This window comes from Methylobacterium sp. J-043, from assembly GCF_022829505.1.
GTDB lineage: Bacteria > Pseudomonadota > Alphaproteobacteria > Rhizobiales > Beijerinckiaceae > Methylobacterium > Methylobacterium extorquens_A.
This window is the reverse complement of sequence record NZ_JAKSYB010000074.1, coordinates 1-57,396: the sequence shown is the minus strand read 5'-3', so window position 1 is coordinate 57,396 and position 57,396 is coordinate 1. Positions and strand designations below refer to the sequence as shown.

The following is a 57,396-nucleotide window of genomic DNA, read 5'->3' as shown; positions in this document are numbered from 1 at the left end:
GGTCCGCCCGCGGTCTTCATCTAGCCGCGAGGCGTAGAGCGGGTGAAGTTCCGCTTGGCCGTCCGGTCCTTCGGCACGGCCTGGATCGCCGGCTTGTCCGCCAGCAACTGCTTCACGCGGTCGTTGAAGTCGGTCGCTGACACGGGGCGTGCGCCACCCTTATCCGAGGAATAAGCCATAGTCGGTCTCCGCCTGAACGCCCAAAGCACGGGATTGCGCGGAGGGTCTCCCTCATATGGGGCGCCGGCCGCCATTTGCGAGGCCGAGGGCCGAACGGGGCCGTTGGCGATGCCCCGGTGCGCCCCGACACATCATTTTTGCAGGTCATCGCCGCAAAGCGGGAACGGCAAAGGTTTCTGCCAAGTTAAGACGGCAAATGAACAGCCACGCTCCGGCCTTCGCGGCGAGCGGTTAACACTTTCGGACAGATCATGCGCACGGGTTTGACTGTTTTCGCCGCCCTCATCGCGGCCGCGCTCGCCACCACGTCACTCATGATGGGCGCCTCGAACGCTCTCGCCACGTCGGATGGTAGCGACATCGTCGAGAAGACGGTGGCGGTGACGCCCGTCGAGATCGCGCCGGTCGCGGCCATGCCCGCCGCTGAGTCCTGCGCCCGCAAGGTCCGGGTGGTTTACTCCGGCTACAGCGCCCCGGCCGGCTGCGCGCGCTGAGCCTAGAGCATCGTCCCGAACGGTGGTTGCCGGCTTTCGGAAAAAGATGATGCAAAAACAAGTGCCGAGAGCATCGTCCTGGATCCGGTATCCAGGACGATGCTCTCGCGGGAAGGCGCCGCGGCGTGAACCGTGGGGTGCAGGCCGGGCGGCAGTCCATCGGCAACGCCGGCCCCCGCCCCGCGTTGTCCGGCGCGAGGCTGAGTGTCTCTCACGAAACTCCCGCTGCGCCGTCGTGCCCAGAACGGAGACGATCGGTCATCGGGAGTGTCGTGAGGCACTCTGAAGCGGAGGAACCATGCGCGGCACGAGCCATCCCGGAACACGAAAGAGCGGCAAGGCCGGCAGCAAGGCCGGCGCCCTCGCCCTGCTGCCGCTGGCGGCGGCCGGCGCCTGGATCGCGTGGAGCCATCTCGGGCTGAACCGGGCCGGCCCCCTGCCCCCGGCCCTGCCGGGGCGGCGCAGCAATCTGCGCACGCGGGCGGGCCGGGTGAACCTCTACGTCTCGGATGCCCAGGGCGGGCGGCCGCTCCTCTTGATCCACTCCGTCAATGCGGCGGCCAACGCCTACGAGGTCAAGCCGCTCTACGAGCATTACCGGACCACCCGCCCGGTCTACGCGCTCGAACTGCCGGGCTTCGGCCATTCCGAGCGGGCGGACCGGATCTACACGCCCCGGCTGATGACCGATGCGATCCTCGACGCTGCGGCCGAGATCACCGGCCGCCATGGCGGCGGGGCGCTCGACGCGATGGCGCTGTCGCTGCCCTGCGCCTATCTCGCCCGCGCCGCGCTGGAGCGGCCGGACCTGTTTTCGACGCTCGGCCTCATCAGCCCGACCGGATTCGACGCCCGCCTCTCCGGGCGCGGCCCGGCGAACGCCAACCGCGGCAAGCCGCTGGCGCGAGGGCTCGCCGCCTTCCCGCTCTGGGGCCGCCCGCTCTTCGACGCGCTGGTGAGCCGGCCGAGCATGCGCTTCTTCCTGGAGAAGACCTGGGGCAGCCGCGACATCGACGAGGGCCTGCTCGCCTACGATCAGCTCTCGGCCCGCCAGCCGGGGGCCGAGCACGCGCCCTTCTCGTTCCTCTCCGGCTACCTGTTCCCCGCTGACACCACGCGAGTCTACGAGGCGCTGACGCTCCCGATTTTCATGGTGCACGGGGCGCGGGGCGACTTCGTCGATTACCGCCATGTCGGCGAGGTGGCGGGCCGCCCGAACTGGACGATCCTGCGGCTGCCGACTGGCGCCTTCCCGCATTTCGAGAACCGGCCGGCGGTGACGAACGCCTACGACGCCTTCCTCACCGCCCACCCGCAGCTGCATCATACCAAATCCTGTACCTGAGGGCTGGCCGTGCTTTGATACGGCCTGGGCGTCTGGCGATCTGACGGTTTCCGGGTCCGTCACGATGACACCGGCTTTGCCGTCGTGGCGCGACCGTCAAACGGCACGATCCCGGACGCCCTGTCTTGCGTATCCCGAACAGTCGGTTGGGTCCCGCTGCGGCGGGCACCCGCGTACAGGACAGGATCCGCCATGCTCAGCCTCGTACCGGTGGCCGGCATCGATGTCGGCAAGCACTTCCTCGACCTCGGGTTCCATCCCGCCGCCAAGCCGCTCCGGTGTGACAACACCCCGGCCGGCATCGAACGCCTGATCGCCGCCCTGCGCCCACGCGGCGTCCTGCGCGTCGCCCTGGAGGCGATCGGTCCCTATGCCCATCCCGTCACGGTCGCCCTGGCCGAGGCTGGCTTTGCGGTCGCCCTGGTCGATCCGCGCCGGGTCCGGGCCTTCCGCACGGCTGAAGGACAGATCGCCAAGACCGACCGGCTGGACGCAGCCCTCATCGCGCGCTTTGCTCAGCGCATGCCCGAGCACCTGCACCCCGCGCCCGCGCTCGATCAGGTCCGGCTCAAGGCGCTCTCGACCCGTCGGCGCCAGATCACCGAGCTGATCGCCATGGAGAAGACGCGTCTCGCCCAGGCCCTCGATCCCCTGGTGGCCGACAGTCACCGGACGGTGATCAAGACCCTGGAGGGCGCCTGCGCGGCCATTGAGGCGGAACTCGACCAGCGCATCGGCGCCGATCCGGCCCTCGCCCGCAGGCGCGTGATCCTCACCTCGATCCCGGGCATCGCCCGGCGCATCGCCACCGTGTTGATCACCGACATGCCCGAACTCGGAGCCCTCGACCGCAAGGCCGCGGCGAGTCTGGCCGGCATGGCGCCCCACCCGACCCAGAGCGGCGGACATCCCGGACGCCACGCCATCGCGGGCGGTCGACCGTGTCTGCGAACCGCGTTCTACATGGCCGGCATGGTCGCGGCCCGAACCTGCCCGACCTTCAAGCTCCCTTACCGGGCCATGCGAGACGCGGGCAAACCCGCCAAGGTCGCCATCGTCGCCACCGGCCGACGCCTCGTCGTCCTCGCCAACGCCCTCCTCAAGGACGACAAAACCTTCGCTGAAAGCAACCTCATGGCTTGACCCGCAATACAGTCGCCGCTCGATCCAAGCGAAGACCATATCAGCAAGCCCGCGCGGCGCCTGAGCGAGGCCTAAATCCGCCATCCCGAAGGGATCAACCGGATTCGGCATGAGTCGAGCGCGATGAGGGTTAAGCAACAACATGGATTGCTTCCCCCGCCGCATCACTGAAATGTGTTGTCTCACCCCGTGCTGTGACCGCTGAAACTCTTAGAATAACGACCGGGATACGCTCAGGCGCATCCCGGCTTTAAGCATCCGTTGAGAGGAAAGCAGCTCTATAGACGGGCCGGCCACATGGGGCGGCCTCCATGGGACGCTGTCCGGCCGCATGTCCGCCCTCGCCGCTCCGTCGCTGTCGATCGCCCTGCCGTTCGAGGCGGCGCTTGCCGAGATGGCCGTTCCCCTGCTCCTGCTCGATGCGGGCGGCAGCGTCGTCTTCGCCAATGCCCGCGCGGCGGCCTTGCTCGCCTGCGCCGAACCGGTCGGCCTTCCCCTCCCCGCCCTGCTGGCACCCTTCGGCGCCGCGGAGCCGGAGGCTGAGCCCATTCTGGCGGCCGTGCGCGCCGCCCGTCCCGTCCGGGCGCGCCTCACCCTCGGCGGCGACCGCCGCGTCGAGGCGGCGCTGGCGCCGCTCTCGGCCGGCGGCTTCGCTCTCACCTTCGAGGACGTGACCGAACAACTCCGCGGCGCGGCCCTTGCGCGGCAGGAGCCGCTCACCGGCCTGTGCAACCGCGTCGGCCTGCACGACCGCCTCGACGCGGCGCTGGCCGAGGCGGCTCGGACGGGTGCGCCGCTCGCGGTGCTGATGCTCGACCTCGACCGGTTCAAGACGGTCAACGACACCCTCGGGCATCCGGTCGGCGATGCGCTCCTGCGCAAGGTCGCCGAGCGCCTGCGCCGGGCCACCCGCAGCGGCGATGTGGTCGCGCGGCTCGGCGGCGACGAGTTCGCCATCCTCCAAGTCGATCCCCAAGTTGGTCCCCAAGTCGGTCCCTATGCCGGCGTCGAGCAGCCGCACGCGGCCGAGGCGCTGGCACGCCGCCTCGTCGATCTCGTCGGGCGCACCTACGTCGTCGATGGCCACATGCTCAATGTCGGCGTCAGCGTCGGCGTCGCCATCGCCCCCGCCGACGGCCAGAACGCCGACGACCTGCTGAAACACGCCGACCTCGCGCTCTACCGCGCGAAAGCCGCGGGCCGGGGCACCTACCGCTTCTTCGAGCCGGCGATGAACGCGCAGATGCAGGCGCGCCGCGGCCTGGAGATCGACCTGCGCCGGGCGATGGCCCTCAAGCAGTTCGACCTCGCCTTCCAGCCGCAAATCGGACTGGAGAGCGGGGAAGTGACGGGGTTCGAGGCGCTGCTGCGCTGGAACCACCCCGAACGCGGATCGGTCTCGCCGGCCCTGTTCATCCCGTTGGCCGAGGAGATCGGCATCATCGTCGGCATCGGCGAGTGGGTGCTGCGTACCGCCTGCCGCGAGGCGGCGCGCTGGCCGCAACCCGCCTCGATCGCCGTGAACCTCTCGCCCGTGCAGTTCCGCGGCGGCCGGCTGGTCGAGACGGTGGTGAACGTGCTGGCCCAGACCGGCCTCGACCCGGCCCGGCTGGAACTGGAGATCACCGAAGGCGCGCTCCTCGAAAACACCGACAGCGTGCTCGACGTGCTGAACGGCCTGCGCGCCCTCGGCGTGAAGATCTCGATGGACGATTTCGGCACCGGCTACTCGTCCCTGAGTTACCTGCAGAAATTCCCCTTCGACAAGATCAAGATCGACCAGTCCTTCGTCCGCGGCATGGAGGGCAATGCCGAGTGCGGGGCGATCGTACGGGCCATCGCCCGGCTCGGCGCCAGCCTCGGCATGCGCACCACCGCCGAAGGGGTCGAGACGGCGGCCCAGCTCGACGCCATCCGCGCCGAGGGCTGCACCGAGGTCCAGGGCTACCTGACCGGGCGCCCGATGCCGGCCGCCCAGGCCGCCGCCCTGCTGTCGGCCCCTTCCGCTGCCTTGCCCGCCGCCTTGACTGCCTGATCCAGGAGCCTCCCGAATGATCCCAAAAGACCTGCGCCGCCTCGTCTACTACAGCCGCAACCGGGTCGCCGGCGCTCCTGCCGCGATGGACGAGACGATCCGCAGCATCCTCGCCGCGAGCCGCACCAACAACGCCCGCATCGACGTCACCGGGGCGCTGATGTTCAACGCCGGCTGCTTCGCGCAGGTGCTGGAGGGCCCGGAAGACGCGGTCGAGACCACCTTCGAGCGCATCCAGCAGGACGAGCGCCACGGCGAGGTCTCGCTGCTCGCCTTCGAGGCGGTGGAGACGCGCCTCTTCACCGATTGGTCGATGGCCTATGTCGGCGCCTCGCCGGCCGACGCGGCCCGCTACGGCGACATGGCGGGCGCGAGCGGCTTCGACCTCTCGCGGATGACGGGCGACCGGCTCTGCGCCGTCCTGCACGGTCTCGCCCTGGAGGAGGAGGCGGCCGAAGCCTGACGGTTTGCGAGCCGCGCCGGTTCCGCTATCGGAGCCGCTCTTCACGCCACACCTCCTCAGGCAGTCCCCGTGCGCCTCACCGTCACGACCTGGAACATCAACTCGGTGCGGCTGCGCATCGAGTCCGTGCTGCGCTTCCTCCGCGAGGCGCAGCCGGACGTGCTGTGCCTGCAGGAGACCAAGTGCCCCGACGAGCTGTTCCCGCTCAAGGCGTTCAAGGGATCGGGCTACGAGAACATCGTTTTCGCCGGGCAGAAGGGCTATAACGGCGTCGCGATCATCTCGCGGTTTCCGCTGCTGACGCGCGACGCCATGAGCTTCTGCGAGCGGGCCGACGCGCGCCACATCTCGGCGGTGCTCGGGCCCGAGGCGGGACCGGCGGCGGGGATCGTGCTGCACGATTTCTACGTGCCCGCCGGCGGCGACACGCCCCACCGCGACCTCAACCCGAAATTCGCGCACAAGCTCGACTTCCTGTCCGAATTGCGGGCCTGGGGCGGGCGGCGCGTCCCCGGGCCGGCGATCCTCGTGGGCGACCTCAACGTCGCGCCGCTGGAGCACGACGTCTGGTCGCACAAGCAGCTCCTCGACGTGGTGAGCCACACCCCCGTCGAGACCGAGGCGCTGGAGACGCTGCGGGGCGAGGCCGGCTGGATCGACGCGGCGCGGCTCCTCACCCCGGAGCCGGAAAAGATCTACACGTGGTGGAGCTACCGCTCGCCGAATTGGGAACTCGCCAACAAGGGTCGGCGCCTCGACCACGCCTGGGTCTCGCCCGATCTCGCCGGCACCGTGCGCCGGGTCGCGGTGTTCCGCGAGGCCCGCGGCTGGGAGAAGCCGTCCGATCACGTCCCGGTGACGTTGACGTTGGAGCTCTGAGCCGGGAACGCGGACGCCCGTCCAGGCATTGGGTCTTCAATCTGAGCTTTCACAATGGAGTCCCACCGCATGCGCTCGATCCTGCGCCAGATCGTCGTCGTCTTCCTGCTGCCCAAGGCCATCGGCTACCTGCGTCGCCGCTTCGGCGGCGGTCGCGCCGCAGGCTCTCACCGCTCGTACTGAGTGGGGGTTTCCAAAGGGATCATCCCTTTGGCGGGGTGCTGGGGCAGAGCCCCGGCACCCCTTCAACCCGGGCTCTGCCCTGGACCCGCGAAAGGACCCGTCCTTTCGAAACCTGGATTCCGGCCGACGCGGCGGCGTCCGTAGCCGAACCAGATCGCCAATCCGAGACCGAGCCAGGCCAGCAGCCGCAGCCACGTGTCGCCGGGCAGGCTCGCCATCAAGGCGAGGCAGGCGAGGATGCCGAGCACCGGCACCAGGGCGCCGCCCGGCGCGCGGAAGGGGCGCGCCCGCGCCGGCTCCGTACGGCGCAGGATCAGCACGCTGGCACAGACGAGGATGAACGCGAACAGCGTTCCGATGCTGACGAGTTCGCCGAGGATGCCGATCGGCACCAAAGCCGCCACCGCCGCCGTGGCGAGGCCGATCACCCCTTGCGCGACGAACGGCGTCCGGGTCCGCGCCCCGATCCGTGAAAACACATCCGGCAGCATGCGGTCGCGGGCTATGGCGTAGCAGATCCGGGCCTGCCCGTAGAGCGCGGTCAGCGCCGCCGTGGTGAGCCCGATCAACGCGCCCGCCTTGATCGCCGCGGAGAAGCCGGTCAGCCCCGTCACCGCCATGGCCCGCGCGATCGGGTCGGCCACGTCGAGGTCGCGATAGGGCACAAGGCCGGTGAGCACGGCGGCCACCGCCACGTAGAGCGCCGCGGTGACGAGGAGCGAGCCGATCAGCCCCACCGGCGCGTCCCGCTGCGGGTTGCGGGTCTCGCCGGCGGCGGTCGAGATCGTCTCGAAGCCGACATAGGCGAAGAACACGACCCCAGCCCCGCGAAAGATGCCGCTCCAGCCGAAGGCGCCGAATGGGCCCTCGTTCGCCGGCACCAGCGGCTGCCACAGTTCGGGCCGCAGATGCATGGCCCCCAGGCCGAGGAAGGCGAGGATGATCGCCACCTTCAGCGCCACCAGCACGGCGTTGGTCCGGGCCGCCTCCCGGTTGTCGCGCATCAGCAGGGCGGTGAGCGCCAGCACGACGAGTGCTGCCGGCCCGTTCACGATCCCGCCCTCCCACGGCCCCGCAGCCAGCCAGGCCGGCAGCCGCAGTCCCGCATCGGCGAGCAGGCTCTGCGCGTAGCCCGACCAGCCGACGGCGATGGTCGCCGCCGCCATGGCAAATTCGAGTACCAGATCCCAGCCGATGATCCAGGCCGGCAGGGCGCCGAGCGTGACGTAGGTGTAGGAATAGGTGGATCCCGCGACGGGGATCATCGCGGCGAGTTCCGCGTAGCACAGGGCCACCAGCCCGCTCGCGACCGCGCCGAGCACGAAGGAGAGCATCAGCCCCGGCCCGGCGAAGTTGGCCGCCGCCGTGCCGGTGAGCACGAAGATCCCCGCCCCGACCGTCGCGCCGACGCCGATGCAGACGAGGCTGAAGGCGGAGAGATTTTTTGCCAGGGTCGGCCCACGCGGATCAGCCTCCTCGGCGATGAGGGCAGCGACGGGTTTGCGGGCGCCGAGGGCGGAATAGGGCATAGGGTCTCGTGTGCCTGACCAGACTGCATCCGGCAAAGCGAAAGCCGGGCCGGAGGGGAGTCGTATCGGAGGCAGTATCCGGCGGATTTCGCCGCGGTGGGCGGCGGTACTGGCACATCCCGCGATTTCGTGTATGGTCCGCGCCGCCTCGACCCGGTTACCGGGCGGGGCTTGTGCCGCTTGCGGCTGACCGTGCTGGACGACATCCCGGCACCGGCCCGACCGCGAGTTTTTCAAAGGTGCCCTTCCCTCCCATGGGCGGCGCCTCCGACCCAACCTCCATCCGAAAGGCCTGCGATGTCGATCACGGCAGAGCGCAAGACCGCGCTCATCAAGGACTACGCCAAGGGCAACAAGGACACCGGCTCGCCGGAGGTCCAGATCGCCATCCTCACCGAGCGGATCACCAACCTGACCGCCCACTTCAAGACCCACGGCAAGGACAACCACTCCCGCCGCGGCCTCCTGAAGCTGGTCTCGCAGCGCCGCTCGCTGCTCGACTACCTGAAGCGCAAGGAAGAGGCGCGCTACCGCACCCTCATCGAGCGCCTCGGCATCCGCCGCTAAGGCCTGCCGAACCTTCGCGCGGTCCCCCACGGGGCCGCGTTTTCACAAGCCGCGCTTCGCACGAAGTGGACGCCTGTTCGGCGTCAGAGAGCGCGGCAACCTAAGTAGGACCGCTCGGGCATGGGGCCCGGCCGGTCCGATCCGGGCGGCTTGAAGGCGCAGGGCGCCAGGGCAGGATCGCGAGACGCTTCCTTAAGACGAAGCGTCTCGCCGTCTTGCCTCTGGCGGCGCCGGGCTCAGCCCACCGCATGTTTGAAGGCGAGAGACATATGTTCGACGTACAACGTGAAGAGCTGATCTGGGGCGACCGCAAGCTCGTCCTCGAGACCGGCAAGACCGCCCGCCAGGCGGACGGCTCCGTGGTCGCCACCTACGGCGAGACCACCGTGCTCGCCACCGTGGTCGCGGGCAAGGAGCCCAAGGCCGGCATCGACTTCCTGCCGCTCACCGTGAACTACCAGGAGCGCGCCTACGCCGCCGGCCGCATCCCCGGCGGCTACTTCAAGCGCGAGGGCCGTCCCTCCGAGAAGGAGACGCTGGTCTCCCGCCTGATCGACCGCCCGATCCGCCCGCTCTTCGTCGAAGGCTGGCGCAACGACACCCAGGTCGTCGTCACCGTCCTCTCCCACGATCTCGAGAACGATCCCGACATCGTCGCGATGGTCGCAGCCTCGGCCGCCCTCACCCTCTCGGGCGTGCCGTTCATGGGCCCGATCGGCGCGGCCCGCGTCGGCTACCTCAACGGCGGCTACAAGCTGAACCCGCTGGTGACGGAAGTCGCCGAATCGACCCTCGACCTCGTCGTCGCCGGCACCCAGGATGCGGTGCTGATGGTCGAGTCCGAGGCCAAGGAACTCTCCGAGGACGTGATGCTCGGGGCCGTGATGTTCGGCCACAAGCACTTCCAGCCGGTGATCGAGGCGATCATCCGTCTGGCCGAGAAGGCCGCCAAGGAGCCGCGCGATTTCACCGCGCCGGAGAACGCCGACGTCGAGGCCGCCGTCCTCTCGGTCGCCGAGACCGAGCTGCGCGAGGCCTACAAGAAGACGGTCAAGCAGGAGCGCTACGCCGCCGTCGACGCCGTGAAGGCGAAGGTGGTCGCCGCGCTCTGCCCGGCCGAGGGCGAGCAGAAGTTCGCGCCCGAGAAAGTCAAGGCCGCCTTCAAGGAGGCCCAGTCGAAGGTGGTCCGCTGGAACATCCTCGACACCGGCTCGCGCATCGACGGCCGTGACGTCAAGACGGTCCGCTCGATCGTCTCCGAGGTCGGCGTGCTGCCCCGCGCCCACGGCTCGTCGCTGTTCACCCGCGGTGAGACCCAGGCGCTGGTCGTGGCGACCCTCGGCACCGGCGAGGACGAGCAGTTCATCGACGCGCTGGAGGGGACCTACAAGGAGCGCTTCCTGCTCCACTACAACTTCCCTCCCTACTCGGTCGGCGAGACCGGCCGCATGGGCTCCCCGGGCCGCCGCGAGATCGGCCACGGCAAGCTCGCGTGGCGCGCGATCCGGCCCGTCCTGCCGCCAGCCCACGAGTTCCCGTACACGATCCGCGTGGTCTCCGAGATCACCGAGTCGAACGGCTCCTCTTCGATGGCCTCCGTCTGCGGCGGCTCGCTGTCGCTGATGGATGCGGGCGTGCCCCTGCGCCGTCCGGTCGCCGGCATCGCCATGGGCCTCATTCTTGAGGGTGAGCGCTTCGCGGTGCTCTCCGACATCCTCGGCGACGAGGATCACCTCGGCGACATGGACTTCAAGGTGGCCGGCTCGGAGGAGGGCATCACCTCCCTCCAGATGGACATCAAGATCGCCGGCATCACCGAGGAGATCATGAAGATCGCCCTCGCCCAGGCCAAGGACGGCCGCGCCCACATCCTGGGCGAGATGTCCAAGGCCCTGACCGCGGCCCGTCCCGAGCTCGGCGAGTACGCGCCGCGCATCGAGACGATGCAGATCCCCACCGACAAGATCCGCGACGTGATCGGCACCGGCGGCAAGATCATCCGCGAGATCGTCGAGAAGACCGGCGCCAAGATCAACATCGAGGACACCGGCATCGTCAAGATCGCCTCCTCCGACGGCAAGGCGATCAAGGCGGCCTATAACTGGATCCGCTCCATCGTCGCCGAGCCCGAGGCCGGCACGATCTACGACGGCACGATCGTCAAGATCATGGAGTTCGGCGCCTTCGTGAACTTCTTCGGCGCCAAGGACGGCCTCGTCCACATCTCGGAACTCGCCGCCCAGCGCGTCGCCAAGGTCGGCGACGTCGTGAAGGAGGGCCAGAAGGTCAAGGTGAAGTTCCTCGGTGCCGACGAGCGCGGCAAGATCCGCCTCTCGATGAAGGTGGTCGATCAGGAGACCGGCGAGGATCTCACCGAGAAGCTCAAGGCCGAGCGTGCGGAGCGCGGCGAGCCGGAGCGCGAAGAGCGCAGCGACCGCGGTGATCGTGGCGACCGTGGCGATCGCGGCCCCCGCCGCGACCGCGGCGAGCGCCGCCGGGAATCGTCGGGCGAGTAAGCCTCGTCCCACACGCCATATCGGACGCTTGAAGAGCGCGGTCCCTCCAGGGGCCGCGCTCTTTGCTTATGGCGCGGGCCCCTCGAACGAGATCCGGCCGCGCAAAAAAACGTCTCTGGCACGGCTTGGCCGCCTTGCGCAAAAGGACAGTGCCGATTGCTTATTTTCCATATGAAATCGGTAAATATGGAATAATTCGAACTTTGCCAAGCTGAGCCGGATTATGGCCAAGACTTCCCCGTCTATTCTAATAAAATAAGGGGGAAGTTTATGAGAAACGCTCGCAAGGGCCGTGCTGTGCTGCGGCCGATGCTGCTTGGCTCCGTCGCCTGTACAAGCATCGCTGCGGCTTTAATCCATCCAGCGCGGGCGCAAGTCACGGATATCAACACTAGCCTGCCGACCGCTCAGGCGGTCCATCCGCTTGCCGCATCCCCCTCGATCGGCGGCGTCACCCTCGATACGATCAGCGTCGCCGGTTCCGGGGCCGGGCGCGGCCTCGTCGTCGACAGCTCGGGCTCGCAGGTCGGCTATCTCGCCAAGCGCCTACGCTCCTCGACCAAGACCGACACGCCGCTGATCGACACACCACAGGCGATCTCGGTGGTGACGGAAGCGCAGATCCGCGACCAGAACGTGCAGTCGATCGGCGAGGCGCTGCGCTACGTCCCCGGCGTCGCCATCGCCCAGGGCGAGGGCCACCGCGACGAGATCCTGATCCGCGGCCAGCGCACGACGGCCGACTTCTTCGTCAACGGCATCCGCGACGACGCCCGCTACTTTCGCGACCTCTACAACACCCAGCGCATCGAGGTCTTGAAGGGCCCCAACGCGATGATCTTCGGCCGCGGCGGCGGCGGCGGCGTGGTCAACCGCGTGCTCAAGGAAGCCGACGGTGTGCCGATCCGCGAGGTGCTGGTGCAGGGCGGCCAGTTCTGGAACAAACGCATGGCGCTCGATGTCGGCGACCGCGTCTCCGACACCGCCTTCTTCCGCCTCAACGGCGTGTTCGAGGACACCGGCACCTACCGCGACTTCATCGACGTGCGCCGCTACGGCGTGAACCCGACGATGACCTTCCTGCTCGGGCCGCAGACGACCCTGCGCCTTTCCTACGAGTACTTCTCCGACAACCGCATCGCCGACCGTGGCATCCCCTCGCAGTTCGGGCGCCCCTGGCGCTATCGCGAGAACACCAGCACGCTGTTCGGCGCGCCCTTCATCTCGAACGGTTTCGTCGATGCCCATATCGGCAACGCACAGCTCGACCACGTCTTCGAGAGCGGCGTCGTGATGCGCAGCCAGACGCGCATCGCCGACTACGCGAAGTACCATCAGAACGCCTACCCCAACAGTCCGGTCAGTGCCGACGAGACCTCGTTCGTGATGCGCGGCTACGGCAGCCAGACCGACCGCACGAATTACTTCAACCAGACCGACTTCACCTACAAGTTCAACACTGGCCCCCTCGCCCACACCGTGGTGGCCGGCCTGGAACTCGGCTTTCAGGAGGGGATCGACTTCCGGCGCGACTTCATCTGGAACTCGACCGGCACCCGCAACCTCGTCGTCAATCCCTTCGCGCCGACCACGACCGAGGGTGCAACCCTCCGGAATCTCGCCTCGGGCCGAAACAACACCTATCGGCTGGGCGTGTTCTCCGCGTTCGCCCAGGACCAGATCGAGATCGACGAGCATCTGCAATTCATCGTCGGCGCACGCTTCGACCGCTTCGATTTTCAATCGCGCGACCGGCGTCCCGACGCCGCGACCGGGCTGCCTGCCCAACCGAACAGCCGCATCGACAATCTCGTCTCGCCACGGGTCGGCGTCGTGGTGAAGCCGTTGCCGAATCTCGCCTTCTACAGCAGCTATTCGGTGTCCTTCCTGCCGAGCGCGGGCGATCAGTTCCGCGTGCTGGACCCGACCACCGCTTTGTCCGCACCCGAGCGGTTCGAGAACGCGGAAATCGGCATGAAATACGAGATCACGCCGGCCTTGATCCTCACCGCCGCTCTGTTCAACCTCGATCGTGACAACCAGCCGATCCCCTCATCCACCGAAGCGGGCTTCTCCGCCGGCCCGGGCAAGACGAACACGAGGGGCGCCGAGATCGGCATCGCCGGCTACGCGACCGATTGGTGGCAAATCTCCGGCGGCTACGCCTATACCGAGCCGCGCATCGTCGCCGACCTCGATGACGACGGCGACGTGATCCGGGCCGGCAACCTCGTCGGCGGCGTTCCGCTCAACACCTTCAGCCTGTGGAACAAATTCGATATCGGCGACCGATTCTCCGTCGGCGTGGGCTACCTCTATCAGGACGCCAGCTTCGCATCGTCGGACAACTCGGTGCGCCTGCCGAGCTTCTCGCGCTTCGATGCCGGCGTGTTCTACGAGTTCAGCGAGAGCATGCGCGCTCAGGTCAACATCGAGAACCTGTTCGACCGGCGCTACGTCATCTCCGCGCACAACAACAACAACATCCTGCCCGGCGCGCCCCGGACCGTGCGCTTCCAGCTCATCGCGCGGTTCTGAGCAGCGGAGGGCGCCCGAGGCTTCCTCGCCCGCGCGCCCTCCCCTAACACCGGGGCGAGGCCCGCCGCGCGGGCACCTCGCCCCGGAGCCAAGCCATGTCCGACGATCTCGTCTTCTACACGAACCCGATGTCCCGCGGCCGGATCGTCCGCTGGATGCTGGAAGAGGTCGGCGCCCCCTACCGCACCGAGATCCTCGGCTACGGCACCTCGATGAAGGCGCCGACCTACCGGGCGATCAATCCGATGGGAAAGGTCCCCGCCCTCCGTCATGGCGAAACGGTGGTGACCGAGTGCCCTGCGATCCTCGCCTATCTCGCCGACGCCTTCCCGCAGGCCGGGCTCGCCCCCGAGCCGAGCCACCGCGACCGCGGCTCCTATTACCGCTGGCTGTTCTTCTGCGCCGGGCCACTCGAGGCAGCGGTGACGAACGGGGTGCTCAAGGTGAGCGTCCCCGACGACCCGCGCATGCAGGGCATGGTCGGCTACGGCAGCCTGGAGACGGCCCTCGACACGCTCGAAGGCGCCGTCTCCGGGGTGGAGTTTGTCGCGGGCGACCGGTTCAGCGCCGCCGACCTCTACGTCGCCTCGCATCTCGGCTGGGGCATGCAGTTCGGCACGATCCCGAAGCGCCCCGCCTTCGAGGCCTATGCCGGGCGCCACCTCGCGCGCGAGGCGGCAGTCCGCGCGCGCGACATCGACGACGGGCTTCTCGCCGATGCGCAGAAAGCGCCGTGAGTCCTGGCTGGGCGGAACGGCCCCGCCCGCCCCGCGTTCGCCCCGCGAAGCCGCAAGGGGCGGCGAGAAGGAGCCATTTCCGTGAACGAGATGATCGAGGACATTTTCTCCGGCGAGCCGAACCTGAGCATGACCGAGCGCGCGGTCTCCGTTGCGCTGGGGCTCGGTATCGCCGCCGCGGCGGCCCAGCCCCGGCCGAACAAGTTCCTGAGCCTCGCCGCGCTGGTGGTGGGCGTCGGCCTCGCCGTGCGCGGCGCCACCGGTCATTGCGCCGTCAAGGCGGTGGCGGGCGGCGGCCGCAACCTCACCGCCTGATCGTTCTCGAAAAGGAACCTGCCCCTCGGTGATCCCGAAAGATCGCCGGGGTGCCAAGTCCGGACAGCGAGTTCAAAGAGAAAAGGGGCGCCCCTCGCAGGGCGCCCCTTTTCCGGTCGTGGTGTGCGTGTCGGCTCGTCAGAGCGAGCGGCTGCTGGTCCGGCCGGCGATGAAGCCGTAGATCCCCAGGACGACGCAGGCGCCGACGATCGAGCCGATGAACCGCGCGCCCTCGTTGGGGCCGTACCAACCGACCGCCTGACCGATGAAGGTCGCGACGAAGGCGCCGACGATGCCGAGGATCGTCGTCAGGATGAAGCCGGACGGCTCCTTGTCACCGGGCATGATGAACTTGGCGATGACGCCGGCCACGAAGCCGATAATGATGGTCCAGAGAATTTCCATGTGGTCCCAACCCCGAAAGTCGTCGTCGATCTGAAGTTCCGGCCGGAAGACTTGGCCGTATTCGGATGACAAACGCGCGAGCGCCGACGCCGGTTGCCTTGGGAAATGCAGGACCGCCCAAAAAATCCGGGCCTGCGCGATCGGCCATTCCTCCGGCATTCCGGGGTGCCGCTCGAACCCCTTTACGGGGAGCCGCTCCGAGCGGCAGAAGGGGTCGTTTCCTTCACGAATCGAGACCGGCGACCCGACGATGACCATCGAACGCTACGAGACCGGCCCGCGCATGTCCCAGGCGGTCGCCCACGGCGACCTCGTATTCCTGGCGGGTCAGGTCGCCGCCGACGTGGTCGGCACCGGCGTCACCGCGCAGACGCAGCAGATCCTCGAACAGATCGACCGGCTGCTGATGGCTGCGGGCAGCGACAAGGCCCGCATCCTCACGGCGACCGTCTATCTCGCCGATATGGGGGGCTTTGCCGAGATGAACGCCGCCTGGGACGCCTGGGTCGACAAGGGGAATCCGCCCGCCCGCGCCACCGTCGAGGCGCGGCTCGCCGGACCGGAATACCTCGTCGAGATCGTCGTCACCGCCGTCCGGGGCAAATCGTGATCCGGCGGCTCCTGCTGGGAGGGCTCGCCGCCCTCCCCCTCCTCCTCCTCCTCTGCGCGACCGGCGGGGTGCGGGCCGAGGAGCGGGTCGTCAACATCTATAACTGGTCGGACTACATCGACCCGAAGGTGCTCGACGACTTCACCAAGGAGACGGGGATCAAGGTCGTCTACGACACCTACGACAACAACGAGATCCTCGAGACGAAGCTCCTGGCCGGCAAGTCCGGCTACGACATCGTCGTCCCCTCCGGCCCCTTCCTGCAGCGCCTGATCAAGGCGGGCGTGTTCCTGCCGCTCGACAAGGCGAAGATCCCGAACCTCAAACACGCTTGGCCCGAGATCAGCACCCGGCTTCAGGCCTATGATCCGAGCAACGCGTTCGCCGTCGATTACATGTGGGGCACCACCGGAATCGGCGTGAACGTGTCGGCCGTGCGCGAGCGGCTCGGCACCAACGCCCCGCTCAACAGCTGGAGCCTTGTGCTCAACCCCGGCTCGATGGCGAAGCTGAAGGATTGCGGCGTCATGCTCCTCGATTCCCCCGAGGACCTGATTCCCTCGATCCTGCCCTTCTACGGCTTCAAGTCGGATTCGAAGCGCTGGGACGACATCACCACCGTGACCGACGCGCTCTACAAGGTCCGCGGCGCTGTGCGGAAGTTCCACTCCTCGGAATACGTCAACGGACTCGCCAACGGCGACGTCTGCCTCGCGGTCGGCTATTCCGGTGACGTGATGCAGGCCAAGAAGCGCGCCGAGGAATCGAAGAACGGCATCGAGATCGCCTACTTCATCCCGAAGGAAGGCGCGCTGATGTGGTTCGACGCCTTCGCGATCCCGAAGGATGCCGCCCACCCGGCCGAGGCGCACGCCTTCATTGACTACATGATGCGCCCCGAAGTGGCGGCGGCCAACACCAACTTCGTCTCCTTCGCCAACGGCAACCTCGCCGCGCGCAAGCTCGTGAAGCCGGAGCTTCTCAACAATCCCGGCATCTACCCGGACGAGACGACGATGCAGCGGCTCTCGGTCAACACCGCCTGGAACGACTCGACCCAGCGCTTCGTCACACGGAGTTGGACGCGGGTGCGCACCGGCCGCTGAGTTTCTCACCGAACGCCTCCCAAAACGCAAAAAGCCCCGGCTCGCGAGAGCCGGGGCTTTTTCATGATCCATCCGCCCCGTCCGTGACACCGGACGGGGCGGTTTCGAGAGGGCCTTACTCGGCCGCGGCCGGGGGCAGCTCGCTGAGTTCGGCGGCGTTGGCCGCGTTCTCGGCGGAGCGCTGCTGAAGGATCAGGTTGTCGCGGCGGCGCGCAATGGAGCGGATATCCGCCGCGAGCGAGCCGGTGCCGGCCGGGATGAGCGAGCCGACGATGACGTTCTCCTTCAGGCCGTCCAGGGTATCGACCTTGCCGTTGACGGCCGCCTCCGTGAGGACGCGGGTGGTCTCCTGGAACGAGGCCGCCGAGATGAACGACTTCGTCTGCAGCGACGCCTTGGTGATGCCGAGCAGGACGGGCACGCCCTGGATCGGCTTCTTGCCCTCGGCGAGGAGCTTCTCGTTGAAGTCGGCCAATTCGGTGCGGTCGATCTGATCGCCCGTGAGGATGTCGGAGTCGCCGCCGTCGGTGATTTCCACCTTCTGCAGCATCTGCCGGACGATGACCTCGATGTGCTTGTCGTTGATCGACACGCCCTGGAGCCGGTAGACCTCCTGGATCTCGTTGACGAGGTAGGCAGCAAGCTCCTCCACGCCCTTGATCGCCAGGATGTCGTGCGGCGCCGGGTTGCCGTCGACGATGTAGTCGCCGAGTTCGACCACGTCCCCGTCCTGCAAGTGGATGTGCTTGCCCTTCGGGATCAGGTACTCGACGGCATCGGAGCCGTCGTGCGGCGTCAGCGTCAGGCGACGCTTGTTCTTGTAGTCGCGGCCGAAGGCGATCGAGCCGGACTTCTCGGCGATGATCGCCGCATCCTTCGGACGACGCGCCTCGAACAGCTCCGCCACCCGCGGCAGACCGCCGGTGATGTCGCGGGTCTTGGCCGAGTCCGTGGAGACACGGGCGAGCACGTCGCCGGCGCGCACCTTCGCACCCGGATCGAGACCGATGATGGCATCGACCGGCAGGTAGTAGCGGGCGTCCGAACCACGAGCCAGCTTCACCGGCTTGCCGTCATGATCCAGCACGAGCATGGCCGGCTTCAGGTCGGAGGTGCGGGACGATCCGCGCCAATCGATGACGACGCGCTTGGCGATGCCGGTCGACTCGTCGGTGGTCTCGGTGATGGACTGGCCATCATAGAGATCCTCGTAGCCGACGATGCCGTCCACCTCGGCGACGATCGGACGGGTGTAGGGATCCCACTCGGCGATCCGCTGGCCGCGCTTGATCGTGTCGCCTTCGTCCACGCGCACACGGGCACCGTATTGCAGGCGGTGCACCGCCCGCTCGGCGCCGTCCGGCCCGACGATCACCACCGCGACCGAACGGCCGGTGGCGATGAGGTCGCCGTCCGAGTTCTTGGCCAGCGACCGGTTGCGGATCCTGATCGTGCCCTCGAAGCTCGACTCGACGAAGGACGAATCCGCGATCTGCGCCGCGCCGCCGATGTGGAAGGTACGCATGGTGAGCTGGGTGCCCGGCTCGCCGATCGACTGCGCCGCGATGACGCCGACGGCCTCGCCCATGTTGACGGGCGTGCCGCGGGCCAGGTCGCGCCCGTAGCAGGTGGCGCAGACGCCGCTCTTGGTCTGACAGACCAGAACCGAGCGGATCTTCACCTCCTGGATGCCGGCGGCGTTGATCGCCGGCAGGTGACGCTCTTCGATCGTCTCGTTCGTCTTGACGATGACGGTGCCGTCCTGCGCCACCAGATCCTCGGCCGTGGCGCGGCCCAGGATACGGATGGAGAGCGGGGCGACGACCTGGCCAGCATCGATGATGGCGCGCATCTTGATGCCGTTGGTAGTGCCGCAATCGACCTCGCGGATGACCGCGTCCTGCGCCACGTCGACGAGACGACGCGTCAGGTAGCCCGAGTTCGCGGTCTTCAACGCCGTGTCCGCGAGACCCTTACGGGCGCCGTGGGTAGAGTTGAAGTACTCGAGAACGTCGAGGCCTTCCTTGAAGTTCGAGATGATCGGCGTCTCGATGATCTCGCCCGACGGCTTGGCCATGAGGCCACGCATCGCCGCGAGCTGCTTCATCTGCGCGGGCGAACCACGGGCGCCCGAGTGGCTCATCATGTAGATCGAGTTGACCTGCTTGTCGGCCCCGTTCTCGTCCTTCTGGACGGCGGAGATCCGGCCCATCATCTCGGCGGCGAGCTTGTCCGAGCACTTGGCCCAGGCATCGACGACCTTGTTGTACTTCTCGCCCTGGGTGATCAGGCCGTCGTTGTACTGCTGCTCGTAATCCTTCACGAGCGTGCGGGTGTCGTCGACGATCGACCACTTGTTCTCCGGCACGACCATGTCGTCCTTGCCGAACGAGATGCCGGCCTTGAACGCGTGGCTGAAGCCGAGCGCCATGATGCGGTCGCAGAAGATCACCGACTCCTTCTGACCGCAGTGGCGGTAGACGGTGTCGATCATCGCCGAGATCTCCTTCTTCGTCATCAGCTTGTTGACGACGTCGAAAGGCACCTTCGGGTGCATCGGCAGCACGCCGGACAGGATCACGCGGCCCGGGGTGGTGTCGTAGATCCGGGACACGGGCTCGCCATCGGGGCCGAGGCCGCGCCAGCGCCACTTGATCTTCGAGTGCAGCGACACGGACTTGGCCGCGAGCGCATGCTCGAGCTGACCGATATCGCCGAACACGCCCTGCATCGGGTTGTTCTTGTCGTCGGCCTTGTGCTCGCCGACCGAGCCGTCGGCGACGATCGAGAGGTAGTAGAGGCCGAGGACGATGTCCTGGCTCGGCACGATGATCGGCTGACCGTTGGCCGGGTGCAGGATGTTGTTGGTCGACATCATCAGGACGCGCGCTTCCAACTGAGCCTCGAGGCTCAGGGGGACGTGCACGGCCATCTGGTCGCCGTCGAAGTCGGCGTTGAACGCGGCGCAGACCAGCGGGTGAAGCTGGATCGCCTTACCCTCGATCAGCTTCGGCTCGAACGCCTGGATGCCGAGGCGGTGCAGCGTCGGCGCGCGGTTGAGCATGACGGGATGCTCGCGGATGACCTCATCGAGGATATCCCAGACCTCGGGCTTCTCCTTCTCGACGAGTTTTTTCGCTTGTTTGACGGTCGCGGAAAAGCCCTTCGCGTCCAAGCGCGCGTAGATGAAGGGCTTGAATAGTTCCAGCGCCATCTTCTTCGGCAGGCCGCACTGGTGCAGCTTCAGCTCGGGGCCGACCACGATGACCGAACGGCCCGAGTAATCGACGCGCTTGCCGAGCAGGTTCTGGCGGAAGCGGCCCTGCTTGCCCTTCAGCATGTCGGCAAGCGACTTCAGCGGACGCTTGTTGGCACCCGTGATGACGCGGCCGCGGCGGCCGTTGTCGAACAGCGCATCGACCGCCTCCTGAAGCATGCGCTTCTCGTTGCGGATGATGATGTCCGGCGCGCGCAGCTCGATCAGCCGCTTGAGGCGGTTGTTGCGGTTGATGACGCGGCGATAGAGGTCGTTGAGGTCGGACGTGGCGAAGCGACCGCCGTCCAGCGGGACCAGCGGGCGCAGGTCCGGCGGGATGACGGGCACGACCGTCAGGATCATCCACTCGGGCTTGTTGCCGGAGAGCTGGAACGCCTCGATGATCTTGAGGCGCTTCATCAGCTTCTTGGGCTTCAGCTCGGAGGTCGTCGTCGCGATCTCCTCCTTGAGCGAGGTCGCGATCCCTTCGAGGTCGAGCTCCATCAGAATGCGCCGGATCGCCTCGGCGCCAATCATCGCCGTGAACGAATCCTCGCCGTACTCCTCCTGCGCGCGCAGGTACTCTTCCTCCGAGAGGAGCTGACGCTCCTTCAGGGGGGTGAGGCCCGGCTCGATGACGACGTAGGACTCGAAGTACAGGATCCGCTCAAGATCCTTGAGCGCCATGTCGAGCAGCAGGCCGATGCGGCTCGGAAGCGACTTCAGGAACCAGATGTGGGCGACGGGGGCGGCCAGCTCGATATGGCCCATGCGGTCGCGGCGGACGCGCGCGAGGGTGACCTCGACGCCGCACTTCTCGCAGATGACACCCTTGTACTTCATGCGCTTGTACTTGCCGCACAAGCACTCGTAATCCTTGATCGGCCCGAAGATGCGCGCGCAGAACAGGCCGTCACGCTCGGGCTTGAAGGTACGGTAGTTGATCGTCTCGGGCTTCTTGATCTCGCCGTAGGACCAAGACAGAATTTTCTCGGGCGACGAGATCGAGATCTTGATCTGGTCGAAGCTCTGCGGCTGGGCCTGCTGATTGAAAAGGTTCATGACCTCTTGGTTCATGATCCGCTCCTTGCTCGCCGGCTGCCCCGCGCCTGGGCAGTCACGGCTTGATCCTCATGGCGCCGCGCTCGTCCGGAGCGCCGCTGGCCGTCGTCATGCGTCGGAAGGCCCTGCCCCTTCCTGCTCGACCGCGGCGGTGCCTCGGGAAAGGCACCGCCGCGGGAGGTGATGGCGGTCGTTACTCGGCGGCGTCGGCCGGCGGCTCGATCTGGTCGTTGGCCGCCTGCTGCTGCTTGGAGGAGGTGAGCTCGACGTTGAGGCCGAGCGAGCGCATCTCCTTGACGAGCACGTTGAAGGATTCGGGGATGCCGGCCTCGAACGTGTCGTCGCCGCGGACGATCGCCTCGTAGACCTTGGTGCGGCCGGCCACGTCGTCCGACTTCACCGTGAGCATCTCCTGCAGCGTGTAGGCCGCGCCGTAGGCCTCCAGCGCCCAGACCTCCATCTCACCGAAGCGCTGGCCGCCGAACTGCGCCTTACCGCCCAGCGGCTGCTGGGTGACGAGCGAGTACGGGCCGATCGAGCGCGCGTGGATCTTGTCGTCCACGAGGTGGTGCAGCTTCAGCATGTAGATGTAGCCCATGGTGACCTTACGGTCGAAGGGCTCGCCGGTGCGACCGTCGTAGAGGGTCGACTGCGCCGAGCGGTCGAGCCCGGCCATCTCCAGCATCGTCTCGATGTCGGCTTCCTTGGCGCCGTTGAACACCGGTGTCGCCATCGGCACGCCGCGGCGGACATTGTTGCCGGCCTCCGCCAGAGCCTCGTCGGACAGCCCTTCGAGTTCGGACGGGGAGTAGATCGCTTCCATCTCGGTCCGCAGCGGCGCGATGTCCTGCGTCTTCAGATAGGCATCGACCGCCTTGGAGACCTTGCGACCCAAGCCCGCAGCCGCCCAGCCCAGATGGGTTTCCAGGATCTGGCCGACGTTCATGCGCGAGGGCACGCCGAGCGGGTTGAGCACGATATCGGCATGCGTGCCGTCTTCGAGGAACGGCATGTCCTCGATCGGCACGATGCGCGACACGACACCCTTGTTGCCGTGGCGGCCGGCCATCTTGTCGCCGGGCTGGATCTTGCGCTTCACCGCCACGAAGACCTTGACCATCTTCATGACGCCGGGCGGAAGCTCGTCGCCGCGCTGCAGCTTCTCGACCTTGTCGAGGAAGCGCTGCTCGAGGCGCTTCTTCGACTCGTCGTACTGCTTCTGCATCGCCTCGACTTCCGTCATCAGACGGTCGTCGACGACGGCGAACTGCCACCATTGCGAGCGGGGATACTCGCTGATGCTCTCGCGGGTCAGCGTGGTGTCCTTGCGGAAGCCCTTCGGGCCGGCGATCGGCGACTGACCGATCAGCACCTCGGCGAGACGCGCATAGGTGTTGCGGTCGAGGATGGTCTGCTCGTCGTCGCGGTCCTTGGCGAGACGCTCGATCTCCTCGCGCTCGATGGCTTGCGCGCGCTCGTCCTTGTCGACGCCGTGGCGGTTGAACACCCGCACCTCGACGATCGTGCCGGTCACGCCCGGGGGAACCCGGAGCGAGGTGTCGCGCACGTCGGACGCCTTCTCGCCGAAGATGGCGCGCAGGAGCTTCTCCTCCGGCGTCATCGGGCTCTCGCCCTTCGGCGTGATCTTGCCGACGAGGATGTCGCCGGCATGCACCTCGGCGCCGATATAGACGATGCCGGCCTCGTCGAGGTTCTTGAGCGCCTCTTCCGAGACGTTCGGGATGTCGCGGGTGATTTCTTCCGGACCCAGCTTGGTGTCGCGGGCCATCACCTCGAATTCCTCGATGTGGATCGAGGTGAACACGTCATCCTTCACGATCCGCTCGGAGAGCAGGATCGAGTCCTCGAAGTTGTAGCCGTTCCACGGCATGAACGCGACGAGCACGTTGCGGCCGAGCGCGAGTTCGCCGAACTCGGTCGAGGGACCGTCGGCAATGATCTCGCCCTTCTTCACCGGCTCGCCGACGCGCACCAGCGGCTTCTGCGTGATGCAGGTCGACTGGTTGGAGCGCTGGAACTTCTGCAGGCGGTAGATGTCGACGCCGGGCTTGGTCGGGTCGGTCTCTTCCGAGGCGCGGATGACGATACGGGTGGCGTCCACCTGATCGACGATGCCGGAGCGGCGCGCGGCGATGGCGGCGCCGGAATCGCGGGCGACCACGGCCTCCATGCCGGTGCCGACGAAGGGCGCGTCGGCGCGAACCAGCGGCACCGCCTGGCGCTGCATGTTCGAGCCCATCAGGGCGCGGTTGGCGTCGTCGTTCTCGAGGAACGGGATCAGCGCCGCGGCGACCGAGACGAGCTGCTTCGGGGACACGTCCATGAGATCGACGCGGTCGGGGGCGACCACGATGACCTCACCCGCGCGGCGGCAGACCACGAGGTCGTCCGTCAGCTTGCGGCCCTCGTCCATGCCGGCATTGGCCTGGGCGACGTAGTACTTCGCCTCTTCCATGGCGGAGAGGTAGGCGACCTCGTCGGTCACCACACCGTCCTTCACCCGGCGGAACGGCGTCTCGATGAAGCCGTACTTGTTCACGCGGGCGAAGGTCGCGAGCGAGTTGATGAGGCCGATATTCGGGCCTTCCGGCGTCTCGATCGGGCAGATGCGGCCGTAATGGGTCGGGTGCACGTCGCGCACCTCGAAGCCGGCGCGCTCACGGGTCAGACCGCCCGGGCCAAGCGCCGAGAGGCGGCGCTTGTGCGTCACTTCCGAGAGCGGGTTGGTCTGGTCCATGAACTGCGAGAGCTGCGACGAGCCGAAGAACTCGCGCACCGCAGCCGCGGCGGGCTTCGCGTTGATGAGATCCTGCGGCATCACCGTGTCGATATCGACCGAGGACATGCGCTCCTTGATGGCGCGCTCCATCCGCAGGAGGCCCAGACGGTACTGGTTCTCCATCAACTCGCCGACCGAGCGGACCCGGCGGTTGCCGAGGTGGTCGATGTCGTCGATCTCGCCCTTGCCGTCGCGGAGATCCACCAGCGCCTTGACGACCGCGAGCATGTCCTCACGGCGCAGCGTCCGCACGGTGTCGGCGGCGTCGAGGTCGAGGCGCATGTTCATCTTCACGCGGCCGACCGCCGAGAGGTCGTAGCGCTCGGAATCGAAGAACAGCGAGTGGAACATCGCCTCGGCGGTGTCGAGCGTCGGCGGCTCGCCGGGACGCATGACCCGGTAGATGTCGAACAGTGCACCCTCACGGGCCGAGTTCTTGTCCACGGCCAGCGTGTTGCGGATGTAGGGACCGACATTGACGTGGTCGATGTCGAGCACGGGGATCTCGGTGACGCCGACGTCGTCGAGCGCCTTGAGCATCTTCTCCGAGATCTCGTCGCCGGCCTCGGCCCAGATCTCGCCGGTCTTCATGTTGACGAGGTCTTCGGCGATATACTGACCGATCAGATCCTCGTCCGCGGCGCGCAGGAACTTGGTGCCCTTCTCGCCGATCAGACGCGCGTTGCGGGCGTTGAGCTTCTTGCCCGCCTCCAGCACGACCTCGCCGGAATCGGCGTCGACGAGATCGACCGAGGCCTTGAAGCCCTTGAGACGCTCGGCGTCGAACGGCACGCGCCAATCCGCCCCGTCACGCTGGTAGGCGACGCGGTTGTAGAAGGTGGAGAGGATCTCTTCGCCGTCGAGGCCGAGCGCGAACAGCAGCGAGGTGACCGGCAGCTTGCGCTTGCGGTCGATCCGCACGTGCACGATGTCTTTGGCGTCGAACTCGACGTCGAGCCAGGAGCCGCGATACGGAATGATGCGGGCGGCGAACAGCAGTTTGCCGGACGAGTGCGTCTTGCCCTTGTCGTGGTCGAAGAACACGCCCGGCGAGCGGTGCATCTGCGAGACGATGACGCGCTCGGTCCCGTTGACGATGAAGGTGCCGTTATCCGTCATGAGCGGCATGTCGCCCATGTAGACATCCTGCTCCTTGATGTCCTTGACGGATTTGGCGCCGGTATCGGGGTCCACATCGAACACGATGAGGCGCAGCGTCACCTTGAGCGGGGCCGCGAAGGTGATGCCGCGCTGGCGGCACTCATCGACGTCGTATTTCGGCTGCTCGAAGGTGTAACGCACGAACTCGAGCAGCGCCGTCGAGGCGAAGTCGGAGATCGGGAAGACCGACTTGAAGACGCTCTGCAGGCCCTCGTCGGCCCGCCCGCCCTCGGGCTCGTCCACCATCAGGAACTGGTCGTAGGACGCCTTTTGAACCTCAATGAGGTTCGGCATCTCGGCGACTTCCCGGATCTTACCGAAGAACTTGCGAATGCGCTTGCGACCGACCAGCGTATTGGCCATGAGACCTCGCTCCACCACCTCAGCGTAGGGTGCCCGGGGAAGGCGGACCGCCTCCCATCACCGGGCCCGAAGGGCCGTCCCGCCGGACGATCAGCCCACCCGAACCGAATTCGTCTCCGTTCGCCGCCCATTCCTGCCCTCAGGAACGACGGCCGCCCGAAGCAGCGTTAGCCCGCGAGCCGGAGCCCACGGGCGTCTGGCCGGCGCAGCTCCAAGGGAGCGTGCGCCGGATGCGATGGGCCGGTACCGGCCCATCGACGGATTACTTGAGCTCGACCTTGGCGCCGGCCTTCTCGAGCTGGGCCTTGAGCTTCTCGGCCTCGTCCTTGGTCGCGCCTTCCTTGACGGGCTTGGGCGCGCCCTCGACGAGGTCCTTGGCTTCCTTGAGGCCGAGGCCGGTGATCGCGCGGACCTCCTTGATGACCTCGATCTTCTTGTCGCCGGCGGAGGCGAGCACGACCGTGAACTCGGTCTGCTCTTCGACGGCGGCAGCGCCAGCACCGGCGGCCGGGCCAGCGGCGACGGCGACGGCGGCAGCAGCCGAGACGCCCCACTTCTCTTCGAGGAGCTTGGCGAGCTCGGCGGCCTCGAGAACGGTCAGCGAGGAGAGGTCCTCGACGATCTTGGCGAGATCAGCCATGTGCGTGTTCCTTTGGTGTATCGGTTTGAACGGGTCGGTTTATGGGGGAGAAACGGCTCAGGCCGCCTCGTCCTTCTTGGCATAGGCCCCGAACACGCGGGCGAGCTTGGCCGCCGGCGCGTTGACGACCTGAGCGATCTTGGTCGCGGGAGCCTGGATGAGGCCCACGAGCTTGGCGCGCAGTTCGTCGAGGGACGGGAGCGAGGCGAGCGCCTTCACGCCGTCCGGGTTCAGGGCAGTCGTTCCCATGGCACCGCCGAGAATCACGAGCTTGTCGTTCGTCTTGGCGAAGTCCACCGCAACCTTGGCGGCCGCAACCGGATCGCTCGAATAAGCGAGCAGGGTCGGGCCCTTCAGGAGGGGCTTGATGGAGGCGACGTCCGTGCCATCGAGAGCGATGCTGGCGAGCCGGTTCTTGGCGACCTTCACGGTGGCGCCGGCCTGCTTCATCTGCGAGCGCAGCTTCTGCATGTCGGCGACCGTGAGGCCTTTGTAGTGGGCCACGACGACGACGGCGTTCGCGTTGAACACGCCGTTGAGCGTCGAGACGAGATCAGCTTTAGCTGTCCGGTCCACTGTGCTCTCTCCGGTTGGCGGAACCTGAGACAGGCCCGCCGGTTGCACTTGCCGCCCGGAACGGATCTCGGCGTAGAAGCCGGACCCGTCGCGGACGACGTCTCACGGCCCTGTCCCTTTGAAGCGCCTCAAGCGGCCCCTCGCGGGTGAGATTGGTTCAAACCGAGGTCTTCCGCCGGTGCCTGTCGGCCCCGATGGGAGACGTAGAGAAATTCGGTCTTCCCCGTCTGTGCAGGCTGTCGCCGATTAAGCCGGTCGCCCGGCGCCTGCAGTCTCGGACAGGACATAGCCGGAAACGGCGCTCGGAGCGGAAGCTCCAAGACCATTCCGGCCATCACCGTCCGGTTGCCCGAACGGCATCTCGAATGGAAACCGACCGATAGGCCGATCCCTTTCAATGGTTGAAATCGTGGAGCGCGGTCTATAGCGGCGTGCAAGCCGCCTGCCAAGTCCCGCAATGCGACTTTTCCGTCGCAGGCAAGGATGCAGACGAAGGCCCGAGCGAGCGGGGGCGGGCCTTGTCCCCGACCGGGGGCACGCCCTCGCCTTAACCGATCCTTGACTCTGTCCCCGCCGCGTCCGCCGCGGCGCGTGGCCCGTGTGCGCCAGCGCATCCCCGGCCACGGCGCGGCGGCCTTACACCGCAGCGCACAAAAGCAGGGGATCTGTCGGGCGATGGCCTCGAAGGTGTTGTTGGCTCTGGTGGTGTTCGTGTTCCTCGTGGACGGCCACCTGCCCGGGATGCGCGAGTTGCGCAACCCGGACACCGAGGGCGGGAAGGGCGCAAGCCGCGCCTCGGTGCTGTCGAAGCGGTCCGAGGCCTGAGCCCCGAACCGCTTGGGACGGCTCGCTCGAGCACCCGCTCCGGGATCAGTAGTTGATCTGGAGCTGTCCGCGGAACAGGTCGCCCTCGGCCCGGCCGACGCGGCTGCTGCTGGCCTCGCGGCGCTTCATGTTGGCGTAGGCCAGGGTGAGCTCCACCGACTTGATCGGCTGGAACTCGACGCCGAGTTCCAGTTCGTCGGTGTCGAGGCGCGGCGCGTTCGTCCCGACCTTCCAGCCGCCGTCGTAGGTCTGCCAGCGGATGTAGGGCATGAACGGGCCGACCGGCGAATGGTCCACCTTGTACATCGCCTGGACATAGCCGCCCTGGAGCGCTTTGGTCTGCACGGCCCGGGCGATGGGGTCCCATTCGGGGCCACGGCCCCAGTTCCACTCGCCCTGGAGGCCGAAGGGCTGCGGGTACAGGATCGCGTGCAGGCCGACGCGCTCGTCGTCGAAGGAGTTGCCCAGGGTGGTGGTGGTGCCGAAGGTCGTCTCGGGCCGGAAGCGGTTGCGGTAGGCCGAGCCGCCGACCTCCAGCACCTGCCCCTTGAACGCCTCGCCGAGCCCGTCGAGCTCGAACGGCCAGGTCGCCATCACCACCGTCATCAGGTCGTTGTTGGCCTCGACCCGGTTGATGGTCTGGCCGTTGTAGATGCCGACGCCGAAAGCGCCGTAATTGCCGAACAGCTTCTGGCCGCCCTTGGCCAGACGGTCCCAGATGCGCTGCACGTGCCAGGGCGTGTAGTAGTAGGTGATGCCGATGTCGCGCTCGCCGGGGATGGCACTGTTGATGCCGTCGGAACGGTCCAGCGTGAGACGGTTCTGCGAGGATTGCAGGTTTTCCCAGCCGAAGGGCACCTTCTGCTGGCCGAAGCGCAGGCGGGTGCGGCGCTCGTCATCGAGGAACACGTCGGCATAGGCGTCGCGGAGTTGCGTGAAGTGCTGGCGCGACTCGGTGCCGGCCTGGTTCCCGACGTTCACCGCGAAGTCCGGCTGGATGTAGAGGAACACCCGCTCGTGGATGTCGCCCTGCAGGATCAGGCGCACCCGGCGGAAGGTGAAGTTGTTGCGGTCGGTGATGCCGCTGTCGTGGACCGAGCGCAGGCGCGAGATGCCGGCCGGGGCGGTGTCGTCGCCCGAGAGGAACTCGTTGCCGCGCAACTGCGTGTAGCCTCGCAGCGACAGGCGCTCGAACCAAGTCTTGGGCCGGCCCGCATAGCGGGGATCATCCGCGAGCAGTTCGGGCGAGGGCGGCACCAGCGCGTCGTACCATGTCTCCGGCTCGTCGAGGGCGAAGCGGTGCGGGACCGGGCCGGGCACGGCCGGCTGCGCCACCGCGGACTCGATCGGGCGGCCGGCCGCCGGGAAGGTGCCGGCATCGGTGGTGCGGGCATTCGCCGGCCGCGTGGCGACGACGGCACCGACGCGCCGCCCCCCCCTGCCCTGCGCCTCGGCCTGCGCCTTGATCATCGCCTTGAGCTCGTTGATCTGGCGCTGCAGCTCCGCGACGGTCTGGGCCTGAGCCTGCGCGACTGGCAGCACCAGGGCGCTCGATAAGAGCAGTGCGGTCAGAAGACGTCGTTTCATCTCTCGAACCCCTTTGCCGCATTCCGGGCCGGCGTGATGACGGTCGCCGTGTTGTGCCGGAATGCGCCCAGCCTTCGGTTGCAAATCGTCAAGCGCGGCACGCATCCCGGTCAGCCGAACCGACCGTCCTCGCCGTGCACACCCGGGAGGGCGTGGAGACCGGCGAAGTCGTTAGTCGGCTCAATCGCTTAGCGATCCCGGCGGCGCGTCCCACAGCCATGCTTGGCCGATAGCACCGGACTGGAAGGATTAAAAGTAATTCTCGGCAAAACTTGAGGATATACGACGCTCATTATTTATATTACGTCCGACCCCGCCGCTTAATCCTGTTATTTTCAAGCTTATTCCGTCATAAAAGTGACGTCATATTGTGGTTTATTGTATCATTGCGCTATCTGGATTGGCCAGCGTTTTCAGGCGCCGTTTGCTCGAACAGGTTGCGCGAGCCCCCCATGATCACGGCTGCAGAAGACGGAATCGTCACGGGCCTGCTTCGGCGGGCGCGGATGTCACCGGATTGGGCGGCCCTCCGCATGCACCCGCCGCATGCCGCCTCCTCCGATGCCGCTTCGATGCCCGGATGTGTCCTCGAAGCCGCATCGGCGGGATCTCGTCGCCGGGTGGCCGGGCTCGTCCGGCGGAGGCGCGCCCGTCATGCGGGGGGACTTTATTTTGGAAGGCGAAGAGACGTGCCGACAAGCATCGTGTCGCGCCAAAGAGGGGACGCCAACGCGGCGGGCTGTGCTAGATAGGGACCATGCGTTGTTCTCTTCCCATCTCCTCCCGTCGGCGCATCCTGTGCGTCTTCCCCGCCTACACGCCGTCCTTCGGGACATTCTCCCACGCCTATCCGCTGATGGGCGGGGTGAAGGCGTTCATGCCGCCCCAGGGCCTCCTGGTGATCGCGGCCTACATGCCCGAATCCTGGGAATGCCGTTTCATCGATGAGAACATCCGGCCGGCCTCGGCTCAGGATTTCGCCTGGGCCGACGCGGTGTTCGTGTCGGGCATGCACATCCAGGAAGGCCAGATCCACGACATCCGTCGGCGGGCGCACGCGGCCGGCAAGGTCGCGGTGCTCGGCGGTCCCTCGGTGTCGGGGGCGCCGGAGAAGTACCCGGACTTCGACTATCTCCATGTCGGCGAGATCGGCGACGCCACCGACCGACTGATCGAGATCCTCGACCGTGACCTGTCGCGTCCGGCGGCCCAGGTCGTGCTCGACACCAAGGACCGGCTGGCGCTGTCCGACTTCCCGGCCCCGGCCTACGAGTCCGCGCCGCTCAAGCGCTACCTGATCGGCTCGCTCCAGTTCTCGTCGGGCTGCCCGTATCGCTGCGAGTTCTGCGACATCCCGCAGCTCTACGGCCGCCAGCCGCGGCTGAAGAGCCCGGAGCAGATGTGCGCCGAACTCGACGCGATCATCAGCCAGCCCGGCCACCCGGCGGTGGTCTATTTCGTCGACGACAACTTCATCGCCAACCGCAAGGCGACCCGCGAGATGCTGCCGCATCTCGTGGCGTGGCAGAAGAAGAACAACTACCCGCTCCAGTTCGCCTGCGAGGCGACGCTGAACATGGCCAAGCAGCCCGAGATCCTCGAGCTGATGCGGCAGGCCAACTTCATGACGGTGTTCGTCGGCATCGAGACGCCGGAGGCCGACGCGCTCAAGGGCATCGACAAGACCCACAACGCCGCCGTGCCGATGTACGAGGCGATCGAGACGCTGAACTCGTACGGGCTGGAGGTGACCTCCGGCATCATCCTCGGCCTCGACTCGGACTCCGACAAGTCCGAGCAGAACCTGATCGACTTCATCGACAAGTCCGCGATCCCGGTGCTGACGATCAACCTGCTCCAGGCCCTGCCCAAGACGCCGCTCTGGGACCGGCTGGAGCGCGAGGGCCGGCTCCTGCATGACGCCAGCCTCGAATCGAACGTGCTGTTCAAGCGCCCGCACGACACGGTGGTGAATTCCTGGCGCCGGGCCATCGCCCACGCCTACACCCCCGAGCACCTGTTCGAGCGGTTCAAGCACCAGTGCGACGTGACCTACGGCAACCGCATCGTCACGCCGACCAAGGGCAAGCTCACCAAGACCAACCTGCGCCGTGGCCTGATCCTGGGCTTCAACATCATCACCCGGGTGGGGCTGTTCTCCGATTACCGCCGGCCGTTCTGGCGGGCGGCGGGCCACGCGTTGAAGCGCGGGCAGATCGAGGCGGTGTTCAACATGGGCTTCGTCGCCCACCACCTGATCCGCTTCACGCGCGAGGCGCTGCGCGGCGAGCACAACGCCTCGTTCTATGCCGCCAAGGCGGCGGAAGCCGAGGCGCAGCGCGAGCGGAGCTGGTGGGAGAACGCCCGCCGCCGCCTGGCGCCGGAGCGGGAAGCGGCCTGAGCGCTTCTGCGGCCTTCCCGACAGGGGGCCTCGTCATCGCCTCCTGAGGCCAAGCCAATCGAGGATGGGCGGACCGTCGCGTCCGCCCATCCTCACGCGCAGGCCCGGGCGGCCTCGTCCGAGAACAAGACCTGCAGCCGCGCCCGATCCGAGGGACCGGTCTCCGACAGGTTGGTCATCGGAGCGGGCCGGGCGAACAGGTCACCCTGCATCTGGTCGCAACCGAGTTCGCGCAGAACCGCGAGCTGCTCTTGCGTCTCCACGCCCTCGACCGTGACCTTGAGGCCGAGATTGTGCCCGAGATGGGTGATCGCGCGCACGATCGTCAGGGCGTCCGCGTGCTGCCCGAGGCGGCGCACGAAGGACCGATCGACCTTGATCGTGTCGAACCGGAACCGCTGCAGGTCGCTCAAGGACGAATAGCCCGTGCCGAAATCGTCCAGCGCGAGGCGCACGCCGAGGGTGCGCAGGGCGGTGAGCACCTCCACCGCCATCGCCGGATCGTGGATGAACACGCTCTCGGTGATCTCCAGGACCAGCCGCCCCGGCGGAAGCCCGTGGCGGCCGAGCACCGCCGCCACGCCCGCCGCGAAGCCCGGCTGGCGGAACTGCTTCGGCGAGACGTTGAGTGAGACCCGCCAGGGCTGCGGCCACCCGGCGGCCGCGGCGCAGGCGGTGTCGAGCACCCAGGTGCCGATCCGCGCGATCTGATCGGTCTGCTCGGCGAGCGGGATGAAGTCGGCGGGGAGCACGCATCCGCGCTCGGGATGGTGCCAGCGGATCAGCGCCTCGAAGGTCTCGATCTCGCCGGTGCGGCCGTTGACGATCGGCTGGTAGTCGAGCCGCAGCTCGCCCCGCGGGATCGCGCCGCTCAGCTCGTGCTCGATCCGGCGGCGCGCCTGAAGCTGCTCGTCCATCGCGGCCTCGAAGAACCGCACAGCGCCGCGGCCCTCGTCCTTGACCCGGTACAAGGCGGTGTCGGCGGCGCGCCTCAGGCTCTCGGCAGTGCTGCCGTCGCTGGGATAGAGAGCGATGCCGACCGAGGCGCCGATCTCGACGCGCAGGCCCTCGATCCGGCCCTCGATCTGGAACGGGCGGCCGAGGGCTGCGACCAGTCGCTCCGCGGTCTCGGCGATCTGTGCGAGGGTGCGGGTATGGGCCAGCACGATGACGAACTCGTCGCCGCCGATCCGGGCGAGGGTGTCGGTCGGGCGCAGCTCGGCCAGCATGCGCTTGGCGGCCTGGACCAGCAGGGCGTCGCCCGCGGCGTGGCCGTGCACGTCGTTGACGGGCTTGAAGCGGTCGAGGTCGAGATAGGCCAGGGCCACGCTCGTCCCGTTCTCGGCTGCATTCTCCAGGGCGAGCCCCAGGCGCTCCTCCAGCAGGGTGCGGTTGGGCAGGTCGGTCAGGGCGTCGTGCAGGGCGAGGTGGCGGATGCGTGCCTCGTCGCGGCGGCGTCGGCTGAGGTCGCGCAGGGCCACCGCCGTGGCGGGCCGGCCGAGATACTCGATGGCGCGGCAGGAGAGTTCCACCGGCACGGCGAGGCCGGCGGCGGCGCGGACTTCGAACTCCTCGGGGAGCAGCTCCTCCGGGCGGCAACGGCTGCGCCGCAGCAGAGCCGGAGCGCTGGCCTCCGCGAACAGGTCGAGCATCGGCCGGCCGATGATCTCGGAGGCCGTGGTTCCGAACAGGCGCAGGCCCGCCTGATTGATCTCGACCACCCGGCCCTCGCGGTGGATGAACAGCACCTCGTGGGCGAGGTTGGCGAGCAGGCGCATGCGGCTGAGCTCATCCGTGCGGCAGCGCATGAGATGCCGCTGCATCAGCAGCGCCGTGAGCCCAGCGGCGAGGACGGCGAGACTCACGAGCCCCACCGCGAGGCCGAGCTGCGTCGAGCCGAGGACGGCACCGCCCTCCGCCAACGGGGCGGCGGGGGCGACGGTCAGCGCCGTCATGCCGGTGAAGTGCAGGCCGCAGATCGCGAGCCCCAGCCACAGGGTGACCTCGATGCGGCGGCCGAGTCCGGTCAGATCCCCGGCCCGGGCGAGGGCGATCACCCCCAGGGTCGCGCAGAGCCCGAGCGAGGCATGGATATAGACCTCCTCGAAGGCGAGCAGGCTGCTGGCCGCCATCGCGCTCACACCGGCATAGTGCATGCCCGAGATCGCCGCCGCCAGCACGAGGCCGGCCGCCGCCACCTTGAGCGGGTCGTGGGCCGCCCGGCACCAGATCATGAGGGCGATCAGCGCTCCGGCCACCGCGATCCCGATCGAGGCCGCGGTGGGAAGGAGGCCGTAGGCCGCCTGCGCACCCGGCTGAAAGGCCAGCATCGCCACGAAGTGCAACGACCACACACTGCAGCCGAACACGGAAGCCGCCGCGATCAGCCAGGGGGCGACCGACCGGCGCTCGGCCCTTGCGGCCTCGGCCATCAGAGTCACGGTGGAGAAGCAGCCGAGCAGACAGATCCCAGCCGAAACGGCGACGAGGCCGAAATCGTGCTGGCCGACGACACAGGCGACGATTTTGAACATGAGGAACGGTGAGCCCAACGACCAAAGGCCGGCTTAGGCCTCGCTCCTTAAGGTGATGTTGCCAGCATTCCGCTCAATTTTATCGTATTTATATCGAGAATTCACATATTAACCTAGATTATATAATGAAATGACCTCCATGTTCGCATCAAAATATTTCCTTCATGGCATCATAACGCAACCGTTCAAATGCGCTGCTTGACAGCGGACCTGCGCCTGCCGTAGAGCCGCGCCATCATGACGGGCTTCTTCCTCTCCGAGTCGTATCGCGCGCCGCTCCCTTAAGCGGCACCGGACTCGTCATGTCTTCAGCCGCTGCGTCGTCGGCGGCTGAGGATCAGGAAACATCCCGCAACGGACCGCCGGCCTCGCCCACTTTCCGAGGTCACACCGTGTCTGCCCTGCATCCTCCCGCTCCCCGCCCGTCGGTCGGCCTCGTCGGCTTCGGTGCCTTCGGCCGCCTGATCGCCCGCCATCTCGCGCCGCATGCCAGCCTGACGATCCACGATCCCTACCTGCCGGCCGAGACGGTCGCGGCACAGGTGGGGTCGGAGGCGGTCGCCGCCGACCTGCGGCATGTGGCGTCCTGCCCCGTGGTGATCCTCGCCACGCCCGTGGCGCGCCTCGGCGAGGCGGTGCGGGCGCTGGCCCCGCATCTGCGGCCGGGTACGCTGGTGATCGATGTCGGCTCGGTGAAGACGGGGCCCGCCGCGATCCTGGCGGCGGGATTGCCGGCCGATGTCGAGATCCTCGCCACCCATCCGCTGTTCGGGCCGCAGAGCGCGGGCGACGGCATCCGGGGCCTGAAGATCGCGGTCTGCCCGATCCGCGGACGGGGCGCCTTCAGGGCGGCGGCCTTCCTGCGGCGCGGGCTCGGGCTCGACGTGATCCTGACGACGCCGGAGGCGCATGACCGGGCGATGGCCTCGGTTCAGGGGCTGACCCACCTGATCGCCAAGGTGCTGGTGGCGATGGAGCCGCTGCCGACGCGGATGACGACGCGCAGCTTCGATCTGCTGATGCAGGCGGTCGGCATGGTGCGGGACGATGCCCCGGACGTGTTCCATGCCATCGAGCGCGCGAACCCGCACGCGGCGCAGGTGCGGCAGCGCTTCTTCGCGCTGGCCGCCCAACTCGATGCCGAGTTGGCAGGTGATGCGATGACCGCCGAGCCGGTCCGGCTCGCCTCGTAGAATCGACATGCCCCGCGCCGGACTGGCGCGGGGCATGTCGCGTCCGATCAGCCGATCAGAACTTGCGCACCAGCGGGGCCGGGGCGACGGCGGCGGGGGTGTCCCAGTGGTAGCGGAACCCGACCGAGACGACGTCGGCGCTGACGTCGGTGGTGGCCGCGAGCGGGATGTTGCCGACGTTGTAGTCGCGGCCCGGCCCGGCCTGCAGAAGCCCACGGTCGAAGAAGGCGTGGGCGTAGCTGGCCGTCAGCAGCACCTTTTCGCTCCAGCGATAGCTGCCGCCGATCGAGACGACGTAGCGGTCGCTGTCGGGCAGGCGTGCCGAGCGGTTCGAGAAATCGATCGGCACGTTGTCGTAGCCGAAGCCGGCCCGAAGGGACAGGTTCGGCGACCAGTCGTACTCGGCACCGATCGAGTAGAAGAACGAGTCCTTGAAGTTGAGCGGCAGGTGGTTGACCGTCACCCCGAGGGCCCGCGAGACGATGCCGACGTCGCCGAGCCTCGACCAGTTGTCCCACTCGAAGCCGAGCTGGATCCGGGTGACCGGGTTGATCGCCTGGGTCAGGCCGACGCTGACCTTCTCGGGCGTGTTGAGGTTGGCCCTCACCTGCCCCAGGGCGATGGCCTGGCGCGGATCGGGGAAGCCGATCGAGCCCTCGATGTCGTGGTGGACCGAGGAGCGGTAGCCGACGCCGATCGCCGTGCCGGCGGCGGGGGTGACGAGCACACCGGCGGTGAAGCCCACGCCCCAGGACTCGCCCTTGAGGAAGCCCGACGGGTAGAGGCCCGGGAAGACGCCGGGCACCGGCACCGCCTGGCGCAGGGTCAGGCGGAAATACTCGATGCTCGGGCCGGCGGCGACGGACAGCCAGTCGTTGACCTTGAAGCCGACCACCGGGTTGAAGGCCAGGGAGAAGATCCGCGAGGAGCGGGCATAGGGGGAGCCGGCCCAATCCTGACGCGGCTTGGTGACGAGGCCGTAGGGCGCGCCGGTCTGGATGCCGACCCAGAGCCGGTCGGTGAGCTGGTAAGAGGTCGCGCCCGAAGGCAGCACCGCCCCCTGGCCGATCTCGCCGGAGGAGCCGAAGGGCAGCAGGCCCGGCGCGGTGCCCACCGTCGGCGTGATTTCACCCGAGAGGTTGACGAAGGTCAGGCTCTGCTCGCTGGCGAAACCCGGCCGCATCGTCACCGTCGCCGGGTTCCAGAAGATCGACGAGACGCCCGCCCCGCCCGAGGCCGCGCCCGCAAAGACGACGCCCAACCCCTGTGCACTCTGCTCGCGCAGCCCGAAGGCACCGGCCTGCGCCCCTGTCGCGCCCACCACCGAAGCGGCCGCGACTGCCCCCGCGAGCCCGAGCGCGCGGATCGTCCCCCCAGTCATTCGTTTTCTCCGAAGTGTCTTCTTATCGACCCAAGTTTAGCGACCCAAGTCCCATCCGTGATGGAAGAGGATCGTGCACGTTCGGTCCAGGGGGGAGAAAACCGAAAACTGAATTATATATCAATTGAGGAATTTATGTCACGGAACCGGGGTCATCCCTGTGCCCGTGCGTTGGATGCGGTCGCCCGGTGCCGCTTGCACCCTGGATCGGTCGCGGCCATGCTCTCGCCCCCTTGGGCGAGCCTCGAGCAGGACGGAGACGCCGACGATGAAGTTGATCCGGCACGGAGCGAGCGGTGACGAAAAGCCGGGCCTCGTGGACGCGAAGGGCGGCTTGCGCGACCTGTCGGGAACCCTGCGCGATCTCGCCGGACCGGGCCTCTCGCGGGAATCGCTCGACCGGCTCGCGCGGATCGACCCCGACAGCCTGCCGCTGCTGCCGCCCGATACCCGCCTCGGCCCTTGCGTCGGCGGCACGCGCAACTTCGTGGCGATCGGCCTGAACTACGCCGACCACGCCGCCGAGACCGGGGCCGCGATCCCGGCCGAGCCCATCGTGTTCAACAAGGCGCCCTCCTGCATCGTCGGCCCCAACGACACGGTGATCCTGCCGAAAGCCTCGGCCAAGACCGACTGGGAGGTGGAGCTGGCCGTAGTGATCGGCGCCCGCGCTTCTTATGTCCACGCCAACGAGGCGCTGCGCTACGTGGCGGGCGTGTGCATCTGCAACGACCTGTCCGAGCGCGAATTCCAGATGGAGCGCGGCGGCACCTGGACCAAGGGTAAAGGCTGCCCGACCTTCGGCCCGCTCGGCCCCTGGCTCGTCACCCTCGACGAGATCCCGGATCTGAAGAACCTCGCGATGAGCCTCGACCTCAACGGGCAGCGGATGCAGACGGGCTCGACCGCGACGATGATCTTCGACGTCGCTCAGATCGTGGCCTACGTCTCGCACTTCATGATGCTGGAGCCCGGCGACGTCATCACCACCGGTACCCCGCCGGGGGTCGGCCTCGGCATGAAGCCGCCGCGCTACCTCAGGAGCGACGACGAGATGGTGCTGCGCATCGACGGTCTCGGCGAGCAGCGCCAGCGCGTCGTGGCCTTCGACGACTGGACCGCCAAGGTCGCCGCCGGCGAACCGACGAACTGACGACGATGACCGCCGCCCTGCAGAACCGGCCCGGTCCGGTCGTCTTCCTCGGCGGCGGCCCCGGCCTGCCGGTCGCCTACGCCGCGGATCCGTTGCGCCGCACGGACTTTGCCGCGAATTGGTCCTTCTTCGAGCAGCCCGGATGCGGTGAATCCGGTGCTCCCGGCCCCGTCACCGCGGACAGCGTGCGCGACGCGGCCCTTGCCTTCGTCGCCGGGCGCGCGGGGGAGGGCGCGGTCAGCCTCGTCGCGCATTCCTGGGGGGCGTGGCTCGCCCTCGCCCTTCTCGATCGCCTGCCGGCCGGGCGCATCGCCCGCGTCGTGTTGCTCCACCCTGCCCCGCCGACCCGTGCCGGGCGCGAAGAAGCGATGGCCGCCCTGTTCGCCCGGCTCTCGCCCGAGGCGATGGGCCGGGCCGCACCGCTCATGGCGCGGACCGACGCCGAGGCCGGCCGCGCCGTCATGACGATCCTGCTGCCGGCCTATTGCGGGCGCGAGACCGACCTGCCGGATCTCGACCTCGCCCTGGTGCCGGCGGTCTATCACGGCGTCTCGGCGAGCCTCGGCGACGACGACCAGCGCGGGATCGTGGCGGCCCATACGAGCCGCCTCACCCTCGTCTTCGGCGAGGCCGACGTGTTCTCGCGCGACCTCTACGCCCGTCATGCCGGCGACCTGACCGGGCTCGACGTCGCCACCCTGCCCGGCGGCCATTTCGGCTTCCTGGAGGACGCGGCCGGCTTCGAGGCCATCCTGCGCCAGCGGGGCGTGATCTAAAAGCCCCGCGCCATGGCGACACCCTCGGTGACACGTTCCTTGCCGCTGCCGGACCGGCCCTCGGTCGCCGTGCTGCCCTTCGCCGATCCCGACGGCGATTTCGACACGCAGGCCCTGGCCGAGGGGCTGTCCGAGCACGTCACCGATGCGCTCGCCTGCACCCCCGGCCTGTTCGTGAGCGCGCGCAACTCCGCCTTCACCTTCAAGGGCCGCGCCGTACGCCCGGACGAGGCCGCCGGACGGCTCGGCGTCGCGCACATCCTCACCGGCTCGCTGGCGCGGGCGGGCACGCGCCTGCGGGTCCAGGCCCGGCTGCACCGGACGGCAGCCGATGCGCCGCTCTGGATTCAGGATCTCGACGAGGACGAAGGCGCCCTCCACGCCCTGCGCAGCCGGATCGTCGCCGCCACGGTGGCGACAGTCGCGCCGGACCTGCCCCAGGACGCATCGCCAGAGCGGGTGGGGCCGCCGCTCGATGCCGGCGTCTACGGGCCGTTCCTGTCGGCCTACTCGAACCACGCCATGCCGAGCGCCGAGAGCGTGCGCCTGCGCATTGCCTCGATCGAGGCCGTGCGCCGTCTCGTGCCGGAGCATCCCCTGCCCTACGCGCTGCTGGCGCAGTGCTACACCAACCTCGTGGTGCAGGGTTGGGGCACGGATGCGGCGGCCGATTGCGCTGAGGGCGCGCGCCTCGCCCGCCTCGCCCTGGAGCGCGACGACGGCGACCCGGCGGTGCTGATGATGGCTGGGCACACCCTTGCCTTCCTGGCCCAGGATTACGACACGGCGCTGGCCCTGCTCGACCGCTCGCTCGCCCTCAACCCCAACAGCGCCGCCGCCTACGAGCGCAGCGGCTGGGTGCGCTGCTACGTCGGCGAGGCAGATTGGGCCGCGACGCATTTTCGCGCGGCCAAGCGACAGAGCCCGCTCGATCCCAACACCTTCCGCTTCGATTCCGGCCTTGGCCTCGCTCTGTGCATGGCCGGCGCGCACGAGGAGGCGCTGGCTTGGCTCGACCGCTCGATGGCGGAAGACCCGACCTGGACCAGCACCCACCGCGTCCGCGCCGCGAGCCTCGCCTGGCTCGGCCGGCAGGCGGAGGCCGAAACCGCCGCCGCCCGCTTCATGGCGCTGGAACCGACCTACCGGGCCAGTCGCGCTATGCGGCTCTACCGGCCCTCAGTCGGGAAGGACCGGTTCGTCGAGGGGATGCGGCGGGCCGGGGTGCCGTTCGCGTAGTCAGGCTTGATTTTTCCCGCGCCTTCGCCCTCAAAGAGGCCCATGAGCGACACCGTAGTCTCCCTCACCGCTTCCTCGGCCCCTAGCCCGGCCTCCGCCGCCATCCGGCATGATTGGACCTTGGCCGAGATCCAGGCGATCCACGACATGCCGCTGCTCGATCTCGTGCATCGGGCGGGCGTCGTGCATCGGGCGCACAACGACCCCGCCGACATCCAGCGGGCGGCGCTCCTGTCGATCAAGACCGGCGGCTGCCCCGAGGATTGCGCCTATTGCCCGCAATCGGCCCACCACAAGGGCGCGAACCTACCCCGCGAGCGGCTGATGCCGGTCGAGGCCGTCCTGAAGGAGGCCGCCGCCGCCAAGGCCAACGGCGCGCACCGCTTCTGCATGGGCGCGGCGTGGCGCAAGCCCAAGGACGGGCCGGATTTCGACGCGGTGCTGGAGATGGTGCGCGGCGTGCGCGGCCTCGGCATGGAAGCGTGCGTGACGCTCGGCATGCTGACCCAGAGTCAGGCGCAGCGCCTCGCCGAGGCCGGCCTCACCTCCTACAACCACAACCTCGATACCGGCCCGGAATTCTACGGCGACATCATCTCGACCCGCACCTACGACGACCGGCTCCAGACGCTCGAGCATGTGCGCGAGGCCGGCATCGGCGTCTGCTGCGGCGGCATCGTCGGGATGGGGGAGCGGGTGCGCGACCGGGCCGAGATGCTGCTGGTCCTGGCCAACCACGCGCCGCACCCGGAGAGCGTGCCGATCAACGCGCTCGTTGCCGTCGAGGGCACGCCGCTGGAGGACCGGCCGCCGATCGATCCGCTCGCCCTCGTGCGGATGTGCGCCACCGCCCGCATCGTCATGCCGAAAGCCCGCGTGCGCCTCAGCGCCGGCCGCAAGAGCCTGACCCGCGAGGCGCAGATCCTGTGCTTCCTGGCTGGCGCCAACTCGATCTTCTACGGCGAGCGCCTGCTCACCACGGCCAACAACGAGGCCGACGCCGACGCCGAGCTGCTGCGCGACATCGGCGTGCCGGTGCCCGAGGTGACGCTGGCCGCCGCGGAGTAGGGGCACGGCAAGGGGCACGGCAAGCCGGCCCTCGCCTTGACTTGAAACGCCTCCCGTGAATGGTGCCGGCTCATTCTCAAGAGCCCGCCATGCACCGTTACCGTACCCATACCTGCGGGGCGCTCCGCCCGTCCGATGTCGGCGCGAGCATCCGCCTGTCCGGCTGGTGCCACCGTATCCGCGACCATGGCGGCGTGCTCTTCATCGACCTGCGCGACCATTACGGCCTGACGCAGTGCGTGATCGATTCCGACTCGCCCGCCTTCAAGGCGGCCGAGACCGCACGCTCCGAGTGGGTGATCCGCATCGACGGCCGCGTGCGCACGCGGCCCAGTGGGACCGAGAACGCCGAGCTGCCGACCGGTAGCGTCGAGGTCTATATCGACGATCTCGAAGTGCTCGGGCCCGCGGGCGAGCTGCCGCTGCCCGTCTTCGGCGACCAGGAATACCCGGAAGAGACCCGGCTCAAGTACCGCTTCCTCGATCTGCGCCGGGAGAAGCTGCACGCCAACATCATGAAGCGCGGCGCGATCGTCGACAGCTTGCGCCGCCGCATGCGCGAGGGCGGTTTTTTCGAATTTCAGACGCCGATCCTCACGGCCTCAAGCCCCGAGGGTGCCCGAGACTATCTGGTGCCGTCCCGCGTCCATCCCGGAAAATTCTACGCGCTGCCGCAGGCCCCGCAGCAGTTCAAGCAGCTCACGATGATCGCGGGCTTCGATCGCTACTTCCAGATCGCCCCCTGCTTCCGCGATGAGGACGCCCGCGCCGACCGCTCGCCGGGCGAGTTCTACCAGCTCGACATCGAGATGAGCTTCGTCACGCAGGAGGACGTGTTCCAGGCGGTGGAGCCGGTGCTGCGCGGCGTGTTCGAGGAATTCGCCGGCGGCAAGCGCGTGACGGGGGAGTTCCCGCGCATCACCTATGCCGACGCGATGCTGAAATACGGCGTCGACAAGCCGGACCTGCGCAACCCGCTGATCATCGCCGACGTCACCGACGAGTTCGCCGACGACGCGGTGGAGTTCAAGGCGTTCAAGGGCGTCATCAAGTCGGGCGGCGTGGTGCGTGCCATCCCCGCCACCGGGGCGGCCGGCCAGCCGCGCTCGTTCTTCGACAAGCTCAACGACTGGGCCCGCTCGGAAGGCGCGCCGGGCCTCGGCTACATCGTGTTCGAGGAGGAGGGCGGGGCGCTCACCGGCAAGGGGCCGATCGCCAAGTTCATCCCCGCCGCCATCCAGGCGCGGATTGCGCAGAAGGCCGGCGCCAAGGCCGGTGACGCCGTGTTCTTCGCCGCCGGCACCGAGGCGAAGGCGGCGGCGCTCGCCGGCAAGGCACGCATCCGCATCGGCGACGAGTTGAAGCTCTCCGACACCGATCAGTTCGCCTTCTGCTGGGTCGTCGATTTCCCGATGTACGAGTGGAACGAGGAGGAGAAGCGGATCGACTTCTCCCACAACCCGTTCTCGATGCCGAACTATGATCGCGATGCATTCCTCGCCCTCGGCGAGGAAGACTCCCAAGAGATCCTCGGGATCAAGGCGTTCCAGTACGACATCGTCTGCAACGGCATCGAGCTGTCCTCGGGCGCGATCCGGAACCACCGCCCCGACGTGATGGAGAAGGCCTTCGCCATCGCGGGCTATGGGAAGGATGTGCTGGAGGAGAAGTTCGGCGGCATGCTGAACGCGCTGCGCCTCGGCGCCCCGCCGCACGGCGGCATCGCGCCGGGTGTCGACCGCATCGTCATGCTGCTGTGCGAGGAGCCGAACATCCGCGAGGTCGTGCTGTTCCCGATGAACCAGCGCGCCGAAGACCTGATGATGGGCGCGCCCGCCGAGGCGACGGCCAAGCAACTCCGCGAGCTGCACATCCGCTTGAACCTGCCCGAGAAAAAGGGCTGATCGGAACCGCTTTGCTCCGGTTGGCACCGCCGTCATCGCGAGTGACTGCGAAGCGATCCAGGGACGCGGCCTCTCCGGAGGCAGCGCGCGGGATCGCTTCGGCTTTGCCTCGCGATGACGGCGAGCGGGTCATGCTCACCGATCTGCGGGCGGCCGCATGTCGCTGACCGCCATCGTCGTCAGCCATGACAGTGCGGACGCCCTGCCCGCCTGCCTCGCGGCGCTCGCGCGCGAAACCGTCCCGGCCATCGTGGTCGACAATGCCAGCCGCGACGGCTCGGTCGCGGTGGCGCAAGTCCACGGCGCGCGGGTGATCGCGAACCCGCGCAACGAGGGCTACGGGCGGGCCAACAACGTCGGCGTGCGCGCCGCGGACGGGGCCCGGCACGTCCTCATCCTCAACCCCGATCTCGTGCTGCAACCGGGCGCCGCCGCTGCCCTCCTCGCGGCGGCGCAGGCATGGCCCGATGCCGGCCTCCTGGCGCCGCGCATCCACGAGCCGGACGGGCGCTTCTTCTACCAGCCGCGCTCGCTGCTCGCGCCCTACCTCACCAATCCGAAGGGCCGGCGCGATCTCCCCGAGGGCGATGCCTGCGCCCCGTTCCTATCGGGCGCCTGCCTGATGGTCGAGCGGACCTTCTTCCTCGAACTCGGCGGCTTCGACGAGAACATCTTCCTGTTCTACGAGGACGACGACCTCTGCCGCCGGGTGGCCGATGCGGCGCGCGCGCTCGTCCACGTCCACGGCGCGGTGGCCCTGCACGGGCGAGGGCGCTCCTCGGCCCCGGCGCCGGGCCGGGTTTTTCGCACGCGCTGGCATCAGGCGTGGTCACGGGCCTACGTCTCGCGGAAGTACGGCCTGCCCGATCCGAGCCCCGGCATGTTGGCGACGAATGCGCCGAAGGCGGCACTCGCCGCCCTCGCCCTTCGCCGCTCGGGGCTGGAGCGCTACGGCGGCTCGGCAGCGGGCGCGCTCGCCGCCCTTCGCGGGCAGAGCGCGCTCGCCCGCGAAGGGCTGACGCCGTGAGCCTGCTCTCGGGACCGACGGTTGCGGAGGCGCTGGCGCGCCCACACAACGCCTTCTCGGGCCTGCGACTGGCGCTGGCCCTGATGGTGGTGGTCAGCCACGCCTTCAGCGTCATCTCCGGCAACGCGCTCGACGAGCCGCTGGCTCAGGCCACCGGCTTCTCGCTGGGCGAGCACGCGGTGAACGGCTTCTTCGCCGTCTCGGGCTTTCTCGTCACCATGAGCTACGACCGGCGCGGCTGGCGTGACTACGTCATCGCCCGCACCTTGCGCATCGGGCCGGGCCTTGTCGCCGCGACCCTGGCGGTCTCGCTGCTGCTCGGTGGCGCCCTCACCCGGCTGCCGCTCGCCGAGTACTATGCCTCACCGGAACTGTGGCGCTTCGTGCGCGGCACGCTCCTGTCCTTCAAGAGCAACGCCAGCCTGCCCGGCCTGTTCGAGGCCAACCCCTTCCGCAGCCCGCTCGGCACGGTCTGGACCCTGAAATACGAGACGATCTGCTATGTCGGCGTCCTCGCCCTCGGGCTGTGCGGGTTGCTGCGGCGGCGCTGGGCGGTGCCGGCGCTCACGGCGGCCCTCGCGTTGGCGCTGGCCGGTCTGGAAGTGGTCCGGCCCGAGATGTCCAAGGGCACCGAGACGGCCCTGCGCCTGCCCCTGATCTTCGCCGCCGGGGCTTGCCTCTACCTGTGGCGCGATTCCATCCGCCTCACGCCATGGCTGCTGCTCGTGCTGGCCGCAGGCCTCCTGCTACAGGGCCACGCCCCCGCCCGGACGCTGCTCTTCCTCGGCGAGAGCTACGCGGCGATCTGGCTCGCCTTCCTGCCGCCGCTCGCCCGCCCGGCTCTCGACCCGCCGGCCGACCTCTCCTACGGGGTCTATCTCTACGGCTGGCCGATCCAGCAGAGCCTGCACGCGCTCTGGCCTGCGGCTTCCGCCCTGGCCCTGCTGACGCCGGCGCTCCTGCTCGCCGGGCTCGCCGCCGCCGTTTCCTGGTACGCGGTCGAGAAGCCGGCCCTGCGGCTCAAGGCGCGGGCACTCGGGCGGCGCACGCTGGGGACGATCGAGCCTGCGGGTCCGTGAAACGAAATTGATCTTCTCGCGCCTCCGATGCGTTTGAGATCCTCGAGGCGTGTCGTCACGCCGCCGTGGTGGGGGGCCCTGCGCACCCTAGCTACGGAGCCGGGTCCGTATCCTCGGGCCCATTCCTCCCCCCGGAAGCCCGGATCGCCGCCCACCATGAAGGTCGTCGTGGATCTCAACCGCTGCCAAGCCTACGCGCAGTGCATCTACGCGGCGCCGGGGCACTTCGCCCTGCATGGCAGGGAGGCGCTGGTCTACGACCCCTCCCCGGACGAGACCGCACGCGGCGAGATCGAGCGGGCCATCCACGCCTGCCCGGTGCGGGCGATCACCGCCCACTCCGATGCCGCCGACGCGGCGGCCGGAGAGGCCCGGTGACGACACACCCTGAGCGCATCGTCGTCGTCGGCGCCTCGCTGGCGGGGCATGCCGCCGCCCATGCCCTGCGAGAGCGGGGCTATGCCGGCAGCCTGACCCTGGTCGGCGCCGAGCCGCATCGGCCCTACGACCGGCCGCCACTCTCCAAGCAGGTGCTGCGCGGGCTCTACTCCGCCGACACCACCCTGCCCTGCCATCCCGACCTCAACGCGGAGTTCCGCCTCGGCCGGCCGGCGACCCGGCTCGACCTGAGCGAGCGCGTCGTCGAATGCGAGGACGGCACCCGCCTGCCCTACGACCGGCTGCTGATCGCCACGGGCACCCGGGCGCGGCCCTGGCCCAACCCGGAGGAAGCGGCGCTTGCCGGTGTCTTCACCCTGCGCACCCGCGACGACGCCGAGCGGCTCGGCGCGCATTTGCGGACCAAGCCGCAACGCGTCGTCCTCGTCGGCGGCGGCTTCATCGGCTTCGAGGTCGCCTCGACCTGCCGCGATCTCGACATTCCCGTCACCCTGCTGGTGCGCGATGCCGTCCCGCTGGCGGCCGCGCTCGGCTCCCGCCTCGGCGGCCTGATCGGCGAAGTAGCGCGCGAGAAGGGCGTCGATCTGCGCCTCGAATCCGAGATCGAGCGGATGGAGGGGCAAGCGGGCCGCCTCGCGGCCGTGATCCTGAAGGACGGCGAGCGGATCGAGACCGATTGCCTCGTGGCGGCCATCGGCACGCTGCGCAACGTCGAGTGGCTCGACGGCTCCGGGCTCGAGGCCGATGCGGGGGGCCTGCGCTGCGACGCCTTCTGCCGTGCGCTCCGCGCCGACGGCCGCGTCGCCGAGGGCGTGTTCGCCGCGGGCGACGTGGCGCGCTGGCCGAACCCGCACGACGACGACGCGCTGGTGGCGGTCGAGCATTGGGGCAACGCCCGGACGCAAGCCGAGACCGCCGCCGCCAACATGCTGGCGGGCGACGCCTCGGCGATGCGCCGGCACGACCACCTGCCCGATTTCTGGTCGCAGCAATTCGGCCTGACGATCAAGCTCGTCGGTCTGACCGAGGGCGCCGACGCCCTCGCGGTGATGCACGGCTCGCTCAAAGAGCGGCGCCTCGTGGCCGCCTTCGGCAAAGCGGGCCGCACCGTCGCCGCCGCCGCCCTCGACAGCGCCCGCTGGTTGCCCGCCTACAAGGCCGCGATCCGCGAGCGCACCCCGTTCCCGCCGATCGAGACGGCCGTCGATCAGCCCCGCATCCGTGTGCAGGAGCCATAATCCCGTGAGCGGAAGCACGCTGTTCGAGCAGATCCTCGATCCCGCCCACCGGGCGAACCCCTACCCGCTCTACGCGGACATGCGGAAGGTGCCGGTCGCGCGGCAGGAGGACGGCACCTACGTCGTCAGCACCCATGCCGAGCTGGCCCGGCTGATCTCCGATCCACGGATCAGCTCGGACGACCTGCCCGACCCGCAGAAGTTCCGCTGGACCGGGCACCCCGTCACCGACCTGCTGGTGCGGCCGGTGCGGGCCGAGATCCGCAAGCGCCACCGCCCTTTCATCTTCCGCGACCCGCCCGACCACGACCGCCTGCGGGGCCAGGTGATGCGCTGCTTCACCCCCGAGCGGGTGCGCGGCATGCGCGCGAAGACGAAAGGGATCACCGACGACCTGATCGGCAAGATGCGCGGAAAGTCCCGCATCGATCTCGTCGATGACTTCTCCTACCCGCTCCCCGTCACCGTGATCTGCGAGCTGCTCGGCGTGCCGCCGGAGGACGAAGCGCAGTTCCACGGCTGGGCGACGCAGCTCGCGACGGCTCTGGAACCGAACCAGCGCGGCGACGAGGAGACCCAGGCCAAGAACGAGGTCTGCTTCAACGAGATCGCCGACTACCTCCAAGGGCTGATCAAGGAGAAGCGCAAGGACCCGCAGGATGACATCCTGTCCGACCTCGCCAACGATAAGGAGGGAATGAACGATTTCGACCTGATCGCCACCGCCGTCCTGCTGCTGGTGGCAGGCCACGAGACCACGGTGAACCTGATCACCAACGGCATGCTGACGCTGCTGCGCTTCCCCGAGCATTGGGAGCGCCTGCGCGCCGAGCCGGAGACCGCCCCGCGCCTGATCGAGGAACTGCTGCGCTACGAGCCGCCGGTCCATTACCGCACCCGGCTCGCGCTCACCGACATCCCGGTCGCCGGGATCACCATCCCGAAGGACGCGCCGGTGATTTTTCTGCTCGCCGCCGCCAACCGTGATCCGGCGCGGTTTCCCGACCCCGACCGCTTCGACCCCGACCGCCCCGACAACCGCCATCTCGGCTTCGGCGGCGGGCTGCATTACTGCGTCGGCGCGCCGCTCGCCCGGATCGAGGCGGAGGTGGCCCTGGTCAGCCTCGTGCGGCGGCTGAAGGGCGTGTCCCTGACCGAAGACCCGCCGCCCTACAGGCCGGGCGCCTCGCTGCGGGGGCCGCGGCACCTGAGGCTGGCCCTGGAGGGCGTAGCTGACGAATAGCCGGTGCCGGGTTCCCTCTCCCCGCACAGCGGGGCGAGGGGATGCGCACGCTGCCCTTCGAATCATCGCAGACTCAAAAAGAAAAGCGCCCGGCCTTTCGGCCGGGCGCTTCCCGTAAGTTCGTTCGGACGATCGCTTACGCGGTCAGAACCGTGGACGGCTCGACCTTCACGCCCGGGCCCATCGTCGAGGTGACGGCGATGCGCTGGATGTAGGTGCCCTTGGCGCCCGTGGGCTTCGCCTTGGCGACCGCGTCGGCGAAAGCCTTGATGTTTTCGACGAGCTTCTGCTCGTCGAAGGACACCTTGCCGACGCCGGCGTGGATGATGCCGGCCTTCTCGACGCGGAACTCGACCGCGCCGCCCTTGGCGGCGGCGACCGCGCCCTTCACGTCCATGGTGACGGTGCCGACCTTCGGGTTCGGCATCAGGCCGCGCGGGCCCAGCACCTTGCCGAGACGGCCGACGAGCGGCATCAGGTCCGGGGTCGCGATGCAGCGATCGAACTCGATCTTGCCGCCCTGGACGATCTCAAGGAGATCCTCGGCGCCGACAATGTCGGCACCCGCTGCGCGGGCGTCGTCCGCCTTTGCGCCGCGGGCGAACACCGCCACGCGGACCGTCCGGCCGGAGCCGTTCGGCAGGTTGCAGACGCCGCGGACCATCTGGTCGGCGTGGCGCGGGTCGACGCCGAGATTCATCGAGATCTCGACGGTCTCGTCGAACTTGGCCGAAGCCTTCGACTTCACCAGCTTGATCGCCTCGTCGATGGCATAGAGCTTCATCGGCTCCAGACCCTCGCGGGCGGCGCGGATGCGCTTTCCTTCGCGTGCCATATCGCCCTCCCTTACGCGACGACTTCGAGGCCCATGGCTCGCGCGGAGCCACGGATCATCGCGACCGCCGCATCGACGGAGTCGCAGTTCAGGTCGGGCATCTTCTTCTCGGCGATCTCGCGAAGCTGGGCTTCGGTGATCTTGCCGACGGTCGGGCCCTTGCCCGGGGTCTTGGAGCCGGAAGCCGGCTTCTTGCCGATCTTCAGGCCAACCGCCTTCTTCAGGAAGAAGGTGACCGGGGGCTGCTTCATCTCGAAGGTGAAGGAGCGGTCCTGATACGCGGTGATGATCACCGGGATCGGGGTGCCCTTCTCCATCTGCGCGGTCTTCGCGTTGAAGGCCTTGCAGAATTCCATGATGTTGAGGCCGCGCTGACCGAGCGCGGGACCGATCGGCGGCGACGGGTTGGCGGCGCCGGCCGGGACCTGAAGCTTCACGTAGCCCGTGATCTTCTTCGCCATGGGACTGCTCCCAAGAATTGCGCGTCGCCGGGCTGCCGAGGCACGGACGGACGGGCGGTTGCAGGTCGCGGTGCGATCCGTCGATCCCGGAGGCGAAGCCGGGCGGATCTCCCGCGGGGGTGTGGCGATGCTCTTAACAAAGCATCGCCGTTTCCGGGTCGCGACAGAGCCGCAGGCCGGGAAAATCAGCGATCAGTCAGTGCCGACCGATCGCAAAACGCGAAAAAATCAGACCTTCTCGACCTGCCCGTATTCGAGCTCGACCGGGGTGGCGCGGCCGAAGATCGACACCGCCACCTTGAGGCGCGAGCGGGCGTCGTCGATTTCCTCGACGGTGCCGTTGAAGGAGGCGAAGGGGCCGTCGGAGACGCGCACCGTCTCGCCGATCTCGAAGGAGACCGTGTGCTTCGGGCGATCCACGCCCTCCTGCACCTGGCCCTTGATACGCTCGGCCTCTGCGTCCGGAATCGGCACGGGCTTGGCCTTGTCGGCGCCCAGGAAGCCGGTCACCTTCGGGGTGTTCTTGATGAGGTGGTAGACCTCGTCGGTCAGGTCGCACTTCACCAGCACGTAGCCGGGGAAGAATTTCCGCTCGGCGTCCACTTTGCGTCCGCGCCGGACTTCCGTGACCTTCTCGGTCGGCACCATGACCTCGTCGAACAGCTCGGTCAGCCCGCGCTGGGCCGCCTGGTCCTTGATGGACTGGGCAACCTTGTTCTCGAAGTTCGAGTAGGCGTGGACGATATACCAGCGCTTCGACACGGGTCTCTCAACTCCTCGGCGCCTTGGAGCGCCTGAAACGATCTTTAAGCGCCGATCCCGAGGATCAGGCCGACGCCGAAGCGCATCACCTGATCGACGGCGACGAAGAACAGGCTCGCCACCACGACCATGATGAACACCATGATGGTGGTCACGGTGGTCTCCTTGCGGGTCGGCCACGTGACCTTGCGGCCCTCGTCGCGCACCTCGCCCAGGAACTCCACCGGGCCCACCCGCTTCGGCGCGGGGCGCGCGGGCGGGGTCGGCCGCTGGGGCGCAACGGGCGCCGTGCCGCGCTTGGGTCCGCGCGCCGCGTCGGCTTTCTTGGTCGCTTCGTTCGATGCCATGGCGCAACTGAAACCGGACAGGGCTCCGGGAACCACCGATCGCGGTGCGGGGACTAGCGCGTCCCACACCGACAGCATCTGAGGATCTCGGAATGCGCCCGCTCTAGCGCAAGTGATCCGGCTTGTCGATGGGTTCGGGAAGGGGTGCCGCGGGTCAGGGGTCAGAGTGCGCCGTGGCAGGAGTGGAGGGACTCGAACCCCCAACCCCCGGTTTTGGAGACCGGTGCTCTGACCAGTTGAGCTACACTCCTACGGCGCGCGCGGCGCGGTTCGCGTCATGCCGCAAGCGGACGCTCAAAGCAAGGGCGAACGATTGCGTGCCCAGGGCAATCGCTCGAAGCGATTTCCCTGGTTTGTTGGCATGTCTCAGTCGCCGGCGCCCGCCTCCGCGGGCTCAGGCTTTCGCCCCGCTCGATGCTTTTCAGGACGCAAGTCCTGAAAAGTCCGCTCCGCGCGGCGCTTTTCGCACCGCGAAGCCGCCAAAACGGCTTCGAGCGATGGCCCTGATTGCGCGCCCGAACGCTACCGGTCTTCTCCTTCGTTCGGCTCGAATTCCGCATCCTCGAACGGATAGGCCGCCTCGACGAGGTAGGGCCCGCCGCCGCGCGAGGTGCGGGCGGAGAAGATGGCGGCGCGGCGCGCCGTGAAGGTCAGGCGGGGAAACACCCCCGCTTCCGTCAGCCTGCGCGCCACGGCCTCCGGGGAGGCCTCGCGGTTGAGGCGGGCCAGGGTCACGTGCGGCGTAAATTTGCGCCGCTCTGGTGCAGCCCCGGCCCGGCGGGCGATGCGCTCATGCTCCTCCTGCAGGTCGATGAGTTCCGGGGTAGGGACGACCGAGGCGTAGAGCGCCCGCGGTCGGTCGCCGCCGAAGCTCGCCAGCCCGTCCAGCGTCACGGTGAGCGGTGCACGCACCCGCGCCTCCGCCAAGCCGGCATCGACATCGGCGGCGATCACGTCGTCGATGTCGCCGAGGAAACGCAGGGTGACGTGGTAGTCGCCTGGCTCGATCCAGCGCGCGCCGGGCAGGCCGCCGCGGAAGAACGACAGCCGCTCGGCGATGTCCGGCGGGATCTCGATGCCGGTGAACAGACGCGGCATGGTCGGCTCAGCCCTTCTTCTCCGGGCTCTGGCCCAGACGACCCAGGAATGACTCGACGCTCGGCAGGATGCCCTCGACGATCCGCTCGACGCCCTTGGCGGTGGGGTGCAGCCCGTCATCCATGGTGTTGGCGCGCTGGCCCGTCACGCCGTCGAGAAAGAACGGGTAGAGCACGAGGCCGTGCGTCCCCGCGAGGTCGGGATAGATCGCGTCGAACCGGGCGCGGTACTCCGCCCCGAGGTTCGGCGCGGCCAGCATGCCGGCCAGCAGCACCGGGATGCCCCGCTCCTTCAACCGCACGATGATCGTCTCGAGCGCCTTGCGGGTCACCGCCGGATCGGTGCCGCGCAGCATGTCGTTGGCGCCGAGTTCGAGGATCACGCCCTGCGTGCCGTCCGGCACCGACCAGTCGAGCCGGTCGAGCCCGCCGGTGCTGGTATCGCCCGACACCCCGGCATTGCCGATCTCGACCCGGTACCCCTTGGCCTTCAGCGCCCGCTCCAGCACCGCGGGGAAGGCGGCATCGGCCGGCAGGCGGTAGCCCGCGGTGAGGCTATCGCCGAAGGCGACGAGCTTGAGCGGCGCCGGCTCGGCCCGTGCGGAACCGGGCAGCAGGCCCGCGGCGCCGACGAGCGTGGCTGCGGCGAAGAGGAGCATCAGCGCGGCCCTGCGCCGGGGATGGTGCGGCCCCACATCGGGTCCGTCCGCCTCGCGCCGGGCGCCCAAGCATGACACAAGCCTGCCGGGTCCGGCTTCCGCTTCGTTCGCGTGGTGCAAGACCTTATCCTCTCGCTCGGACATGTCCGGGTGGTTGCCAAGCTGCTCGCCAACTTCCCCGCCAAGATCGGTCGGTGCCTGATGTCGAACAAGGCCGTCTCCCTGTCGCAGATCGAGTTGAGCCTCGGCCGCGGCCCCGCGCGGGTGCATGTCCTGCGCGGCATCTCGCTCGATGTCGAGCGCGGCGAGGCGGTCGGGCTCGTCGGCCCCTCTGGTTCGGGGAAATCGACCCTGCTCACCGTCATGGCCGGGCTGGAGCGGCCCGATACCGGCCGCGTCAACATCGCCGGCACGGATCTCGGCGGGCTCGATGAGGATGGGCTCGCGCGCTTCCGCGGCCGCAACATCGGCATCGTGTTCCAGGCCTTCCACCTCGTGCCGACCATGACCGCGCTGGAGAACGTGGCGCTTCCGCTCGAACTCGCGGGCGCCTCCGATCCGCACGGGCGGGCGGCGGCGGAACTGGAGGCCGTGGGGCTCGGCCACCGGCTGCGGCACTATCCGGCGCAGCTCTCCGGCGGCGAGCAGCAACGCGTGGCGATCGCCCGCGCGCTCGCGCCCGATCCGGCGATCCTGGTCGCCGACGAGCCGACGGGAAACCTCGACGAGACCACGGGACGGCAGATCGTGGACCTGTTGTTCGGGCTCAAGCGCGACCGCGGCGCGACCCTGGTGCTGGTGACGCACGATCCCGGCCTCGCCCGGCTATGCGACCGCACCGTGCGCCTGCGCGCCGGCCGGATCGAAGCGCCGGCTGCGCAAGGGGTCTGAACGAACAAGGGGCCTGGAAAAACGATGCCTTCCGGTGCCGGGCAGGCGCCGAAAGGCAAGTGTTTGTCGAACGTTGAGGTCGCCCGTTCGCGCGCTAGCTCAAGCCGCGCGGCAGACCAACAAAAGAATCAGGCGCTCAGCGGGGCACCGATCCGGGCTCGGAGCTGGGCCCGCAGGTTCTGGTTGGCGGCACTGCGGTCGGCCTCGAGGGCCCACATCAGGCGCAGGAGCCGGCTGATCGGCAGGGCCCGGTCCTCAATGGCTTCGGCAACCTGCTGCTGGATCGATTTCGAGGTCGCCATGAACGTCTCGGCCGTGGTCTGCATGAGTCGCATCCGGAAACGGGCTCGCTCCCCGCGGGGCGGGCTCTTAAACGGTTCCAAATCGCATGGCCATAGGTTTGCCGGCTTGCAGTTAGCGGTTCCTTCGAGAGCCCGCGCCGCGCCTCACAGGTTTTTGAAGCCGGCTCGTTTTCAGGCCAGCGGCGAGCGCGCGTAGCCGTCGAGCAGATCCTGCGGATCGCGGTAGATCGCGATGCAGCCGGCCGCCGACAGCTCGGCCTCGGGGAAGCCGCCGCACAGGACGCCGATCGTGGAAAGCCCTGCGCCGGCAGCGGCTTGCGCGTCATAGGGAGTATCCCCGATCACCATCACCGCGTCTTTGGGAAGGCCGGGAAGCTTCTTCAGCACGGCCTCGAAGATGTCGGGATGCGGCTTGGATCGGTCGGCATCGTCGGAGGTCGTGACCACATCGACAAGATCGGTGATGCCGAGGATCTTCTGGTAGTTCTCCACCTCGTCCGCCTTGCCGGAGGACGCGAGCGCGACGGTCTGGCCTGCATCGCGCACATGGCTGAGCAGGTCCTTCACCGCGGGAAACGGCTTGGCCTTCGCGAGATAAGATCGTTTGAACAGATCCGAGCGGTAGGCCTCGATCGCCTCGCCCTCGCGGGCGAGCCGGTCCGCGTCCACGAAGACCGGCAGGAGCTGGTCGCCGCCCTTCCCGATCTGACGGCGGACGTCGGCCTCCTGCGTCTCGATCCCGAAATGCGCGAAAGCCTCGACCCAGGCGCGAGCGTGCAGATCGACGCTGTCGAGCAGCGTGCCGTCGATGTCGAAGACGACGGCCTTGATGCGAGCGGACATCGAATCGGGCACCGTCAGCGCGGAAACAGTTGGAGGCCGTCGTCGGGAAGGAGATTGCGGGCGGGCCCGCCGGTCTGCTGGCCGCGACCCTGCTGGTAGTAGGGCAGTTCGGGGCGCCGGTCGTTGCCGCTGCCGGAATCGTATTCCCAGGGTGCGTTCCAGGGCGCCTGGCCACTTACCGCCGGAACGGCGGGGCCGGTGGAGAACGAGTCACCTGCCCGCACGGGACCTGCCGCCGCGGCGCTGGCCGCCAGCATCGTGCCGAGGAAGACGGCGGCCGCACTTCGTCCGATCAACGCGCGCATCGCTTGTCATCCCCCGATCGTGGCAGCGCCCCGCCAGCGGAGCGCGAAAGGAAACGGCCGAGCCTGATCCGCGTTCCGGGGTCTCGGGCTCTCTTGCCCCGACTTTCCATGGAGGGGCCCCAAAAAGCGAAGCCCGCCGGCCCCGGAGGGTGGCGGGCTCTCGAACCGCATCTGTTGAGGGGCGGCTCAGTGGAGGACGACCGCCTCGGCTCCGCCACGGCTGGCCGCCGACTTGGCCCGGGGTGCCGCCTTCACCGCCTTGGCGGCGGGCTTCTCGGCGGCCTTGGCCGGTGCCTTCTTGGCCGGTGCCTTGGCCTTGTCAGCGGACTTGGCAGCCTTGGCGGCGACGCTCGCCAGAGCCTCGGTGGGGGCTTGCACCGCCGCCTTGGCGCGGGCGGTGCGGGGCTTGGCGACCTTGGCCTGAGCAGCGGACGCCTCGGCTTCGATCGGCGCCGCAACCGGGGCCTGCCGCAGCTCGGACTCCGCCTGAAGCCAGTGTGCCTCGGCCCGGCCAAAAACCCGGCCTTCACCTTCCCAGATGTAGTAGGCGCGCTCGCGCACGCTGTTCTCGCATAGCACCATACCGCTCTCCCGAAATCGTCCGACGTGAGTTCGAACGATGGAAGCGCATGGTTAAGGGGCGGTTAACCGCGTTCCGCACCGCGGGAGAGGCGGCGGTGGTTCGCACGGACCTTGCGGCGGTAGCCGGCCACCACCGCGCCGTGCGAGGCGCCCGTCGCGAGCTGCATCGCCGCCTCGCTGGCGGCGAACACCTTCTCGCTCACCATGCGCTGCGCCTCCACCTGCGCACCGCTGCCCCCGGCCGCGAGCTTGGCCATCCGCAGGGCGATCACCGACTGTGCCTCGAAGGCGAGCAGGGTCGTGTCGAGGCCGAGCTTCCACCACATTGCGTACATCGAACCTGCCCTCTCGTCGTCACACGGCATCGATCTGATGCCGTCACGACGGCCCGCAGCGGCGCATGGCCGAGCTTGGGAACGACGCGAAGACACAAGTTCGAGAGCCCTCCCCGGCGGCCTCATGGTCGGCCGGGGAAGGCATCGCGGCTCAATCGAAACTGCGGCCTTTGGCGGCCGAACCACCCAGGCTGATCTTGACCTTCTTCGGCGGGGCGGCCTGCCCGCCCTTGCCGCGCCCAGCCGGCACCTCGACCTCCGGCGCCGCCTGGGCGGGCTTCAGCCGGGACTGGCCGTAGATCACCGAGCCGATCTCGCCCACGGCCTGGACCAGGTCGTCGCGCTCGCAGGCGCGGGCCACCTTCAGGCCGAGCTGGTGCATGTGACTCTTGCCATACAGATAGGCGGCGAGCTTGGCGCGGGTCAGCGCCGGAATCTCCTCGAGGATATACGGCAGGTCGTAGTCGTCGGCGCGGTAGACTTCGCCGAGCCGTTCAAGGGAGACCGGGCATTCCGGATCGACGGTCGCGCCGGTGGTCGGATGGGCCTGGGTCATGGGTCACCTGCTGTCGGTGCAAAGGGCGATGGAGAGGGTGACGAAAGCGGCGAAGGCATGTCGGCGGTCGCAGCGTCCGCCACGGAAGACGGCCTGACCGCAATCAGGTTGGAACGCGCGGGAAGGCATCCGGTGCAAACCGAAGCGATCGCGATCCGGGCGCGCCGGTCGCTGCGCTCCCAGACGGATTCGCGCGCGGTCACTGCGGCGGTTGGCCCGGAGGCCGCACTCCCGGAGGCCGAAGCCCCGGCGAGCCGGGCTTCCGGGTTCGCACGGATCCGCAGGTAGAGCGGCTCCTCCGCCCGGACAGCGGAAATTGGACCGCACGGAAACCCAGACACGGCCATCCCGTACACGGCCGCGCCGAGGAGCGCGAGCCGGCCCGGACGTGCCGAAGCCTGGCGCCGCGCGACGCCTCGTGCCGTGCAGCCCGATGTCGTGCCGGTTGTCATGCGGATGCGCGGGTCTCGCCGTGGCGGTTACGGGCGCCGGTTCCCGCATCGCGGGCTTCCGGGCCGAACAGGATCGGCCGGGATAGTCAACAAGACCTTAACCGCGGCATCCCGGCGAGGCGAGCCACCCCACGCGAAAAAGCCCGGCGCGAAGCCGGGCTTTTCTGGGGGAGGTCCGGCGGTCCGGTGAGGGACCGCCGGAGTTCCGGATACTAGTACGAGCCGAACTTGTAGTTCAGGCCGGCGCGGACGACGGCGAACTCGGTCTCGCGGACCTGCTGGCCACCGCTGACGAGCACGACGCCCGGGCTGGTCACGGAGACCGTGCGGCCCTGGTTGTCGGTGGCGAAGGCGCCACGGCCGCCGGTGCCGCGATCGAGGTTCACGTACAGACCTTCGACCTTCAGGGTCACGGCCGACGACTTGAAGAAGTTCAGGAACGAGTCGGTCGGGAGAGCGTACTCGATACCACCACCAGCGGCCCAACCGGTCTGGAAGTCGTTGCTCGACACGCCGGTGCCGAACTCACGACCGCCGCCGGAACCGTAGGCGAAGCCGCCGGTGCCGTACACGAGGGTGCGGTCGAAGGCGTAGCCGAGACGGCCGCGGACGGTGCCGAAGAAGTCGAGGCCCGAGAGACCGGCCGGGTTGAACACCTGCTGGGCGGCCAGCGGGCTGGTCGACAGGAAGCGGTTCCGGTCACGGCCGAAATCGGCGTACTGGGCGTCGGCCTCGACGCCGATCACGACGCCCGAGCCCGGGGTGAACTGGTAGTTGTAGCCGATCTGACCACCGCCGACGAAGCCCTCGTTGGACTCGCGGTTGTTGAAGGCCACCACGGCCGTGGTGCCCGGGGGCACGAGCAGGGAGGCCGGGCCGACGCCGATCACGGTCGGGACGCGGTCGTCCTGGGTGCCGAAGCCGTAACCGGCGTTGAAACCGGCGTAGAAGCCCGTCCAGGTGAACACCGGCACCGGCTGGAACACCGGCGGGGGAGCCGCGCGGCGCGGGAGGTCGGC

Annotated in this window: 51 protein-coding genes and 1 tRNA gene; 28 read left to right on the top strand and 24 right to left on the bottom strand. The window is 68.4% G+C overall.

Annotation, left to right across the window (positions count from 1 at the left end; genetic code table 11):
* Positions 1–20 precede the first annotated feature (20 nt).
* A complete protein-coding gene (locus MKK50_RS22875; protein WP_499025468.1) occupies positions 21–143 on the bottom strand; it encodes a hypothetical protein in 123 nt (40 codons plus the stop codon).
* Positions 144–431: 288 nt separating this feature from the next.
* Here MKK50_RS22875 and MKK50_RS22870 point away from each other — a divergent pair, with 288 nt between their 5' ends.
* From MKK50_RS22870 to MKK50_RS22840, 7 genes are all read left to right on the top strand, one after another.
* Positions 432–674 (top strand): hypothetical protein, encoded by a 243-nt coding sequence (locus tag MKK50_RS22870; protein WP_499025467.1) that lies wholly within the window; start codon positions 432–434, stop codon positions 672–674.
* 298 nt (positions 675–972) lie between these two features.
* A complete protein-coding gene (locus MKK50_RS22865; RefSeq protein ID WP_499025465.1) occupies positions 973–2,019 on the top strand; it encodes an alpha/beta fold hydrolase in 1,047 nt (348 codons plus the stop codon).
* A 192-nt stretch (positions 2,020–2,211) separates the two neighbouring features.
* A complete protein-coding gene (locus MKK50_RS22860) occupies positions 2,212–3,162 on the top strand; it encodes an IS110 family RNA-guided transposase (protein ID WP_499025464.1) in 951 nt (316 codons plus the stop codon).
* Between the two features lie 331 nt (positions 3,163–3,493).
* A complete protein-coding gene (locus MKK50_RS22855; protein WP_499025462.1) occupies positions 3,494–5,197 on the top strand; it encodes a putative bifunctional diguanylate cyclase/phosphodiesterase in 1,704 nt (567 codons plus the stop codon).
* A 16-nt stretch (positions 5,198–5,213) separates the two neighbouring features.
* On the top strand, positions 5,214–5,660 hold the full coding sequence (locus tag MKK50_RS22850) for a BLUF domain-containing protein (protein WP_253369923.1): 447 nt from the start codon (positions 5,214–5,216) through the stop codon (positions 5,658–5,660).
* A gap of 69 nt (positions 5,661–5,729) precedes the next feature.
* The gene (xth, locus tag MKK50_RS22845; protein WP_499025460.1) at positions 5,730–6,539 is read left to right on the top strand and encodes an exodeoxyribonuclease III; all 810 of its coding nucleotides are present in this window, start codon (positions 5,730–5,732) and stop codon (positions 6,537–6,539) included.
* A 54-nt stretch (positions 6,540–6,593) separates the two neighbouring features.
* Complete coding sequence (locus MKK50_RS22840; RefSeq protein ID WP_286161780.1) at positions 6,594–6,722, top strand: hypothetical protein; 129 nt, start codon at positions 6,594–6,596, stop codon at positions 6,720–6,722.
* 62 nt (positions 6,723–6,784) lie between these two features.
* On the opposite strand, the gene MKK50_RS22835 is transcribed toward MKK50_RS22840, so the two are convergent.
* On the bottom strand, positions 6,785–8,251 hold the full coding sequence (locus MKK50_RS22835) for an amino acid permease (RefSeq protein ID WP_499025458.1): 1,467 nt from the start codon (positions 8,249–8,251) through the stop codon (positions 6,785–6,787).
* Between the two features lie 297 nt (positions 8,252–8,548).
* Here MKK50_RS22835 and rpsO point away from each other — a divergent pair, with 297 nt between their 5' ends.
* From rpsO to MKK50_RS22810, 5 genes are all read left to right on the top strand, one after another.
* Positions 8,549–8,818, top strand: a complete 270-nt coding sequence (gene rpsO, locus MKK50_RS22830; RefSeq protein WP_003597553.1) for a 30S ribosomal protein S15 — start codon at positions 8,549–8,551, stop codon at positions 8,816–8,818.
* Positions 8,819–9,087: 269 nt separating this feature from the next.
* Entirely contained in the window at positions 9,088–11,334 is a 2,247-nt protein-coding gene (gene pnp / locus MKK50_RS22825; protein ID WP_253369931.1) for a polyribonucleotide nucleotidyltransferase, read from the top strand.
* Positions 11,335–11,604: 270 nt separating this feature from the next.
* Positions 11,605–13,872 (top strand): TonB-dependent receptor, encoded by a 2,268-nt coding sequence (locus MKK50_RS22820; RefSeq protein WP_499025456.1) that lies wholly within the window; start codon positions 11,605–11,607, stop codon positions 13,870–13,872.
* Between the two features lie 95 nt (positions 13,873–13,967).
* Positions 13,968–14,609, top strand: coding sequence for a glutathione S-transferase family protein (locus MKK50_RS22815; RefSeq protein ID WP_253369935.1), 642 nt, complete (start codon positions 13,968–13,970; stop codon positions 14,607–14,609).
* 90 nt (positions 14,610–14,699) lie between these two features.
* Positions 14,700–14,924: a YgaP-like transmembrane domain gene (locus MKK50_RS22810; protein WP_499025546.1), complete on the top strand. Its 225-nt coding sequence runs from the start codon at positions 14,700–14,702 to the stop codon at positions 14,922–14,924.
* A 138-nt stretch (positions 14,925–15,062) separates the two neighbouring features.
* Here MKK50_RS22810 and MKK50_RS22805 read toward each other — a convergent pair whose 3' ends face one another.
* Positions 15,063–15,329 (bottom strand): GlsB/YeaQ/YmgE family stress response membrane protein, encoded by a 267-nt coding sequence (locus MKK50_RS22805; protein WP_253369937.1) that lies wholly within the window; start codon positions 15,327–15,329, stop codon positions 15,063–15,065.
* A gap of 250 nt (positions 15,330–15,579) precedes the next feature.
* Here MKK50_RS22805 and MKK50_RS22800 point away from each other — a divergent pair, with 250 nt between their 5' ends.
* The gene (locus tag MKK50_RS22800) at positions 15,580–15,939 is read left to right on the top strand and encodes a RidA family protein (RefSeq protein WP_253369938.1); all 360 of its coding nucleotides are present in this window, start codon (positions 15,580–15,582) and stop codon (positions 15,937–15,939) included.
* Positions 15,936–17,045, top strand: coding sequence for a polyamine ABC transporter substrate-binding protein (locus MKK50_RS22795; RefSeq protein WP_499025453.1), 1,110 nt, complete (start codon positions 15,936–15,938; stop codon positions 17,043–17,045). The genes MKK50_RS22800 and MKK50_RS22795 overlap by 4 nt, the downstream gene beginning before the upstream one ends.
* Before the next feature lie 115 nt (positions 17,046–17,160).
* Here the strand turns inward: MKK50_RS22795 and rpoC are convergent, their stop codons facing one another.
* From rpoC to rplJ, 4 genes are all read right to left on the bottom strand, one after another.
* Positions 17,161–21,378 (bottom strand): DNA-directed RNA polymerase subunit beta', encoded by a 4,218-nt coding sequence (rpoC, locus tag MKK50_RS22790; protein WP_499025451.1) that lies wholly within the window; start codon positions 21,376–21,378, stop codon positions 17,161–17,163.
* Between the two features lie 178 nt (positions 21,379–21,556).
* Entirely contained in the window at positions 21,557–25,687 is a 4,131-nt protein-coding gene (rpoB, locus tag MKK50_RS22785) for a DNA-directed RNA polymerase subunit beta (protein ID WP_499025450.1), read from the bottom strand.
* Between the two features lie 262 nt (positions 25,688–25,949).
* Positions 25,950–26,327: a 50S ribosomal protein L7/L12 gene (gene rplL / locus MKK50_RS22780; protein WP_003597539.1), complete on the bottom strand. Its 378-nt coding sequence runs from the start codon at positions 26,325–26,327 to the stop codon at positions 25,950–25,952.
* Positions 26,328–26,384: 57 nt separating this feature from the next.
* A complete protein-coding gene (rplJ, locus tag MKK50_RS22775; RefSeq protein ID WP_499025448.1) occupies positions 26,385–26,903 on the bottom strand; it encodes a 50S ribosomal protein L10 in 519 nt (172 codons plus the stop codon).
* Between the two features lie 675 nt (positions 26,904–27,578).
* Between rplJ and MKK50_RS22770 the strand changes: the two genes are divergently transcribed.
* Positions 27,579–27,728, top strand: coding sequence for a hypothetical protein (locus MKK50_RS22770; protein ID WP_499025446.1), 150 nt, complete (start codon positions 27,579–27,581; stop codon positions 27,726–27,728).
* Between the two features lie 45 nt (positions 27,729–27,773).
* On the opposite strand, the gene MKK50_RS22765 is transcribed toward MKK50_RS22770, so the two are convergent.
* Positions 27,774–29,315 carry a porin gene (locus tag MKK50_RS22765; RefSeq protein WP_499025444.1) on the bottom strand — a complete coding sequence of 514 codons (1,542 nt, stop codon included), beginning with the start codon at positions 29,313–29,315 and terminating at the stop codon, positions 27,774–27,776.
* Positions 29,316–30,072: 757 nt separating this feature from the next.
* Here MKK50_RS22765 and MKK50_RS22760 point away from each other — a divergent pair.
* Entirely contained in the window at positions 30,073–31,716 is a 1,644-nt protein-coding gene (locus tag MKK50_RS22760; protein ID WP_253369950.1) for a B12-binding domain-containing radical SAM protein, read from the top strand.
* Positions 31,717–31,808: 92 nt separating this feature from the next.
* On the opposite strand, the gene MKK50_RS22755 is transcribed toward MKK50_RS22760, so the two are convergent.
* Entirely contained in the window at positions 31,809–34,250 is a 2,442-nt protein-coding gene (locus tag MKK50_RS22755; RefSeq protein WP_499025442.1) for a bifunctional diguanylate cyclase/phosphodiesterase, read from the bottom strand.
* Positions 34,251–34,642: 392 nt separating this feature from the next.
* Here MKK50_RS22755 and MKK50_RS22750 point away from each other — a divergent pair, with 392 nt between their 5' ends.
* Complete coding sequence (locus MKK50_RS22750; protein ID WP_499025440.1) at positions 34,643–35,443, top strand: prephenate dehydrogenase/arogenate dehydrogenase family protein; 801 nt, start codon at positions 34,643–34,645, stop codon at positions 35,441–35,443.
* Positions 35,444–35,498: 55 nt separating this feature from the next.
* Here the strand turns inward: MKK50_RS22750 and MKK50_RS22745 are convergent, their stop codons facing one another.
* On the bottom strand, positions 35,499–36,824 hold the full coding sequence (locus tag MKK50_RS22745; protein WP_499025438.1) for an OmpP1/FadL family transporter: 1,326 nt from the start codon (positions 36,822–36,824) through the stop codon (positions 35,499–35,501).
* A 268-nt stretch (positions 36,825–37,092) separates the two neighbouring features.
* Here MKK50_RS22745 and MKK50_RS22740 point away from each other — a divergent pair, with 268 nt between their 5' ends.
* From MKK50_RS22740 to MKK50_RS22695, 10 genes are all read left to right on the top strand, one after another.
* Positions 37,093–37,977 (top strand): fumarylacetoacetate hydrolase family protein, encoded by an 885-nt coding sequence (locus tag MKK50_RS22740; protein ID WP_253369957.1) that lies wholly within the window; start codon positions 37,093–37,095, stop codon positions 37,975–37,977.
* Between the two features lie 5 nt (positions 37,978–37,982).
* On the top strand, positions 37,983–38,753 hold the full coding sequence (locus MKK50_RS22735) for an alpha/beta fold hydrolase (RefSeq protein WP_499025435.1): 771 nt from the start codon (positions 37,983–37,985) through the stop codon (positions 38,751–38,753).
* A 27-nt stretch (positions 38,754–38,780) separates the two neighbouring features.
* Positions 38,781–39,992, top strand: a complete 1,212-nt coding sequence (locus MKK50_RS22730) for a tetratricopeptide repeat protein (protein WP_499025433.1) — start codon at positions 38,781–38,783, stop codon at positions 39,990–39,992.
* 42 nt (positions 39,993–40,034) lie between these two features.
* Positions 40,035–41,060: a biotin synthase BioB gene (gene bioB / locus MKK50_RS22725; RefSeq protein ID WP_499025432.1), complete on the top strand. Its 1,026-nt coding sequence runs from the start codon at positions 40,035–40,037 to the stop codon at positions 41,058–41,060.
* A gap of 89 nt (positions 41,061–41,149) precedes the next feature.
* Positions 41,150–42,964 (top strand): aspartate--tRNA ligase, encoded by a 1,815-nt coding sequence (aspS, locus tag MKK50_RS22720; protein WP_499025430.1) that lies wholly within the window; start codon positions 41,150–41,152, stop codon positions 42,962–42,964.
* Positions 42,965–43,121: 157 nt separating this feature from the next.
* Positions 43,122–43,991 carry a glycosyltransferase family 2 protein gene (locus tag MKK50_RS22715; protein WP_499025429.1) on the top strand — a complete coding sequence of 290 codons (870 nt, stop codon included), beginning with the start codon at positions 43,122–43,124 and terminating at the stop codon, positions 43,989–43,991.
* Positions 43,988–45,070 (top strand): acyltransferase family protein, encoded by a 1,083-nt coding sequence (locus tag MKK50_RS22710; protein WP_499025427.1) that lies wholly within the window; start codon positions 43,988–43,990, stop codon positions 45,068–45,070. The genes MKK50_RS22715 and MKK50_RS22710 overlap by 4 nt, the downstream gene beginning before the upstream one ends.
* A 156-nt stretch (positions 45,071–45,226) precedes the next feature.
* Entirely contained in the window at positions 45,227–45,448 is a 222-nt protein-coding gene (locus tag MKK50_RS22705) for a ferredoxin (RefSeq protein WP_253369969.1), read from the top strand.
* Positions 45,445–46,707 carry an NAD(P)/FAD-dependent oxidoreductase gene (locus tag MKK50_RS22700; protein WP_499025424.1) on the top strand — a complete coding sequence of 421 codons (1,263 nt, stop codon included), beginning with the start codon at positions 45,445–45,447 and terminating at the stop codon, positions 46,705–46,707. Before MKK50_RS22705 ends, MKK50_RS22700 begins: the two co-directional genes overlap by 4 nt.
* Before the next feature lie 4 nt (positions 46,708–46,711).
* Positions 46,712–47,950 (top strand): cytochrome P450, encoded by a 1,239-nt coding sequence (locus MKK50_RS22695; protein ID WP_499025423.1) that lies wholly within the window; start codon positions 46,712–46,714, stop codon positions 47,948–47,950.
* Between the two features lie 136 nt (positions 47,951–48,086).
* Here MKK50_RS22695 and rplA read toward each other — a convergent pair whose 3' ends face one another.
* The 7 genes from rplA to MKK50_RS22660 form a co-directional block, all read right to left on the bottom strand.
* Positions 48,087–48,785, bottom strand: coding sequence for a 50S ribosomal protein L1 (gene rplA, locus MKK50_RS22690; protein ID WP_003597509.1), 699 nt, complete (start codon positions 48,783–48,785; stop codon positions 48,087–48,089).
* Between the two features lie 11 nt (positions 48,786–48,796).
* Positions 48,797–49,246, bottom strand: coding sequence for a 50S ribosomal protein L11 (gene rplK / locus MKK50_RS22685; protein ID WP_003597508.1), 450 nt, complete (start codon positions 49,244–49,246; stop codon positions 48,797–48,799).
* Positions 49,247–49,474: 228 nt separating this feature from the next.
* Positions 49,475–50,008: a transcription termination/antitermination protein NusG gene (nusG, locus tag MKK50_RS22680; RefSeq protein WP_003597503.1), complete on the bottom strand. Its 534-nt coding sequence runs from the start codon at positions 50,006–50,008 to the stop codon at positions 49,475–49,477.
* Positions 50,009–50,052: 44 nt separating this feature from the next.
* The gene (secE, locus tag MKK50_RS22675) at positions 50,053–50,355 is read right to left on the bottom strand and encodes a preprotein translocase subunit SecE (RefSeq protein ID WP_253369975.1); all 303 of its coding nucleotides are present in this window, start codon (positions 50,353–50,355) and stop codon (positions 50,053–50,055) included.
* Between the two features lie 174 nt (positions 50,356–50,529).
* Positions 50,530–50,606 (bottom strand) — tRNA-Trp (locus tag MKK50_RS22670).
* Between the two features lie 271 nt (positions 50,607–50,877).
* Positions 50,878–51,453 carry an RNA 2',3'-cyclic phosphodiesterase gene (gene thpR / locus MKK50_RS22665; protein ID WP_499025422.1) on the bottom strand — a complete coding sequence of 192 codons (576 nt, stop codon included), beginning with the start codon at positions 51,451–51,453 and terminating at the stop codon, positions 50,878–50,880.
* 7 nt (positions 51,454–51,460) lie between these two features.
* Complete coding sequence (locus MKK50_RS22660; protein ID WP_253369979.1) at positions 51,461–52,111, bottom strand: arylesterase; 651 nt, start codon at positions 52,109–52,111, stop codon at positions 51,461–51,463.
* Between the two features lie 201 nt (positions 52,112–52,312).
* Here MKK50_RS22660 and MKK50_RS22655 point away from each other — a divergent pair, with 201 nt between their 5' ends.
* Positions 52,313–53,002 (top strand): ABC transporter ATP-binding protein, encoded by a 690-nt coding sequence (locus tag MKK50_RS22655; RefSeq protein ID WP_499025544.1) that lies wholly within the window; start codon positions 52,313–52,315, stop codon positions 53,000–53,002.
* 128 nt (positions 53,003–53,130) lie between these two features.
* Here MKK50_RS22655 and MKK50_RS22650 read toward each other — a convergent pair whose 3' ends face one another.
* The 7 genes from MKK50_RS22650 to MKK50_RS22620 all read right to left on the bottom strand — a co-directional run.
* Positions 53,131–53,328 carry a hypothetical protein gene (locus tag MKK50_RS22650; protein ID WP_253369981.1) on the bottom strand — a complete coding sequence of 66 codons (198 nt, stop codon included), beginning with the start codon at positions 53,326–53,328 and terminating at the stop codon, positions 53,131–53,133.
* A gap of 147 nt (positions 53,329–53,475) precedes the next feature.
* Entirely contained in the window at positions 53,476–54,147 is a 672-nt protein-coding gene (locus MKK50_RS22645; protein ID WP_499025419.1) for an HAD family hydrolase, read from the bottom strand.
* Between the two features lie 14 nt (positions 54,148–54,161).
* Positions 54,162–54,452 carry a hypothetical protein gene (locus MKK50_RS22640; protein ID WP_499025416.1) on the bottom strand — a complete coding sequence of 97 codons (291 nt, stop codon included), beginning with the start codon at positions 54,450–54,452 and terminating at the stop codon, positions 54,162–54,164.
* 186 nt (positions 54,453–54,638) lie between these two features.
* Positions 54,639–55,034 carry a DUF2934 domain-containing protein gene (locus MKK50_RS22635; RefSeq protein ID WP_499025414.1) on the bottom strand — a complete coding sequence of 132 codons (396 nt, stop codon included), beginning with the start codon at positions 55,032–55,034 and terminating at the stop codon, positions 54,639–54,641.
* Positions 55,035–55,096: 62 nt separating this feature from the next.
* Positions 55,097–55,369: a hypothetical protein gene (locus MKK50_RS22630; RefSeq protein WP_499025413.1), complete on the bottom strand. Its 273-nt coding sequence runs from the start codon at positions 55,367–55,369 to the stop codon at positions 55,097–55,099.
* A 151-nt stretch (positions 55,370–55,520) separates the two neighbouring features.
* Positions 55,521–55,925: a hypothetical protein gene (locus MKK50_RS22625; RefSeq protein WP_003605903.1), complete on the bottom strand. Its 405-nt coding sequence runs from the start codon at positions 55,923–55,925 to the stop codon at positions 55,521–55,523.
* 664 nt (positions 55,926–56,589) lie between these two features.
* The coding region (locus MKK50_RS22620; RefSeq protein ID WP_499025411.1) for an outer membrane protein at positions 56,590–57,396 on the bottom strand (807 nt) is incomplete at its 5' end.

Bases quoted from the DNA above. Each gene is read 5' to 3' on its own strand.
- MKK50_RS22850 (WP_253369923.1), top strand. From the start codon at position 5,214: ATGATCCCAAAAGACCTGCGCCGCCTCGTCTACTACAGCCGCAACCGG.
- MKK50_RS22755 (WP_499025442.1), bottom strand. From the start codon at position 34,250: ATGTTCAAAATCGTCGCCTGTGTCGTCGGCCAGCACGATTTCGGCCTC.
- MKK50_RS22650 (WP_253369981.1), bottom strand. From the start codon at position 53,328: ATGCAGACCACGGCCGAGACGTTCATGGCGACCTCGAAATCGATCCAG.
- thpR (WP_499025422.1), bottom strand. From the start codon at position 51,453: ATGCCGCGTCTGTTCACCGGCATCGAGATCCCGCCGGACATCGCCGAG.
- MKK50_RS22800 (WP_253369938.1), top strand. From the start codon at position 15,580: ATGACCATCGAACGCTACGAGACCGGCCCGCGCATGTCCCAGGCGGTC.
- MKK50_RS22840 (WP_286161780.1), top strand. From the start codon at position 6,594: ATGGAGTCCCACCGCATGCGCTCGATCCTGCGCCAGATCGTCGTCGTC.
- MKK50_RS22860 (WP_499025464.1), top strand. From the start codon at position 2,212: ATGCTCAGCCTCGTACCGGTGGCCGGCATCGATGTCGGCAAGCACTTC.
- pnp (WP_253369931.1), top strand. From the start codon at position 9,088: ATGTTCGACGTACAACGTGAAGAGCTGATCTGGGGCGACCGCAAGCTC.
- MKK50_RS22745 (WP_499025438.1), bottom strand. From the start codon at position 36,824: ATGACTGGGGGGACGATCCGCGCGCTCGGGCTCGCGGGGGCAGTCGCG.
- MKK50_RS22865 (WP_499025465.1), top strand. From the start codon at position 973: ATGCGCGGCACGAGCCATCCCGGAACACGAAAGAGCGGCAAGGCCGGC.
- MKK50_RS22705 (WP_253369969.1), top strand. From the start codon at position 45,227: ATGAAGGTCGTCGTGGATCTCAACCGCTGCCAAGCCTACGCGCAGTGC.
- MKK50_RS22655 (WP_499025544.1), top strand. From the start codon at position 52,313: ATGTCGAACAAGGCCGTCTCCCTGTCGCAGATCGAGTTGAGCCTCGGC.
- MKK50_RS22760 (WP_253369950.1), top strand. From the start codon at position 30,073: ATGCGTTGTTCTCTTCCCATCTCCTCCCGTCGGCGCATCCTGTGCGTC.
- MKK50_RS22810 (WP_499025546.1), top strand. From the start codon at position 14,700: ATGATCGAGGACATTTTCTCCGGCGAGCCGAACCTGAGCATGACCGAG.
- rplA (WP_003597509.1), bottom strand. From the start codon at position 48,785: ATGGCACGCGAAGGAAAGCGCATCCGCGCCGCCCGCGAGGGTCTGGAG.
- MKK50_RS22820 (WP_499025456.1), top strand. From the start codon at position 11,605: ATGAGAAACGCTCGCAAGGGCCGTGCTGTGCTGCGGCCGATGCTGCTT.
- MKK50_RS22735 (WP_499025435.1), top strand. From the start codon at position 37,983: ATGACCGCCGCCCTGCAGAACCGGCCCGGTCCGGTCGTCTTCCTCGGC.
- MKK50_RS22805 (WP_253369937.1), bottom strand. From the start codon at position 15,329: ATGGAAATTCTCTGGACCATCATTATCGGCTTCGTGGCCGGCGTCATC.
- MKK50_RS22640 (WP_499025416.1), bottom strand. From the start codon at position 54,452: ATGCGCGCGTTGATCGGACGAAGTGCGGCCGCCGTCTTCCTCGGCACG.
- aspS (WP_499025430.1), top strand. From the start codon at position 41,150: ATGCACCGTTACCGTACCCATACCTGCGGGGCGCTCCGCCCGTCCGAT.
- MKK50_RS22625 (WP_003605903.1), bottom strand. From the start codon at position 55,925: ATGACCCAGGCCCATCCGACCACCGGCGCGACCGTCGATCCGGAATGC.
- rpoC (WP_499025451.1), bottom strand. From the start codon at position 21,378: ATGAACCAAGAGGTCATGAACCTTTTCAATCAGCAGGCCCAGCCGCAG.
- rplL (WP_003597539.1), bottom strand. From the start codon at position 26,327: ATGGCTGATCTCGCCAAGATCGTCGAGGACCTCTCCTCGCTGACCGTT.
- MKK50_RS22740 (WP_253369957.1), top strand. From the start codon at position 37,093: ATGAAGTTGATCCGGCACGGAGCGAGCGGTGACGAAAAGCCGGGCCTC.
- MKK50_RS22630 (WP_499025413.1), bottom strand. From the start codon at position 55,369: ATGTACGCAATGTGGTGGAAGCTCGGCCTCGACACGACCCTGCTCGCC.
- MKK50_RS22815 (WP_253369935.1), top strand. From the start codon at position 13,968: ATGTCCGACGATCTCGTCTTCTACACGAACCCGATGTCCCGCGGCCGG.
- MKK50_RS22855 (WP_499025462.1), top strand. From the start codon at position 3,494: ATGTCCGCCCTCGCCGCTCCGTCGCTGTCGATCGCCCTGCCGTTCGAG.
- bioB (WP_499025432.1), top strand. From the start codon at position 40,035: ATGAGCGACACCGTAGTCTCCCTCACCGCTTCCTCGGCCCCTAGCCCG.
- MKK50_RS22660 (WP_253369979.1), bottom strand. From the start codon at position 52,111: ATGCTCCTCTTCGCCGCAGCCACGCTCGTCGGCGCCGCGGGCCTGCTG.
- MKK50_RS22770 (WP_499025446.1), top strand. From the start codon at position 27,579: ATGGCCTCGAAGGTGTTGTTGGCTCTGGTGGTGTTCGTGTTCCTCGTG.
- rplK (WP_003597508.1), bottom strand. From the start codon at position 49,246: ATGGCGAAGAAGATCACGGGCTACGTGAAGCTTCAGGTCCCGGCCGGC.
- MKK50_RS22835 (WP_499025458.1), bottom strand. From the start codon at position 8,251: ATGCCCTATTCCGCCCTCGGCGCCCGCAAACCCGTCGCTGCCCTCATC.
- MKK50_RS22635 (WP_499025414.1), bottom strand. From the start codon at position 55,034: ATGGTGCTATGCGAGAACAGCGTGCGCGAGCGCGCCTACTACATCTGG.
- MKK50_RS22870 (WP_499025467.1), top strand. From the start codon at position 432: ATGCGCACGGGTTTGACTGTTTTCGCCGCCCTCATCGCGGCCGCGCTC.
- MKK50_RS22645 (WP_499025419.1), bottom strand. From the start codon at position 54,147: ATGTCCGCTCGCATCAAGGCCGTCGTCTTCGACATCGACGGCACGCTG.
- secE (WP_253369975.1), bottom strand. From the start codon at position 50,355: ATGGCATCGAACGAAGCGACCAAGAAAGCCGACGCGGCGCGCGGACCC.
- rpsO (WP_003597553.1), top strand. From the start codon at position 8,549: ATGTCGATCACGGCAGAGCGCAAGACCGCGCTCATCAAGGACTACGCC.
- MKK50_RS22715 (WP_499025429.1), top strand. From the start codon at position 43,122: ATGTCGCTGACCGCCATCGTCGTCAGCCATGACAGTGCGGACGCCCTG.
- rpoB (WP_499025450.1), bottom strand. From the start codon at position 25,687: ATGGCCAATACGCTGGTCGGTCGCAAGCGCATTCGCAAGTTCTTCGGT.
- MKK50_RS22765 (WP_499025444.1), bottom strand. From the start codon at position 29,315: ATGAAACGACGTCTTCTGACCGCACTGCTCTTATCGAGCGCCCTGGTG.